Origin of the sequence: Leucothrix pacifica (assembly GCF_003172875.1) — a bacterium.
Classification (GTDB): domain Bacteria; phylum Pseudomonadota; class Gammaproteobacteria; order Thiotrichales; family Thiotrichaceae; genus Leucothrix; species Leucothrix pacifica.
Map to the genome: position 1 here is coordinate 1 of NZ_QGKM01000059.1, position 47877 is coordinate 47877.

General features: G+C 45.5%; 43 protein-coding genes, 1 tRNA gene and 1 pseudogene. 18 read left to right on the forward strand and 27 right to left on the reverse strand.

What is annotated here, in order from left to right; genetic code table 11:
* Window positions 1-31 precede the first annotated feature (31 nt).
* On the reverse strand, window positions 32-724 hold the full coding sequence (locus tag DKW60_RS17220) for a hypothetical protein (protein WP_109838908.1): 693 nt from the start codon (window positions 722-724) through the stop codon (window positions 32-34).
* 187 nt (window positions 725-911) lie between these two features.
* Window positions 912-1676 (reverse strand): hypothetical protein, encoded by a 765-nt coding sequence (locus tag DKW60_RS17225; RefSeq protein ID WP_015067158.1) that lies wholly within the window; start codon window positions 1674-1676, stop codon window positions 912-914.
* Between the two features lie 151 nt (window positions 1677-1827).
* On the opposite strand from DKW60_RS17225, the gene DKW60_RS17230 reads away from it, so the two are divergent.
* Complete coding sequence (locus DKW60_RS17230) at window positions 1828-3237, forward strand: integron integrase (protein ID WP_109838909.1); 1410 nt, start codon at window positions 1828-1830, stop codon at window positions 3235-3237.
* An 81-nt stretch (window positions 3238-3318) separates the two neighbouring features.
* On the opposite strand, the gene DKW60_RS17235 is transcribed toward DKW60_RS17230, so the two are convergent.
* The 9 genes from DKW60_RS17235 to zapE all read right to left on the reverse strand — a co-directional run bounded on the left by DKW60_RS17235 (window position 3319) and on the right by zapE (window position 10548).
* On the reverse strand, window positions 3319-4830 hold the full coding sequence (locus DKW60_RS17235) for a fumarate hydratase (protein ID WP_109838910.1): 1512 nt from the start codon (window positions 4828-4830) through the stop codon (window positions 3319-3321).
* 32 nt (window positions 4831-4862) lie between these two features.
* Window positions 4863-5279, reverse strand: coding sequence for a rhodanese-like domain-containing protein (locus tag DKW60_RS17240; protein WP_109838911.1), 417 nt, complete (start codon window positions 5277-5279; stop codon window positions 4863-4865).
* A gap of 18 nt (window positions 5280-5297) precedes the next feature.
* Window positions 5298-5540: an FAD assembly factor SdhE gene (locus tag DKW60_RS17245; RefSeq protein ID WP_109838912.1), complete on the reverse strand. Its 243-nt coding sequence runs from the start codon at window positions 5538-5540 to the stop codon at window positions 5298-5300.
* A 279-nt stretch (window positions 5541-5819) separates the two neighbouring features.
* Window positions 5820-6602 (reverse strand): succinate dehydrogenase iron-sulfur subunit, encoded by a 783-nt coding sequence (locus DKW60_RS17250; protein WP_109838913.1) that lies wholly within the window; start codon window positions 6600-6602, stop codon window positions 5820-5822.
* A 9-nt stretch (window positions 6603-6611) separates the two neighbouring features.
* Window positions 6612-8408 carry a succinate dehydrogenase flavoprotein subunit gene (gene sdhA, locus DKW60_RS17255; RefSeq protein ID WP_109838914.1) on the reverse strand — a complete coding sequence of 599 codons (1797 nt, stop codon included), beginning with the start codon at window positions 8406-8408 and terminating at the stop codon, window positions 6612-6614.
* Window positions 8409-8412: 4 nt separating this feature from the next.
* Complete coding sequence (sdhD, locus tag DKW60_RS17260) at window positions 8413-8796, reverse strand: succinate dehydrogenase, hydrophobic membrane anchor protein (RefSeq protein WP_109838915.1); 384 nt, start codon at window positions 8794-8796, stop codon at window positions 8413-8415.
* A gap of 12 nt (window positions 8797-8808) precedes the next feature.
* Window positions 8809-9192, reverse strand: coding sequence for a succinate dehydrogenase, cytochrome b556 subunit (gene sdhC, locus DKW60_RS17265; protein ID WP_109838916.1), 384 nt, complete (start codon window positions 9190-9192; stop codon window positions 8809-8811).
* A 14-nt stretch (window positions 9193-9206) separates the two neighbouring features.
* Window positions 9207-9407, reverse strand: coding sequence for a DUF1674 domain-containing protein (locus DKW60_RS17270; RefSeq protein ID WP_109838917.1), 201 nt, complete (start codon window positions 9405-9407; stop codon window positions 9207-9209).
* A 10-nt stretch (window positions 9408-9417) separates the two neighbouring features.
* The gene (gene zapE, locus DKW60_RS17275; protein ID WP_146203513.1) at window positions 9418-10548 is read right to left on the reverse strand and encodes a cell division protein ZapE; all 1131 of its coding nucleotides are present in this window, start codon (window positions 10546-10548) and stop codon (window positions 9418-9420) included.
* Between the two features lie 308 nt (window positions 10549-10856).
* On the opposite strand from zapE, the gene DKW60_RS17280 reads away from it, so the two are divergent.
* Together DKW60_RS17280 and DKW60_RS17285 are read left to right on the forward strand one after the other, a co-directional pair.
* Window positions 10857-11771: a LysR family transcriptional regulator gene (locus DKW60_RS17280; protein WP_109838919.1), complete on the forward strand. Its 915-nt coding sequence runs from the start codon at window positions 10857-10859 to the stop codon at window positions 11769-11771.
* Window positions 11772-11902: 131 nt separating this feature from the next.
* Window positions 11903-12553, forward strand: a complete 651-nt coding sequence (locus tag DKW60_RS17285; RefSeq protein ID WP_109838920.1) for an adenylate kinase — start codon at window positions 11903-11905, stop codon at window positions 12551-12553.
* A 90-nt stretch (window positions 12554-12643) separates the two neighbouring features.
* Here DKW60_RS17285 and opgC read toward each other — a convergent pair whose 3' ends face one another.
* The 4 genes from opgC to DKW60_RS17305 all read right to left on the reverse strand — a co-directional run bounded on the left by opgC (window position 12644) and on the right by DKW60_RS17305 (window position 19127).
* Window positions 12644-13888 carry an OpgC domain-containing protein gene (gene opgC, locus DKW60_RS17290; RefSeq protein ID WP_109838921.1) on the reverse strand — a complete coding sequence of 415 codons (1245 nt, stop codon included), beginning with the start codon at window positions 13886-13888 and terminating at the stop codon, window positions 12644-12646.
* Window positions 13889-13962: 74 nt separating this feature from the next.
* Entirely contained in the window at window positions 13963-17142 is a 3180-nt protein-coding gene (locus DKW60_RS17295; protein WP_109838922.1) for a hypothetical protein, read from the reverse strand.
* Window positions 17143-17151: 9 nt separating this feature from the next.
* On the reverse strand, window positions 17152-18594 hold the full coding sequence (locus DKW60_RS17300; protein ID WP_109838923.1) for a DUF3131 domain-containing protein: 1443 nt from the start codon (window positions 18592-18594) through the stop codon (window positions 17152-17154).
* A 2-nt stretch (window positions 18595-18596) separates the two neighbouring features.
* Window positions 18597-19127 carry a hypothetical protein gene (locus DKW60_RS17305; RefSeq protein WP_109838924.1) on the reverse strand — a complete coding sequence of 177 codons (531 nt, stop codon included), beginning with the start codon at window positions 19125-19127 and terminating at the stop codon, window positions 18597-18599.
* 203 nt (window positions 19128-19330) lie between these two features.
* Here DKW60_RS17305 and DKW60_RS17310 point away from each other — a divergent pair, with 203 nt between their 5' ends.
* The 9 genes from DKW60_RS17310 (at window position 19331) to dapE (ending at window position 29343) form a co-directional block, all read left to right on the forward strand.
* Entirely contained in the window at window positions 19331-20524 is a 1194-nt protein-coding gene (locus tag DKW60_RS17310) for a fused response regulator/phosphatase (protein WP_109838925.1), read from the forward strand.
* A 3-nt stretch (window positions 20525-20527) separates the two neighbouring features.
* Complete coding sequence (locus tag DKW60_RS17315; protein ID WP_109838926.1) at window positions 20528-20860, forward strand: STAS domain-containing protein; 333 nt, start codon at window positions 20528-20530, stop codon at window positions 20858-20860.
* 82 nt (window positions 20861-20942) lie between these two features.
* Complete coding sequence (locus tag DKW60_RS17320) at window positions 20943-21350, forward strand: ATP-binding protein (RefSeq protein WP_109838927.1); 408 nt, start codon at window positions 20943-20945, stop codon at window positions 21348-21350.
* A 54-nt stretch (window positions 21351-21404) separates the two neighbouring features.
* Complete coding sequence (locus DKW60_RS17325; protein ID WP_109838928.1) at window positions 21405-23297, forward strand: glycosyltransferase family 2 protein; 1893 nt, start codon at window positions 21405-21407, stop codon at window positions 23295-23297.
* Window positions 23294-24625, forward strand: a complete 1332-nt coding sequence (locus DKW60_RS17330) for a DUF3131 domain-containing protein (RefSeq protein ID WP_109838929.1) — start codon at window positions 23294-23296, stop codon at window positions 24623-24625. The genes DKW60_RS17325 and DKW60_RS17330 overlap by 4 nt, the downstream gene beginning before the upstream one ends.
* A gap of 147 nt (window positions 24626-24772) precedes the next feature.
* Window positions 24773-26185 carry a ribosome biogenesis GTPase Der gene (gene der, locus DKW60_RS17335; RefSeq protein WP_109838930.1) on the forward strand — a complete coding sequence of 471 codons (1413 nt, stop codon included), beginning with the start codon at window positions 24773-24775 and terminating at the stop codon, window positions 26183-26185.
* A 57-nt stretch (window positions 26186-26242) separates the two neighbouring features.
* Window positions 26243-27835, forward strand: coding sequence for a hypothetical protein (locus DKW60_RS17340; RefSeq protein WP_146203514.1), 1593 nt, complete (start codon window positions 26243-26245; stop codon window positions 27833-27835).
* Window positions 27836-27844: 9 nt separating this feature from the next.
* The gene (locus tag DKW60_RS17345) at window positions 27845-28192 is read left to right on the forward strand and encodes an ArsC family reductase (protein ID WP_109838932.1); all 348 of its coding nucleotides are present in this window, start codon (window positions 27845-27847) and stop codon (window positions 28190-28192) included.
* A 23-nt stretch (window positions 28193-28215) separates the two neighbouring features.
* Complete coding sequence (gene dapE, locus DKW60_RS17350; RefSeq protein ID WP_109838933.1) at window positions 28216-29343, forward strand: succinyl-diaminopimelate desuccinylase; 1128 nt, start codon at window positions 28216-28218, stop codon at window positions 29341-29343.
* A 13-nt stretch (window positions 29344-29356) separates the two neighbouring features.
* Here the strand turns inward: dapE and truA are convergent, their stop codons facing one another.
* The 3 genes from truA to DKW60_RS17365 form a co-directional block, all read right to left on the reverse strand.
* Window positions 29357-30139 (reverse strand): tRNA pseudouridine(38-40) synthase TruA, encoded by a 783-nt coding sequence (gene truA / locus DKW60_RS17355; RefSeq protein ID WP_109838934.1) that lies wholly within the window; start codon window positions 30137-30139, stop codon window positions 29357-29359.
* A gap of 98 nt (window positions 30140-30237) precedes the next feature.
* Window positions 30238-33432, reverse strand: a complete 3195-nt coding sequence (locus tag DKW60_RS17360; protein WP_109838935.1) for a motility hub landmark protein FimV — start codon at window positions 33430-33432, stop codon at window positions 30238-30240.
* A gap of 318 nt (window positions 33433-33750) precedes the next feature.
* On the reverse strand, window positions 33751-34773 hold the full coding sequence (locus DKW60_RS17365) for an aspartate-semialdehyde dehydrogenase (RefSeq protein WP_109838936.1): 1023 nt from the start codon (window positions 34771-34773) through the stop codon (window positions 33751-33753).
* Window positions 34774-35115: 342 nt separating this feature from the next.
* Here DKW60_RS17365 and DKW60_RS17370 point away from each other — a divergent pair, with 342 nt between their 5' ends.
* The gene (locus tag DKW60_RS17370) at window positions 35116-35634 is read left to right on the forward strand and encodes a hypothetical protein (RefSeq protein WP_109838937.1); all 519 of its coding nucleotides are present in this window, start codon (window positions 35116-35118) and stop codon (window positions 35632-35634) included.
* Between the two features lies 1 nt (window position 35635).
* Here DKW60_RS17370 and DKW60_RS17375 read toward each other — a convergent pair whose 3' ends face one another.
* From DKW60_RS17375 to mrcB, 6 genes are read right to left on the reverse strand one after another with little or no spacing between them, the layout of a single operon-like run.
* On the reverse strand, window positions 35636-36367 hold the full coding sequence (locus DKW60_RS17375; RefSeq protein ID WP_109838938.1) for a lytic transglycosylase domain-containing protein: 732 nt from the start codon (window positions 36365-36367) through the stop codon (window positions 35636-35638).
* A 36-nt stretch (window positions 36368-36403) separates the two neighbouring features.
* Entirely contained in the window at window positions 36404-37447 is a 1044-nt protein-coding gene (gene truD, locus DKW60_RS17380) for a tRNA pseudouridine(13) synthase TruD (protein WP_109838939.1), read from the reverse strand.
* The gene (gene tsaB / locus DKW60_RS17385) at window positions 37448-38149 is read right to left on the reverse strand and encodes a tRNA (adenosine(37)-N6)-threonylcarbamoyltransferase complex dimerization subunit type 1 TsaB (protein ID WP_109838940.1); all 702 of its coding nucleotides are present in this window, start codon (window positions 38147-38149) and stop codon (window positions 37448-37450) included. It lies immediately after the preceding gene.
* A complete protein-coding gene (yoaA, locus tag DKW60_RS17390; protein WP_109838941.1) occupies window positions 38146-40065 on the reverse strand; it encodes a DNA repair helicase YoaA in 1920 nt (639 codons plus the stop codon). Before yoaA ends, tsaB begins: the two co-directional genes overlap by 4 nt.
* Window positions 40065-40919, reverse strand: a complete 855-nt coding sequence (locus DKW60_RS17395) for a tetratricopeptide repeat protein (protein WP_109838942.1) — start codon at window positions 40917-40919, stop codon at window positions 40065-40067. The genes yoaA and DKW60_RS17395 overlap by 1 nt, the downstream gene beginning before the upstream one ends.
* A gap of 41 nt (window positions 40920-40960) precedes the next feature.
* Window positions 40961-43261, reverse strand: a complete 2301-nt coding sequence (gene mrcB / locus DKW60_RS17400; protein WP_245929727.1) for a penicillin-binding protein 1B — start codon at window positions 43259-43261, stop codon at window positions 40961-40963.
* 263 nt (window positions 43262-43524) lie between these two features.
* On the opposite strand from mrcB, the gene DKW60_RS17405 reads away from it, so the two are divergent.
* Window positions 43525-44214: a C40 family peptidase gene (locus DKW60_RS17405; protein ID WP_109838944.1), complete on the forward strand. Its 690-nt coding sequence runs from the start codon at window positions 43525-43527 to the stop codon at window positions 44212-44214.
* Window positions 44215-44301: 87 nt separating this feature from the next.
* The gene (gene lysM, locus DKW60_RS17410; RefSeq protein ID WP_109838945.1) at window positions 44302-44739 is read left to right on the forward strand and encodes a peptidoglycan-binding protein LysM; all 438 of its coding nucleotides are present in this window, start codon (window positions 44302-44304) and stop codon (window positions 44737-44739) included.
* A gap of 86 nt (window positions 44740-44825) precedes the next feature.
* Here lysM and DKW60_RS17415 read toward each other — a convergent pair whose 3' ends face one another.
* Both DKW60_RS17415 and DKW60_RS17420 read right to left on the reverse strand, forming a co-directional pair.
* Entirely contained in the window at window positions 44826-45020 is a 195-nt protein-coding gene (locus DKW60_RS17415) for an Alvin_2107 family globule sulfur oxidation protein (RefSeq protein WP_109838949.1), read from the reverse strand.
* A gap of 48 nt (window positions 45021-45068) precedes the next feature.
* Window positions 45069-46181 (reverse strand): anthranilate phosphoribosyltransferase, encoded by a 1113-nt coding sequence (locus DKW60_RS17420; protein WP_109838946.1) that lies wholly within the window; start codon window positions 46179-46181, stop codon window positions 45069-45071.
* 125 nt (window positions 46182-46306) lie between these two features.
* Between DKW60_RS17420 and DKW60_RS17425 the strand changes: the two genes are divergently transcribed.
* The 3 genes from DKW60_RS17425 (at window position 46307) to DKW60_RS17435 (ending at window position 47489) form a co-directional block, all read left to right on the forward strand.
* The gene (locus DKW60_RS17425; RefSeq protein ID WP_109838947.1) at window positions 46307-46759 is read left to right on the forward strand and encodes a tetratricopeptide repeat protein; all 453 of its coding nucleotides are present in this window, start codon (window positions 46307-46309) and stop codon (window positions 46757-46759) included.
* A gap of 10 nt (window positions 46760-46769) precedes the next feature.
* Complete coding sequence (locus DKW60_RS17430) at window positions 46770-47171, forward strand: hypothetical protein (protein WP_109838948.1); 402 nt, start codon at window positions 46770-46772, stop codon at window positions 47169-47171.
* A 242-nt stretch (window positions 47172-47413) separates the two neighbouring features.
* A tRNA-Thr gene (locus tag DKW60_RS17435) sits at window positions 47414-47489 on the forward strand.
* Window positions 47490-47725: 236 nt separating this feature from the next.
* Here the strand turns inward: DKW60_RS17435 and DKW60_RS24725 are convergent.
* Window positions 47726-47877: pseudogene (locus DKW60_RS24725) on the reverse strand (IS5/IS1182 family transposase); the annotation flags it as partial.

Consider the following 47877-nt stretch of genomic DNA (forward strand, 5'->3'; position numbering starts at 1 on the left):
AACTACCTTGAAAAACACCGAGCACTAAAATCTAATACTGGATGAGATACTCACCCGCAATAAACAGCATTAAGGCATCAGCGACCATCAGCAACGCCAGCAACGCCAATAACACAAACAATAAGACTTTCAGCGGTTGCTTCACACGTTCCCACGGGGGTTTTACGAACGCAATTAATGGCTCATGTAAATCAAACAGATAAGCCATAGAAAAGCCGAACAATAGTGACTGACTAATGAGCACCCAAAGTGCGTGAATGCCTACCATCAATCCCATACTCGAAGCCTGACTAGCCACAGCAGCGGTCGCCAAAAAGGTCGGATCAGGCACAGCGGAAAGGCTAAACAACAACCCAGACACAGCGATACCAGCCAGCGAGCTACTGTGCGTTTTTGGTATTTCTGCGGCTGTCGCACCATCAACTGTTGATAGTTGGAGCTGTGACAGCAACCAATAGATGATAAAACCCGCAACGATAAGCTCAATGATTGCCCAAACTGGGTCATTGATATGTGGCAACGCGCTCGTAGCAAGACTGGAAAGCTGCTCACCAAATAACGAGAACACAACACCCATTACCACTGTACCCAGGAAGGTCATTGCAGCAAACACAATCACATGGGCTTTCCTCGCTCCGCCCGCCAATGCTGCAAGCAAAACCGCCAGCCCTAGCGGGTCAATACCTGCCAATCCTAAGCCTAAAACAATTAAGAGTGTTTCCATAATTTGTTAATTTCTTTATTGATTGTATAAACGTTCAACTGCGCTTAATCTTGCTTTCAAGTTTTCCAACGATGTCAATCATGTTTTATTTCACATAACGCCCGCCTAACAGGCGCAAAAGGCTTGGCTAAAATTAGGAACGAAGTGACGCAAGCCAAGCTTTTTGCGTCCTTTGTTGAGGCGTTTGTTATGTGCCTGTTCCAGAATATTCCTTTTGTACAATTTCTTTTGCAAGCGTTGCAGCTTCATCTGAACTAGAAAACACTTGTTTGTAGAAATAGAAAAACGCCACATTATATTGCGCTAACTCAATAAAAATAAAGTTATTAGTTGAATGAAAAAAATGAAAATCTGGGTTAGTTGTACGCAGAATACATAGCGAGTTATGTTTTACTGCTTTTGACTTAACAGAAAGTGTTTTTAATGCGTTTCGTAGGTTTGAAAATACTTTTGATGGACTCTGATCCATAGGACCTTGAAACATTGCAATTGGCATTTTTCCTATGTAAGGAATGTATTCAGAACCTTGCACTTTATTTAAATTTCTACGGAGATCTAGTACGTGAAATTTGTATTCAATAATCTCAAGCCAAAGAATTATTTTATTTATTTCATCATCAGTAAAATACTGACTCTGGAGGTCGACTTCATTAAATTTATGCGTAAGAAACCTTTCTAATTCACCAAGAATGCTGTTGTTGCAGTTCTGGCATGCTGGCACCGCAGTCTTATTATAAGTTTGTGCGTTTTTATTAGTAGTAGTTATAAAAGTTCGTTTTGTGCAACGATCATAAACCCACTGAGGAATAACATGCTCCCGGGTCAGGTTTTCGTTTTCGCCACAAAAAATGCAGATATTTACTGAGTGGTCACCAATGATAGAAGTGATCACTTTCGTATGATTAGCTTTTATCTTCTTTCGAAACTCAACAAGTTTCTTATTTAAACTCATAGTTGACCATTATCCCTTGGCACATAACAGTATGCTATACGGAAGGCCATGTTGATTGAGCTATACGGAATCCGTTTATCCAAAACAACATAGCCTTCCGTATAGTTCGGGGTATGATAGCGCAAAATTAACAATAATACCGCACTATTTCATGAGTTCACACTACCAATCTTCCTACAGCAATCCGCAAACCCCATATGATCAAAACTTCTGGGACAACTATGCACTTTTCCTTGCGAAACAGGGTGTTGAAAAGAAGTATTTGAGTTGGTACGTACTTCGAACTAAACAATACGTCGCTAATTACCCCGACACTTCGGTACGTGATCACACCCATAAACAGGTTGAAGCTTATCTGGACAATTTCTCAGCTAAACACTCATTAAAACGCTGGCAATTTATACAAGTCGTCGATGCTATACAGACTCTATTTTGCCTTGCTCTAAAACTACCTTGGGCACAAGACTATGACTGGGATTACCTGAAGGGTTCTGCAAAAACCTTGGAACCTGATCACCCCACAATTGCAAGAGACTACTCAGACGCATTAGTATCATTACCTGAATATGAACCACAACCTTACGACCCGGAAGCCAAGCAAAAATACCAACCTATCATCGCTGATGTCATCAAAACGATACGCACAAAGAATTATTCCATAAGAACCGAGAAGACCTACGTCCACTGGGTCTTCCGCTTTCTGGTGTTTCACAAACCCGACGATGCAATGGCGCTTGGTGCAGATGAAGTTCGGATTTATCTTGAATACCTTGCCATTAAACGAAACGTTTCTGTCTCAACACAAAAACAAGCACTGAACGCACTCGCCTTTTTATTCAATAAAGTGTGGGAAAAACCACTTGGTAATATCGGAGCATTTATTGGCGCAAAGCGACCCAGAAAGTTACCTGTCGTATTATCAAAAAATGAAGTAAAGCGCGTCCTTGATCAGCTTGGTGAAAAACATCAACTCATGGCAGGAATCATGTACGGTGGGGGACTTCGTCTCATGGAGTGTGTCACCCTTAGGATTCAGGATGTAGACTTCGAATACAATCAACTAGTGATCCGAAATGGAAAGGGCTTCAAAGACCGTATCGTTCCGCTGCCAAAGCGCTATCAAGACAGAATACGTCAGCAAATTCAATTCGTGAAAGACCAACACGCACGAGATATTGAGAACGGCTACGGGGAGGTTTATCTGCCGGATGCGCTGGCCAGAAAGTACCCAAATGCACCTTTTGAGTTACGCTGGCAATACCTGTTTCCGTCAACACGAATAGGCGCCGACCCTAGAACCGGAGTACTTCGAAGGCATCATCTTCATGAAACCAGCCTGCAAAAAAGCATACGCCGGGCTGTCAAAAAAGCCGGTATCATAAAGCGGGCAACCAGCCATACCTTTCGACATTCTTTCGCCACCCACCTGCTTGAAGCGGGCTATGACATCCGAACAGTACAAGAATTATTAGGCCACTCAGATGTGTCTACTACTATGATTTATACTCATGTACTCAACACACCTGGACTTAATGTTCAAAGCCCTGCTGATCTAATATGAAAAACAAAAACGGGGCTAGACCCATAAGACCTAACCCCGCTCAACCTCATTAAGTCGCGATCTCTCTGCACTTAAAAAGCTTTACGCCTTCTTATCAAATATAACCTGCTTCCAATGCTCAGGCCCTGTCGTATGAACAGAAGTACCCTGAGAATCAACCGCAACCGTTACAGGCATATCCTTAACATCAAACTCATAAATCGCCTCCATCCCTAACTCAGGGAACGCCAGCACTTCAGAGTTTACAATCGCTTTAGACACCAAGTAAGCAGCACCACCGACTGCCATCAAGTACACAGACTTGTGCTTCTTAATGCTTTCAATCGCCACAGGGCCACGCTCAGCTTTTCCGATCATACCCAGCAAACCAGTCTGCTCAAGTACCTGATCCGTAAACTTATCCATACGCGTCGCAGTGGTAGGCCCTGCAGGACCAACCGCTTCTTCACGTACTGGATCAACTGGGCCAACGTAGTAAATAAAGCGGCCTTTTAGAGATACTGGCAGCTCTTCACCCGCATCCAAAATACCAACAATCTTCTTATGCGCCGCATCACGACCCGTCAGCATCTTACCTGAAAGCAACAGCACTTCGCCCGGCTTCCAGCTTTCAACGTCTTCTGGCGTTACGGTGTTTAAATCAACACGACGAGAGTTCTCCCCAGCTTCATAGGTCAGCTCTGGCCAATCAGATAAATCAGGGGGTGTTTGTAACGATGGACCACTGCCGTCCAAAGTAAAGTGTGCGTGACGTGTTGCTGCACAGTTCGGAATCATACACACCGGCAATGACGCCGCATGTGTTGGGTAATCCTTAATCTTGATATCAAGAACTGTGGTTAAACCACCCAGACCTTGCGCACCAATACCCAGATCATTCACCTTATCCATGATCTCAAGACGTAGTTCTTCGATGCGATTCTGTGGGCCGCGCTCGCGTAGCTCCTGAATATCGATTGACTCCATCAATGATTCTTTCGCCATCAGTGCCGCTTTCTCAGCCGTACCACCGATGCCGATTCCCAACATACCCGGTGGGCACCAACCCGCACCCATTGTCGGTACCGTTTTCAATACCCAGTCAACAATGCTATCACTAGGATTCAACATGGCCATTTTGGATTTATTCTCTGAACCACCACCTTTCGCTGCCAGCTCGATTTCAACCTTATCGCCCGGCACTACAGACATGTGAATCACAGCCGGTGTGTTGTCTTTGGTGTTAGCACGCTTACCTGCAGGGTCAGCCAAAATCGATGCACGCAACACATTATCAGGATGCGTATAAGCGCGACGAACCCCTTCGTTGATCATGTCTTCAACGCTAAGATCACCCGCTTCCCACTGTACCTGCATACCAATCTTCACAAATACGGTAACAATACCCGTATCCTGACAAATCGGTCGATGGCCTTCCGCACACATACGTGAATTCACCAAAATCTGCGCAATGGCATCTTTAGCCGCTTCAGACTCTTCACGCTTCCATGCATCGTACATGGCGTCAACGAAGTCTTTAGGGTGGTAGTAGGAAATGTATTGTAGAGCATCCGCGACACTGTCAATCAGGTCGGCTTGCTTGATAATGGTCATTATCTCTCCTGGTCGGTTAATTCTATGCGGGGTTAGGTTTGAGCCCACGGTAAACCACGGAAGCGCCAGCCGCCGAGTTCACCACGATGATCAAACTCATCAATATCCCCTTCAAAACCTTCACCAATATGCGAAATATTAGTAAAGCCATTTTCCATTAATAATTTAGAGGCGGGTACACTGCGCTGGCCACTACGACACATCACAATTATCGGCACATCACGTGGCGAAATCGTGTCTTTATTAGAAGCGGCAGTCAGCACCTCTTTCACAAAATTCGGGTTTAACTCCCAATCCGGAGCATCTTTCCAGGGAATATGAATACAACCAATCGGATGTCCCACAAAGGAGTGTTCTATCGTTGTGCGTATATCCAACAGAATCGCTTTTGGTTCACTCGCCAAAAACTCCGCCGCTTTTTGCGGGGTAAGATTTTTTAACTTACTCATAAATGCTCCGTGTATGACTTATAAAGCCATTATACCCCGAAGTGTATCCAGCAAAATCTTCTGGTCATCATTTTGTGCCTCGATGCGCTCAAGCAGTAAGTCAAAAACTGTTGGGTCCTCAACCATCAGTAACTCTTTGAAAGCCTGCTGCTGACTTGGCTCAGCATCTTCATACTTCTGATCGAGATACCGATTCATCACAATATCTAACTCTTTTGCGCCACGACGACAACGCCAGCGCAAATGACTCATCTCACTCATAGTCTAACTCCCTGCAATTACAGTCGATGCTGCAATAAAAAACTCCGGCAGATCAGCAAAATATTTCACTGGCCGTACCGGAGTCTGTAATTCTATTCGCTTTAAATTTCGTTGTGACAGGTTTACTTAACAATGAAACCAAGTCGGAGTACCAACTCCCCACCACACTTAATTTAGTCTAGCTCTATAGTAGTAGCACGGGATATTTACGAAATAAATGTTCCCAGCGAAGATGGCATTTATGCAGTAAAAATCCCGTGCTACGGCAAAGCGACGAAATTAAACCTTACGTTCAACCATCATCTGCTTGATCTCTGCGATTGCCTTTGCAGGATTCAATTCCTTAGGGCAAACATCAGTACAGTTCATAATAGTATGACAACGGTAAAGCTTGAACGGATCTTCCAAGGCATCCAAACGCTCACCCGTCGCATCGTCACGTGAATCTTTGATCCAGCGATGTGCATTCAATAGCGCAGCAGGACCTAAGTAACGGTCACTGTTCCACCAGTAGCTTGGGCAAGATGTTGAACAACATGCACACAAGATGCACTCGTACAAACCATCAAGCTCTTTACGATCTTCAACAGACTGCACACGCTCCTGATCTGGTGGCGCTGGCGTGTCAGACTTCAACCAAGGCTCTACTGATGCATACTGCGCATAGAAGTTAGTCAGGTCAGACACTAAGTCCTTAACGATTGGTTGGTGAGGCAGTGGATAGACATTCACTTCACCATCAACTTCAGCAATTGCCTTAGTACATGCCAGGGTGTTTCTGCCGTCGATGTTCATAGAACAAGAACCACAGATACCTTCACGGCATGAACGACGCAATGACAGGGTCGCATCCATTTCGTTTTTAATCTTAAGAAGTGCATCCAGAATCATCGGACCACAAGTATCCAAATCGACTTCGTAGGTGTCCAAAGATGGGTTTTCACCACTTGCCAGATCATAACGGTAAACTTTGAATACCTTGATATTCGTTGCACCGTCTGCCGCTTTATACGTCTTACCCGTTTTTACAATCGAGTTAGCCGGTAACTTAAATTCAGCCATGATTCGCTCCTAGTAAACGCGTTTCTTAGGTGGAATAACTTCACAGTCGTCAGACAGTGTGTACATGTGAACAGGACGGTAGTCGATAGAGACTTTACCTGTTTCAGGGTCAACCCATGTCAAGGTGTGCTTCATCCAGTTCTCATCATCACGATCTGGCATATCGTCACGTGCATGACCGCCACGACTCTCGTCACGGTTCGCTGCACCACACATGATGGATTGAGCCTGAAGTAACAGATTCTCTAGCTCCAGTGTCTCAACTAAGTCAGTATTCCACTGCAGACCACGGTCAGTTACGTTCACATCGCCAAAGCTGTCGAAGATTTCCTGCATCTCAGTAACACCTTCGTCCATGCTTTCACCGGTACGGAATACCGCTGCGCGCTTCTGCATAGTACGCTGCATTTTGTCACGGATAGACGCCGTAGTGTTGCTACCCTTCGCGTTACGCATCTTGTCGAAGCGTGCCATGATTTTTTCAGTAATTGCTTCATCCAGCTGCTTGTGAGGCGTACCTTTCTTAACCAGCTCAGCTGCACGAATCGCTGCTGCACGACCAAATACCACGATATCCAGTAGTGAGTTAGAACCCAGACGGTTGGCACCGTGTACCGATACACAAGCTGCTTCACCGATTGCCATCAAACCAGGCACAACTGAATCAGGATCGCCGTCTTTCAATGTCACCACTTCACCACGGTAGTTCGTTGGAATACCACCCATGTTGTAGTGAACCGTTGGCAATACAGGGATCGGATCTTTTGCAACATCAACACCCGCGAATACGCGCGCACTTTCTGCGATACCCGGCAGACGCTCGTTGATAACATCCGCACCCAAATGCTGCAGGTTCAGGTAGATATGATCCTTATCAGGACCTACACCACGACCTTCGTTAATCTCAATGGTCATAGAGCGAGATACCACGTCACGAGATGCTAAATCTTTAGCATTCGGCGCATAACGCTCCATGAAGCGCTCACCTTCAGAGTTGGTCAGGTAACCACCTTCACCACGTACCCCTTCAGTGATCAGTACACCTGCACCGTAGATACCGGTTGGGTGGAACTGAATGAATTCCATATCTTGTAATGGCAAACCAGCACGCAGTACCATCGCGCTACCGTCACCTGTACAAGTGTGAGCAGATGTTGCTGACTGGTATGCACGGCCAACACCACCGGTTGCCAGTACTACTTCGTGGGCACGGAAACGATGAATTTCACCGGTTGCCAAGTCCCAGGCGATCACACCACGACATACACCTTCTTCGTCCATGATCAGGTCTGTTGCAAAGTACTCAATGAAGAACTCTGCTTTGTGCTTTAGCGACTGCTGGTAAAGTGCGTGCAAAATCGCGTGACCAGTACGGTCAGCTGCCGCACAAGTGCGCTGTGCAATACCTTCACCAAAGTTAGTCGTCATACCACCGAAAGGACGCTGGTAGATCTTACCTTCTTCTGTACGCGAGAATGGAACACCGTAGTGCTCAAGTTCGATAACCGCTGGTATCGCTTCACGACACATGTACTCGATAGCATCCTGATCGCCTAACCAGTCAGAACCCTTAACCGTGTCATACATGTGCCACTGCCAGCTGTCTGGCCCCATATTACCCAGTGCCGCAGACATACCACCCTGTGCTGCAACGGTGTGACTACGTGTTGGGAAAACTTTAGTGATACAAGCAGTGCTTAAACCCGCTGCTGCCATACCGAGTGTTGCACGTAAACCTGCACCACCGGCACCAACAATCACCACGTCATAATGATGATCAATAATCTTGTAATTGCCTACTTGCATCGACTTAACCCCCGACTGCAATTTTTATAACTGAAAATACACCCAGCGCAGCAAAGAAGAAGCACAGCAACTTCATTACCAAAATACTGACCATACGGATATTGTTATCAGAAATGTAGTCTTCCTGAATCACTTGCAGACCCATCGCAAGATGCCAGAAAGAGGCAAAAATGCATAAGATCAACATGACTGAATTAAATGGAGATTTCATCCACGCAACAACCGTTGCGTAAGTCGCTTCCGGCATCATCGCCAGACTCAGACAGAACCAAAGAATCAAAGGAACCAAAGCAACTGCAGTCACTCGCTGCATCCAGAAATGGTGCGTACCTTCTTTCGCTGAACCCATGCCCTTGGCGACGGATAACGGACTTCTAAATTTACTCATGATTTTTACCCTTTATAGCAGTGCTATCACCCAAGTCACACACGTCAGCACTGCAGTTGCTACCATCACAACTTTGCCGGACTTCTCAACTTCACTTAGCTCAAGGCCCTTACCCATATCCCACATCAGGTGACGGATACCATTACAGAAGTGGTAGTACAAGGTGGCGGTGAAACCAAACAAAACCAGGTAACCAAACCAGCTCGATAAAAAGCCCTGCATACTGTTCCAGCTACTTTCACCATTGGCTGCGGCAACGAGTGCAATCACCAGCAAAATCATGCCAGCACTTAAAGCAGCACCAGTACCACGGTGTAATACGGAAAGCTTGGCCGTCATTGGCAGATCATAAATCTGCAAATGGGGCGACAATGGTCGACTATCATTCTTGGACATGTGTTTCACCTGTGTTAAAAATCAATACAACGGCCGTTCTTTTCCCAATCGCCGTAGCGAGTCGGTTCAGGGCCTTTTCTACCACCAATTTCGGCTGTTCCGGAATCGGTATTATCTTTACCGGGCTTAGTCTCACCGGTATCACTGACTGGTTGAATGTTGATTACCGTGCGCTTTACTACCGCATCATCCTGACCACTCTTCTTATCTGTCATTTGATTCTCCCTAGCGTTCGTTGTGCTTGCTGAAGAGGTACTCCTTTGATCGCATCTCCATAAGACGACTTATGGTTCGGTCAAATTCAAACGCCATACGCTTACCGACATACAATTCATGGGGTGCCGCTTCAGCGGATATCACCACATTAACGCTGCAATCGTATAGCTCGTCGATTAAGTTAACGAAACGGCGCGCCGCATCGTCCTGCAAAGTCGACATTACAGGAATATCAGAGATCAGAATCGTGTCAAAGCGTGTAGCCAACTCGATATAATCCAATGTTGAGCGTGCACTCATACACAGCACTTCAAAGGAAAACCAAGCGACGCCTTTGCAGGTTTGCTTGACCGGAATATCACGTCCGTTAACTTTGATCGGATCAGTCTGAATTTCTGCGTCAGTACCTACCATCGCCACAAAATATTGTTCCAGACGCTTTTCAACCAGATCACCCACACCGATTTGATAAACATCAGCTTGCTCAAGCGCACGCATGCGATAGTCCATCTCACCATCAGCATTAATCACGGTGGTGTGTGTTTCTAACAGTTCTATCGCCGGCAGAAAACGCTTACGTTGTAGGCCATCTTTGTAAAGGCCTGACGGTACAATATTTGACGTAGTGATTAGTGTAACGCCATCCTCGAATAAGTACTTAAATAACCCGCCTAATAACATGGCATCTGTGATGTCATTAACATGCATCTCATCCAGACACAGAACACGGGTATTTTCAGCGATTTGCTTAGCAACCTGCTCAAGAGGGTCTTCAATGTGCCCAAGCTGGCGGATTTGGTCATGAACTGACTTCATGAACGAATGGAAGTGAGTTCGCTGCTTCTTCTCGATTGGAAGGTGCCTGAAGAAGAAATCAACGATAAATGTCTTTCCGCGCCCTACACCGCCCCAGATGTAAACACCCTTAACAAGTTTAGGTTTCTCAACTTCTTCCTTCTGACCAACGATTGACAAAAAGCGGCTAAATGCCGACTTTTTCTTATTGGGCTTTTCTATAGTAGATTTCGCAGCTGAAAGCTCATCAAAAACTGGCGCCAGCGCATCAATTAAAATTGCCTGATGCGGGTCTGCGAGCATCTCGCCATTATCAATAGCGCTCTGATACAAATTTTGGAGCATAGAAGATTCTGCTGTATATGCTTGTTTAACTTGGGCTTGCTGTACCAACCAGAGTACCTCATGGACGAATTTAGAGCCTTTGTCACACAGTATTGCTGCGACTGCACAATTGGACGCAAATAATACTGTAATAAAAGCGACATAAACACTTAATTCTACCAATACTTTACATTAATATCACCCCAAATAGGTATTTAAGTATTGATCCGACTAATACTAAGAACGATACTCCGCGCCAATAAAATGGATACTCTTTTCGTTTTATTTGTTACTATCGCAAATATAGAATCTAACTATTTAGGGAGCTTATGAAGCACTTAACGACTTGCAACCTCCTCAAAGAACTCCGCGCCTTCTGCATTACTCGCCAGGAAGGTAGCATGAGTAAAGCCTCAGAAGTGCTATACGCCAGTCAACCTACTATATCCCTGCAGATCAAAACACTTGAACAAGAGCTGGACGTCAAGCTGTTTGAGCGTCGTGGGCCTCGACTCAAACTAACCACTGAAGGCGAGATCCTCTACGATTTAGTCAGTCCTTTAGTTCAGGGGATAGATCATATCAAAGAGAGCTTTGCGGCTCACTATGGTGACCTAAGCACAGGTGAATTAACTATAGCGGCTGAGGAGTCTACCATCCTTTACACGCTACCAAAACCGATCCGTAAATTTGTTGAGTTACATCCGGGGATTCGCCTTAAACTGGCTAATGTGACGGGCCGTGACGGTCGTGACATGCTTCTGGCTGATGAAGTGGACTTTGCGGTTAGCTCAATGCTGGATGTGCCTGAAAATCTTGATTACCAGCCTTTTGTGTCGTACCCACCAGTATTGATCATGCCAAAGGGACACCCTCTTTCTAAGCTGGACAAAGTAACACTGGCCGACATCGGTCAATATGGAATGATCTTACCTCCATCACATTTCAGTAGTTGGCGTTTGGTCAAGATGGTATTCGCACTCAACGGTTCGAGTTACCGGGTCGTACTGGAAGCTGGTGGCTGGGAAGTCGTGAAACGCTATGTTGATATTGGCCTGGGGATTTCGATTGTAACTAACATCTGTATCACAGACGAAGATAAAGAGAAATTTGATATCGTCAACCTTGATGAGTACTTCCCTGCCCGTAAATACGGCATCGTTTCAAGAGCCGGAAAGACACTTTCTGCACCCGCTCAGAAGTTCATTGAGATACTCAATGATCAGTATAAACTCACAGACTAAACTACTGATTAATAACGTTTAATCAATTTATTTTAGCATTATTTTAAATCCTCAAAAATGAACCTCCTTGCGCCGTTTTCTAAAATACGGTAGAAGAGTTTTATTTGTAATCTTGAGTGGAGTTCATCTTTATGCGTATTGTTCTATTAGGCGCGCCTGGTTCCGGCAAAGGCACACAGGCTCAAAAGCTTATTTCTGAGTACGGCATCCCACAAATCTCGACAGGAGATTTATTGCGTGCTGCGGTTAGCTCCGGAAGCGAGTTGGGCCAAAAAGCTAAAGCGGCAATGGATGCCGGTCAGTTAGTGTCTGACGAAATCGTGCTGGGCATGATTGAAGAACGCCTGCAAGAAGATGACGCGCAAAAAGGTTTCATCCTTGATGGCTTCCCTCGCAACCTAAGTCAGGCAGCATCACTTGATGAACTATTGGCTAAAACAGAACAGCCTTTACAAGGTGCACTGTTGATCGATGTCGATTATGACGTGCTGATGAAGCGTCTGACCGGTCGACTGTCTTGTAAGAACTGTGGCGCGGTATTTAACCGCTACACGTCACCACCGAAAGTTGAAAATACTTGTGACAAGTGCGGCAATGAACTGTATCACCGTGCAGATGACAATGAAGAAACGATCGGTAAGCGCCTCAAAACTTATGAGGACGAAACATCTCCATTAATCGGTTACTTCCAGGACAAGGGCTTATTGCTAAGCGTTCAGGGTGTAGGTGATATCGATGAGATCACTAATGCTGTGAAAGCAGAGCTTCAGAAGATCGCTTAATCGCTTCAGATTTTCTTAGCTAGTACACGTACACGCAAAAGGCCGCTAAATTTAGCGGCCTTTCTTGTATCTTTGATATCAGGATGATAATCAGTTAGGAATAATTTTAAACATAAATTTAGACCTCACCATTGCCCATGTCAGCAATAACAAACCGGCATGAATCATTGTATTAATCCAAAAGTCCTGCATCGCAGGCAACGGTGTATTCGCTAGTATCAATAAGAAGAATATATGTACATAGAACACATAGAGTGAGGCCTGCCCCAATGGAATGAAGAACCACCCCAGTGCTTTACTAATGGGCACCCAAAAGCGTGTCAGAATTGCGTACATGGTAATTAACAGTACCGCAACATTAAGAATTCGACCCGGACCTAACTTGTATTTCTGGAAGTACTGGCCGTAGATCGAGTGGAATGTATCCGGAGAAATCATAGAAAAACTGACTGAGGAGAACTCTTTGAGTGGATTGTTCCATGTGATAAACCAAAATATTGCGGTCAGCAGGAAGGACAGATACATTAATGCTTTACCCCTGCTGGTGCCAAAAAACGCGACCACCTCTTTCTTGAAGTAGCCAACCACAACACCATGCACATAAATCAACTGCCACGCTAAGATTGGAAATGCATACTCGAACTGTGCTCCGGTAGGACGAAAAGCCGGACTTCCGGGATTGGGTTCATGAGCACCAAAGTTGATCAGATAAACAACCCAACTTAAGCCGAGCAGTAATCCGACTCGCTTGCGACTGATCATGAAAAAGACGAAAGGCGTTACCAGAATAAACATCGCCACGTACATACCGATAATCTGGAACTGGTGTGGCCCGATTCTCAGTAGTAGGGCCTGACTTAATAAGTTAAATAAACCTGACTCCATTGCAGGGAACAAGGGATATGTTTTCCCGGTAAAGGGACTATGAAAAGTCGTAATAATAGTACTGTCAATTTCAGGAATAAATCGGATCGCTGCGATAATAAGAATCAACACCACATTGGTACGATACAGCTTTACCGACCGATCCATTAAAGCTGGCATAGATGCGGCGAGTCCGTCGTTTCTGAGGCGTTTACCAAACACCATTCCGACTACGATTCCGGCGAGTATCACGAAGATTTCAGCAGTTGAAACTACGCCAACCCGCTCCCAACCGATGTACATGAGTGCGGAGAAATACTCAAAGTGACTGGCAAATAGTAACGGTATGACGATACCGCGCATAAAGTCCAAGCGTAGGTCACGCGTTGAACCCGTGTCAACGTATGACCAGCTGTGCGTCTTTGGCTTTTCAGCCAGTTCTTCTTCTATAAAGGTTCCGGACGCACTCATAGTTATACCTGTTTTTATTATAGTTATTAGTTCATGTAACAATTTGCCACATTACTGCTTAATCGTATGTTAATTCAGAATTTGTAGTTATAGCTAAGAGACCAAGTACCATTGGTTCGATAGTTATGATAGAACAAATCATTAGGACCATAGTTTGAATACTGCAAATTAAACTTATTTGGACGCCAATCACTGTAGCCGAACCCATAACTCCATTTAGGGTCTCCATCACCTTCTAATGGCTGACTCACCGATGCATTGATGTACCAGTTTTCGATCGGCGACCAGCGCATATTGACTGCGGCGGACGTATTCCCGTCAATCGGCACATTAATTGCGCCTGACAAACTCAATCGGTACTTCTTTAACAGATCTGATTTGACTGAATAACCAAAGCTGGCAATGGCTTTATCTAATGCTAAGCCCTCTCCGGGTTTAATTGGTCCCCAATTATTTAATTGTGCTGAGAATGTACCGGCGTGCCAATCACTATAGCCAATACCCCAAGAGTAGCTAAATGGCTCCTCTTCATCTTCCAGAGAATAGCTCCAGCCAACACGCGCAAAATAGTAATCATCTTTTATCAGCTTGCGATTGATCGACCCGCCGATACCCCATTTGTCACTGCCTAATGAGTTCTTTAGATAGACATTACCGGCTAAACCAATGGGCTTTTTAACCGGTTTCTTGGTTTTCGCTTTTTTTGCCTTGATCTCATCATCACTAAGCTGGTCATTAATGAAGTTTTCTTCAATCACATACGGGAGCGGCGCATCCAAAGATAAGCCACTCGGTGTATTGGTCGTTGCCACGCTCACCTGTTTAACGTCTGCATAATCAGGGGCTTCATCCGCGAAAGTAAAGGCTACTTCTTCTTTGGGAGTTGGCGCTTTTTTGGCAAGTATCACCTCTGGCTCTTTTACTGCCGGTGACTTCTTTTTCGCAGTTTTTTGGCTACTTAGCTTAGACTGTTGCTTAGTTGAATCTGACGCATCCACTTTAACCACTTTTTTAGGCATTATGTTGACTGAACTAGACTTTGACACTGGCTTAGCGCTATTTTTGGATATAGGCTCTGATGGCCGAGCTTTTTTCTCATTTAGTTTTTTTTTTGAAGAACGTCCTGACTTACGACGAGCTTCATAATCAGCATACTCCTGCAATAATTGCTCGACGCTCTTTTCGTTTGCCGAAGGCTTGTCACCACTTTTATAAGGCTGATAGACGAAGACACTAGAACCACTGGTATCCCTGGATGCTTTCTTCTTAGGCGCTTTATAAGTTTTCTTGGGTGCCTTATAAGTTTTAGGCTTCGATTTAGGCTTAGGTTTAACCGACAACTGCGTCTTCAATTTAGGCACATTGACGCTAGATGTCTTTGGTTTGCTAATGACTACTTTTTTAGGTGGCGTTCTTACAATCACCGGACTCACTAATAAAATACTCTCCAGCCTTGGTACGCTGACATGCTGTGGCTTACTTAACTTAGGCTTTGTTGACTTTGACGGTTGAGCATAAGTCTTTTTCTTCACCGCTTTCTTTTCAACGTACGGTACTTTTTTCTCAACGATTGGCTGAACAGCTGGCTGTGTTTTTTGCGAATTAAATTTAACCAACTCCTTAATCAACGCAGCACTATCCAGAGCCGGTGCTACCGATGAAGTACCTACATCTGAGCTTGATATTGCTGTTTCTACGTTACCGTTATATTCATTGACAGTGAGCTGTATTTTATCAATGACCAGTACATTGCTTCCGCTATTTAAACCTGACAATAGCCTCTCCAATAAGGAGGCATCTTTGTCAATCACAACGGTAGTTGGTTTCTGTATCACTTGTCTGGGAGCGACAACCTGCTGTACCACTGGCTGGACTGCAACCGGCTTTGGAGCCACGACAGTAGGCTGTACTACGACTGGCTGTGGTGCAACTGTGGTTACTGCTCCACCGGCATAACCACCACCATAGCCGCCCACACCACCAATCCCGCCGCGAGCACTTGCTACCACAACGGGTTTAGGCAATGGTTTAGCAGCCGGTTTTGTAAAGACTTTTGGTTTTGCCTGATCAAATTCAACACTAGATATCAACACCGGCACATTAAGTGCTTGCTCAATGATTTCTACTGAAGTCTGCAGAACTGGAATATCCACTTCAACAGGAACAATGTCTAAAGTTGTCTTCAGCAACGGTACTTCCAAAGGAACGGGAAGAATCTCCACCGTTGACAGTAACTCTGGTACATCTAAGGCAACCGGAACGATATCGACCGAGGTGACTAGCTGAGGTACCGCCTGAGGTACAGGCACGATCTCCAGACGACTCTCCAGAGATGGGACGGCAAGCTGCACAGGCTGTATATCGACTTTAGTTGCCAAGCCCGAAACTAACTGCGCTACTGGCATCAATTCAACGGAAGTCGCCAGACGCGGAACTAATTGTGGTAGATCTTGCAACTTTACTGAGCTTATTAGCTCAGGCACTTCAACAGGTACATCCTCAAGTCGCAACTGTGTCTTCAGAAGCGGCACATCCATTGGATATAGACACTCAGATTCCCAGTTATGTGGATAAACATCGTTTTCATCAGTCACAGTGGCTGAGAGCTTGTCGTCCAAGCCAAACTCAGTGATATCAAACAATTCTGACGTGTCAGGGTGCGGGAAACACTGCTCACGATAAATCCTGTGGAACAGTTGTTCAAAGTCAGCCCGAAGACTGAGTTGGTCTGAGCTGATAATGTCGGGAATGAACCGTTGCTCAGTTTCACCTAAAAAGCCCAATCGTTTAAAGCCTTTCCATGCCTCAGGCGAGTCATATAAAACCTTCGTACGATCTGTATGGCCATCGCTATGGCTCACATCATAAAACACACCATCCTTAAACACTTCACAGTAATCCCATTGCAGCATGGTGCGCTCAACTTGATTTCTGAGTGATGGGAAGCGTTCTGCGGTATCAACCAAGGTATTTAAGATGATATCCATTGTCGCAGCGTGCAAGGTACCTGACTGAAGCGCTCTTCCCTCTTCAACCGGTGTTGGCAAGTCATCGCCCTGAACATCCCAGAAGCGTGAAAGAGCGGCTTTGGCTGCAGGCTCAGACGTGGCACATTGCAGCGCCTTTGCATCTTTTAGCAAAGGTAGCTCAATTTCGTTAGCTGTCGCACTAAAAGCAACCGCAAAGCAAGCAGGGATCAGTAAGAAACGCCCCTTGCTTGCTGCTGCTTTAACAATGCGACTACGTAGCACCATGGTGAATGATTACTTCTGTTGGGACTTGAAAATACTTGGATCTAGTTTGATTTGGCGACCACAAGCATTACAAATTTCAAACATAGAGCCGTATTTTTTATACAGCAAAGTACTTAGCACGATACCGTTGGTGTTTGCAGTCGTTGCCTTGTTGTAGCCACCGCCATTTTCATAGACACCAGAGTACCACCCTTTCTTAGGGTCATAAGCACTTTCGACCTGTTCAATCAGAACCTGACTGTAGTCATCATCCGGGTATAACATTGCCATGGTAAATGCTGCTTTAGTCGACACACTTTTCAGCTCGTTATACTGAACACCACGGTCTGTGGTGGTGTTCCAGGGAAGCCCTGCAGTAAAGATAGTGTTGTAGATAAAGTAAGGTTTACGATCGACGTTATCCTCAGAAATCGCACTCACAATGCCAGTTCGCTTCCAGCGTTCTTTCTGAACATCGAATATATTGCGGACTAGCGGCGTATTCACCTCATCATAACCATGCTCCATGGCATCAAGACCATAGGACTCTGTTACAACGTAATTGTAGGCCCCAAGAACCCGAGGATCACGACTATCAAATGCGACAGGAACATCATAGATATCCATGCCACTTCTGAATTTATTCTCATAGTCCGCCGCGATTGATTGATCAAATCCGATCTGCTCGAACACTTTACCGGCATACTGTTCGTACCCCAGACGTCCCTCCTGAAGAACCCGGACTTTCTTCGTCACCGCATCTCTGGCCAAACCATACATCTGACCGTTCTTAATTAATCGGTCATAATCCCAACGCGACAATACACGATTGGCATGAGTGGTAAATTTTGGATATTTACAAATCAGCGTATTCATCCATGAGACCAGTCGTGCCAGGTCCAGTGTCGATACTCCAATCCCCTCTTCACTAGGCTGATTTCGATAGTCCACCATCTTACCTGTTGTGGTGCTATACACCTTGTTAGGCGCTTCATCGTTAAACAACTTCATGGAGCTTAAAGTCTTGATGAGTGCAACAATGCGGTCATCGAAGTCTTTTTGATCAATCAAACCAAAATCATGCGCTGCAATCGTCGCTGCAATGGCGGAACCGGTATCCCACATTGTGGTTGAAGTATAGTTGTTTACCGAATTAACTAAGCCCGTCTTAGGCTGGTAGTTATTTTCGTAATAGGCCCAGGCGATTTTAGCCTTATCTAAATCTTCTTTGCATAACCCTGCCTTAGCCGTAAAGCACGCATGTGTCGAAGGCTCCGGATCAGCACACATTCCCGGTGCACTCTTATCGCTTTTGGATGCGAACATCTCTGAAGGACTGCGTTTACCCTCATCCGAGTCCAGCTTTGAGCTAGTCCATGCGATTACACCGACACCTAGCACTATACCTATCAATAATGGCAGGTAACGTTTGTATTTTAGGCGACTATTATTATTTTTATTTTGCTCAGTCATTATTACTTACTCTTATCCTGCAGAACTTTGTCTAGTGTGTTGTAAACTTTTGCGGCATTTTTACTGCCATCTTTGGCATTCCATGCATTCACTAAAGCATCAATGGTTTGCATTAAGCCACGTAATGATTTTTGGTGCTCTTTGTATAGGTCACCAGCTTTCCAGATTTCTTTCTTGGTACCCTTTAGCAAGGCTGATGCTTCCGGGTATTTCTTAGCACCTCTAAGCGCATCCGCCTTGAGTACTTTGGAATACGTTGCATACAAAGCAGTGATCTGTTTTTGCCTGGAGAGAGATGCTTCTACTTTTTTCTTTTCTTTAGCGATCTGATCTTGCTTAGTCATGTAGGCGCGGATCTGTTCCATCTGCTCATTCATTAATAGTTGCTTTTCAACCAAAGGCTCAACATTTTGACCGAACTGCGACTGAAGCAAACTCAGCTGTTGTTTGATTTGTTGGTTGGATTGCATAGATGCATAAGTAAACCACGACAGCAACACGATGATTGCAACGCTTAAGGATCGATAGAGCATAATTGGGTACTCGCAAGCTTTGTTATTTTTTATATGTATTGCGTAGTCAGAGGAAATCTGAGTGACTGTTTTATTCCTAAACCACAGTTTGTCTAATTTTTATTATTAATGTTTTACAGCCCAAATACATTATGTCACACTTATTTTTCTGGTTACAAGTGAATAATAAAAATTATTAAAACAATAACTTACCTGAACATATCATGAATATCCTAATAGTAGATGACGCCAAAGACATGCGCCTGATCATGGGCAGTATCGTCAGAAAGCTCGGCCATGACGTGGTCGAAGCTGTCGATGGTGAGGATGCCTGGGAAAAACTTCAGAATGGTAAATTCGAAGCCGTCATTAGTGACTGGCAAATGCCACGCCTCGACGGTCTTGGTCTGTGCCAGCGCATTCGTGAAGCAGACTTTTCACACTATACCTATATTATTCTGTTGACTGGCCTCAGTGGTAAAAAGAATATTCTCGATGCGATTAATGCAGGTGCTGATGGCTTTGCTTCAAAGCCGGTAAATCTCGAAGAAATACGCATACGCTTGTTAGGTGCACAACGTGTCGTAACACTTGAAAACGATATCGCCGAAAAGAATGCCGCTCTTCAGGAAGCTCATGATCATATCAAGAAAGACCTCGAAGCCGCTGCTGCCACTCAGCTAAGTTCGCTACCTGCCCCGCTCCGCACTGAGTCAATAAGAACAGAGTGGTTCTACAAGCCGGCTATTTTTATTGGTGGTGATACCTTTGACTACTATCTCACACAGAATGGCTGTTTAGTTTTCTATAGTGTTGATATCTCAGGTCACGGTATCTCGGCGGCCATGCTTTCAATGTCGTTGCAAGTATCACTGGGTTTAAAGCGTGGTCTCTACGGAGGCCCTGTGACCAGAGAAAGACTGGAAGAGATTCCTGCGTTATTTGCGAGCAATCTCAATAAACGCTTACTTGAACAGAAGCATGACCACTACCTGACCATGATCTTTGGCATCGTTGATATGCATACCAACAAGCTTTATTACGTTCAGGCAGGACACCCACATCCTTACTGGATACGAAAAAAGCAAAATACCGTCTCGGCAGTGGAAGTAAACGGCTTCCCTGTTGGCCTGTTCGATGGTGCAGAATATGAAACACAGATGCTACAGATGGAGCCAGGCGATAAATTCATTATTTACTCAGATGGTATCAGTGAAAATAACTCAGTTATCAATCAGGAAGTCCTTGAAGGTGACAACCTGACTCACCACTTTGACGACATCAAACACCAAAGTGCGAAAGAAATAACCGAAACAATAGAAAATAAGTGGTTATCAACCGAACAGCTGAACGCATTACCCGATGACGTCAGCTTTTTAGTTTTTGAATTCGACAACATTAATAAGAAAGAGGGATAAGCAATGAACATTAACCTACAACAAGAAAACGGTCTGACACGTGCCACACTGGATGAAACACGCCTGGATGCCTCGGTTGCGCCAGATTTTAAAGCAGCAATGGAAGACATCATCAAGTCTGGCAACGATCAACTGATTTTGGATATCAGCAAGCTAAGCTTTATGGATAGCAGCAGCCTCGGTGCGATGGTTGCCGTTCTGAAATCTGTTGGTGGGACTGGAAAAATGGTCATTCTAGGCGCTTCCGGAGCTGTCCTTGAGTTATTCAAGCTGACCCGTATGGATCGAATTTTCACGCTGACTGATGACATGGAGCAAGCAAAGCAACATTTCTAAGCGTGACGATCACGATTTACTGATAAGACTAAAATACAGGGAGTAGTGGTGTGACCATTAGCATGAAAGCACCCTTATTGACATGTGCAAATTATCAATAGATAGCAGCTTTTCCGAGGTTAGGCTAGCCTCGGAACTGCTATACAAATACTGTGAAACACACAATATAGCTGTAGATTTACAAGGCCAACTTGAATTGATGCTGGTCGAGGCTGTGAACAATGTTGTCGAGCATGCTTATCTTGAAAAAGCAGGCAACCCGATAAATATTGAGCTGGATATGGTTGATCAGCATGCCTTGATGAGGATTACTGACCAAGGCATTGCTGCACCCGGAAGTGTTATGATTGAGGGGTCAGAGCTTCCGAACGTAGCTGATTTGCCAGAAGGCGGTTGGGGTTTATGCCTGATTCAGGCACTTGCTGATAACATTGAATATCATCGTTTTCCAGAACGTAACGTTTTGACGCTAACAAAAAGAACAACCTAGTCGCAAAAATCAGGCCCGGCAAGCCTAAAAAAATAAAAACAAACGGGTAACATCATGGGGTTTTATTTCGATAAATTTGAAAACAGAAAACCAGAACCGCCTTTACCGCATTCGCCAAGTCGCGAACTGCTTTGGCAATATCTGGCCGTTATCAATTTAACATTAGGGGGTTGGTATATTTACTGGCGCTGGACCTCCTCACTCAACTACGAGGCTCTGTGGTACGCCATCCCACTCGTTGTCGCTGAGACCGGAGCATTCATTGGTCTTTGTTTCTTTACATACAATCTCTGGAAAGTTGAGGACACACCCAGACAAGAACCACCCGCCATGCTGAGTGATGTGGTGACGTATGAGCCTCAGCAAGACAGACCCATCAAAGTCGATGTATATTTTCCCAGCTATGATGAAGATCCGGAGCTGGTTCGCCTGAGCTTACAAGATGCACAACGCGTTACCTATCCATCAAGTATTGATATCAAGATTCATGTGTTGGATGACGGTAAGCGTGAGAGTATGAAAAAGGTTGCCGAAGAGGAAGGCGCCAACTACATTACCCGTGACAATAATATTGGCTTTAAAGCCGGTAATCTGCGAAATGCCATGGAGCAGACATCCGGTGATTTCATTGTTATCTGTGATGCAGATACCCGCCCTTTTCCAACGATTCTTGAACATACTTTAGGCTACTTTCGTGATCCTGATGTTGCGTGGGTGCAGACACCACAATGGTTTTTTGACTTACCGGAAGGTCGCTCACTCTCAGAAACGATGGGTAAGTACTTATCAACACCGGGCCGAATGATCGGTGCTGGTATTGAGAAGGTTATCGGTCCGATGCAAATTGGTGAAGACCCGTTTGTGAATGAACCGAAGATGTTTTATGACGTGATTCAACGTCGACGTAACTGGTGTAATGCCTCTTTTTGTTGCGGTGCAGGCTCTATTCACCGCCGCGAAGCCGTCATGGAAGCAGCGCTTAAAACCTATGCTGAGTCTATCGATAAAGAAGTACAAAGCAATTCGGCCGAAATCACAAAGCTAACCGGTGAAACAACACTTGACCCAATCACTGCTGCAGGTTTAAAGCATCAGGTACTACAAGATAACGAGTTCACACCCTATCGATTTCATGTCTCTGAAGACATATACACATCTATTGTGCTGCATGCGGATGAGGGTCGTAACTGGAAGTCCGTCATGCACCCTGAAGTTGAATCAAAAATGCTGTCACCTCAGGATTTACTGAGCTGGACAATTCAGCGCTTTAAATACGCGGGCGGCACATTAGATATCGCTAAAAATGATAATCCGGTATTTCGTAAAGGTATGAGCATGCCGCAACGCATGATGTATGCCACAACGATTTGGTCTTATATTGGCGGCATCTGGAACACTATTTTCTTGTGTGCGCCATTGATTTATTTGTTTACCGCGATTGCTCCGGTACAAGCTTATTCTATGGATTTTTATGCGCATATTTTGCCATTTCTGCTAATGACTGAGCTTGCCTTTATGGTGGGTTGCTGGGGGCTGGCAGGTTATCAATCCAAGGCATCGTATCTGGCATTTTTTCCTAATAATCTCAGAGCAATCTGGACAGTATTAAAAGGCGAAAAGATAAGTTTCCCGGTCACACCGAAAGACAGACAAGAAGGTACATTCCTGCATTTGGTCATTCCACAACTGAGCATCATAGTATTAACCACCATCGGCATTATCTATGCGTGGTGGCAGATCTCAATGGGCCATGTCGGCTTTTCCATCGACGGCGTATTGCTTAACACGTTTTGGGGGATCAACAATATTCTGGCCTTAAGTGGCATCGTGTATGCAGCAGTCTGGAAACCAGACTCAGCGGTACCGGAAGAAAGCCCTGAACCAATACAACAAGAATCAACAATGACTAATTTCTCAGAACACGTAATGACTAAGGGGCAAGCATGAGCTTCAAAAAAAATCTGATACGGGCGCGCAGCCATATCGTCTTTATGCTGGCCTTATTGACGGCATTTGGTATCGTCATCACCATGGAAAATATGGACTTTGAAAATCGGGTGTCTGCCCGCGTGAATATCAAAAATGACACCATCATTGAAATTCCCGAATCGCGCCCACTGACTAGCGAAGAAAGAGAATGGGCTAAAATTGCCTGGCGCTATTTTGAAAATAACACCATTGATGAAACCGGCATGGTTAATTCTGCCCACAAATATAATGCTTCAACCTTGTGGGATACCTCATCCTATCTTATGGGCTTGATTTCGGCAGAACGCCTGGAAATCATCACCAAAGATGAATTCAACGCCCGGGTAGTCAAGCTACTCGATAGCTTAGCGAAAATGCCATTATTTGAGGGTAAACTTCCTAACAAATCATACAATACGATCAGCCTGAAAATGGTTGACTACAAAAACCGCCCTACTGCAGAAGGGATTGGTTGGTCTGCGATCGATATCGGTCGCTTCATGGTGCCTGTTAACGTGTTGGTATGGCACTATCCTGAATTTACCGACCAGGTTCAGCAAGTCGTCAACAGCTGGGACCTTGATGCAATGGTCAAGAAAGGCAGCATGTATGGTGCATTGCGTGAAAATAACAAAACACAGTATCTTCAGGAAGGCCGGCTCGGTTATGAAGAGTATGCTGCAAAGTCATTACAATTGATGGGGTTTGATGTTGCTGAAGCACTGGACTACCAGTCATGGTTGAAATTCATCAAAATCTACGGCATCAACATAGCCACAGATAGCCGGCGACCTGAGGAATTTACTGCGCATAACTACGTGGTGAGTGAGCCATACATTCTTGACGGTATTGAGTTTGGTTGGGACCAGGTATCAAAGCAATTCTCCAACCGTGTGTATGCAGTGCAAAAAGCACGATATGAAGATACGGGTATACTCACCGCAGTGAGTGAAGATAATATCGACCAAGCCCCCTACTTCGTTTACAACACGGTGTTTACCAGTGGAAAGGCGTGGAATGCAATCACAGAAAGTGGCGAAGACGCCAGTGAATTCAAAAGCCTGAGTACTAAGGCTGCTTTTGGCTGGCACGCTCTGTATGAGACTGATTACACTCAGAAGCTCATAGACGCTGCCAGTAAACTTCACGATGTTGAAAAAGGTTGGTACTCAGGACTTTATGAGAAAACGGGAAAACCTAACAAAGCACTGACAGCCAATACTAACGGAATCATTCTGGAGTCATTGGCTTACAAGGCACTTGGCCCTCTTCTTAAGCGCAAGCAGCAAGTCGTGGCTAGCAAATAGTCTTTACCACAAACAGCAACGACGCAACGAAGGCAGCACTAGTGATTAGTGGCTGCCTTTTTTATCGTCTTTTAAGAAATAAACACACTGCCGCCCCATATTTGCTATTATCCGCCTTTAATTCAGAAACATCGCAAAATCTGCACTATGAGACCCGTAATAGCACTCGTTGGCCGTCCAAATGTCGGCAAATCCACTCTTTTCAATCGTGTCACCAAATCGCGTGATGCATTGGTTGCAGATTTCCCCGGCCTAACCCGTGACAGAAAGTACGGTACCGGCGTTATTGGTGAGCGTGATTATCTCATCATTGATACCGGTGGCCTGAGCGGTGATGATGCCGGCATCGATGAATACATGGCGAAACAGACATGGCTGGCCGTTGATGAAGCCAGTATTGTGTTGTTTTTAGTCGATGGTAAGCAAGGCCTGACAGCAGCCGATGAAATGGTTGCCAATCGTCTGCGTCGTGAAGGCAAAGTGGTTTATCTTGCCGTCAACAAAACTGATGCGGTTGACCCTGATCAGGCACTTTCGGAATTTTACGGTTTAGGTTTTGCCGGGATGTTTGCCATCGCTGCCACTCAAGGCCGTGGTGTGACTCAGATGATGAATCTGATTCTCGATGAAGCTCCGGAAGGTGAAGCAGAAGAACTGCCTGATGAAGATGATGACAGTATCCGTATTGCCTTCATTGGCCGACCCAATGTGGGCAAATCAACCCTCATCAATCGTATTATGGGTGAAGAGCGTGTTGTGGCTTATGATAAGCCCGGTACTACCCGTGACAGTATCTTCATCCCTTTCGAACGTGATGAACAAAAATACACGCTCATCGACACTGCCGGTATTCGCAGGCGCGGTAAAATCAACGAGGCTGTCGAAAAGTTCAGCATCGTTAAAACACTACAGGCGATTGAATCTGCGCATGTGGTCATCATGCTTTTAGACGCTCAGGAAACGATTACTGATCAGGACGCCCATCTGCTGGGTATGATACTGGACACGGGTCGGGCACTCGTGGTCGCCATTAATAAGTGGGATGGTTTAGACGCATACCAGCGTGAGCAGATTGAAACAAAACTGGATCTGAAACTGCCGTTTATTGATTTTGCGGACAAGCACTTCATCTCTGCGCTGCATGGAACAGGTGTTGGACATCTGTATCAGTCAGTGCTCGACGCTCATGCCTCGTCAATGATCAAGGTATCTACTCCTCGCCTGACCCGCATGTTAGAAACCGCACTCGCAGAACATCAACCACCGTTAGTTAATGGCTTCAGAATCAAGCTTCGTTACGCTCACCAAGGTGGGAATAATCCGTTTATTGTCATTATTCATGGTAACCAAACCAGTAAAATTCCGGGCAGTTATAAACGCTACCTGATGAATTACTTCAGAATCACACTAAAACTCAAAGGAACCCAGGTTCGTCTCATATTTAAGACTTCTGACAACCCCTTTGAAGGCAACACTAAGAAACGTAATGCGTTGTCACCAAGTCAGCAGTATCGTTTAGATAAAAAAGGCCCTGTCTACAAAAAGAAAAAGGGTAAATAATCAGCACAAATTACTATAAAAAATATTTGTTATCCGGAAACTACAAGGATGAAAGCTATGGCTAACTATCGCACTATTTCGACATTCTTTATGGCAGGCCTGGCACTCGTGCTAAGCGCGCAACTTCAGGCAAAGATGCCTCTGGGAATGAACACTAATGAGGTCACGCCACAGGACGCCAGTGCGCCCTTCATTGACTTGTTTAAGATGTCATTACCATTTGACGAATCTAAGCGCCTGACTAAAGGTTATATCGAATACGATGAGAATGGCTGGCCTAGCAATCTCAAAGGAGGAGTGGCAGGCTCAAATGTTGTTCACTGGATACCTGCCGGCACCATCCCTGATGGTAATTACACAGTGCTGTATGATGGTGAAGGCCAGATTACCTACGGAGATGACGCACGGGCCGTGCACAGCGCGCAGGGGCGTGATGTGGTTCAGGTTCGTGCAGGTGCAGACAAGTGGATCAAGATCACCTTGGTCATTCGAAAGAGTAATCCACAAAACTACATTCGCAATATCCGCTTTTTATTGCCTGGCGGTATCTGTGCAAACAACCCTTTCCAGCGCGTCAACTCAGCAGCGCAGTGTCCCGGTAACTTTCAGTCTTTTGAAAAATACCACCAGCATCTGCTTTTTAACCCTGATTACCTGAACTTCATGCGTCGCTTCAAAGTAATTCGTATGATGAATATCTCAGGCATTACTCGTAACGAAGTGGCCAGCTGGAATGCGCTTCCGCGTATGGAGCAAGCAACTTGGGCTGGTGAAGAAGGACGCCGTGGTGTGCCATTAGAAGTCATGGTAAAACTTGCTAATAAACTCAATGCGACACCTTGGTTTAATATTCCACAAGAAGCAGATGACAATCTGATTCGTAACTATGCGCAGTATGTGAAAAAGCATCTACGTCCGGGCATTAAGCCGTATGTTGAATATACCAATGAAGCTTGGAACAGAGCCTTCTCAAGCGCTCACTACACAAAGGCAATGGGCCTGAAGCAGCGTTTGGATGTTGACCGTGCTCAGGCAGGCCATAAATTTTACGTGAAACGCTCGCTTGAAATCTTTCGGATCTGGCAGCAGGTTTATGGCTCTCACCAACCGTTTACCCGTGTACTGGGTGGCTGGGCTGCCAACCCTCGTCTCACGCCAATATTACTGAGCTACATGAATGCACATCAGCATGTCGATGCGTTTGCGATCGCACCGTACTTCTTTGTGCATGCCCGCAACCTTCATCAGGTTCGCTCAGTACCAGACGTATTTAAAGTCCTTAAAGATCCAAAAAACCCGTACTCTATGGATAATGTCTACAACATGCTCAAGCGACAAAAAGCCGAGACGGATAAATACAAAGTCAAGTTAATCGCTTATGAAGGTGGTCAGCACTTGGCTGATATGGGTGCAAAATCCACCAAGAAAGGAGCTAATCCATTCCTGATTGGTGCCAATCGGGCAAATCCAATGGAAACTTTTTACGTTGAGTTCCTGAACAATTGGAAGCAAATCACGGGTGATCAGTTATTTGTTGCCTTCTCGGCACCCCGTCCACCGCAATGGTTTGGTAGCTGGGGTATCAAGGAACACCTCAATCAACCAGACAGCAAAGCACCGAAATACCGGGCACTTAAGCGATTCTTTTAAGAGAACACTATGACAGCAATAATGTATGGAATTAAGAACTGCGATACGGTCAAAAAAGCACGTAAGTTCTTAGATGCGCGAAATGTTGATTATACCTTTCATGACTTTCGTGAAGATGGTTTAAACACGATACAACTCTCAGCTTGGGCCTCAGAGCTAGGTTGGGAAGCTCTACTGAATAAGCGTAGTACTACCTGGCGAAATCTACCCGATGAAACCAAAGAAAATATTAATGAAGTTCTGGCACTGATGGTCATGGAAGATCAGCCTACTCTGATTAAGCGCCCCGTATTAGAGCTATCAGACCGTGTACTCGTAGGCTTTAGTGATAAAACCTACGCTGAAATCTTTGATTAAACCAAGACCAAACCGGATTATCTATGAATGAAACGCTGGCACTCAGTAAAGCCCTGATTAACCGCAACTCCGTCACTCCAGAAGATGCAGGTTGTCAAAAACTGCTCTGTGACAGACTCGAGCCGTACGGCTTTACTGTTGAAAACATGCGTTTCGAAGAGGTGGATAATATCTGGCTGCGCCGTGGTACTGAAAGGCCACTGCTATGCTTTGCAGGTCATACGGACGTTGTTCCGACTGGCCCTATTACTGACTGGGATAGTGACCCTTTCAATGCTGAAATCAGAGAGGGTTTATTGTACGGCCGTGGTGCTGCCGATATGAAGTCTAGTATTGCCGCATTTACCGTCGCTAGCGAACGTTTCGTAAAAGACTTTCCTGAACACGAAGGGTCTATTGCTTACCTGATCACCAGTGATGAAGAAGGTCCGTCCGTAAATGGCACGGTTAAAGTCATCGAAGCTCTTGAGGCGCGCAATGAGAAGATCGATTGGTGTTTAGTCGGTGAGCCTTCAAGCAAAGATACACTGGGTGATGTTATAAAGAATGGTCGCCGTGGCTCACTCAATGGTTATCTGACGATCTACGGCCAGCAAGGCCATGTCGCCTACCCTCATCTTGCAGATAATCCAATGCACCTCGCTGCGCCAATGCTGGCAGAGTTAGTGGCTATGGAGTGGGACAAGGGTAATGAGTTCTTCCCACCTACCACATTTCAGGTCTCTAATATTAACTCTGGCACGGGCGCAACAAACGTTATTCCGGGACAGGTGGATATTATCTTTAACTTCCGTTTTTCAACTGAAGTCACTGCGGATCAATTAAAGCAACGTGTACAAGACCTATTGGAAAAGCACGGCTTAGACGTTGAATTAAAATGGATACTTTCTGGCGTTCCCTTTTTAACAGCTGAAGGCGAACTGGTTGCTGCTGCAGTTGAATCAATAAAGGAAGTCACCGGTACAGATACGGAGTTATCAACATCTGGTGGAACCTCAGACGGTCGTTTTATTGCGCCTACTGGCGCCCAGGTGCTTGAGCTAGGCCCACGCAATGCTACGATTCATCAGATCAATGAATGTGTTGAAGTGGATGACCTCGAGCCTCTGGAAGAAATCTACTATCGCATTATGAAAAAGCTGTTAGCGTAAACAGCCATTTCAGTCAGACATTAAACCATGGCAAGTGATATTCCTCAGGCAGTTCATACTGCTTAGGATAATCAACATGCACGAAATAAAGTCCCCCGGCAGGGGCGGTAGCGCCTGCCTCACGACGATCTTGCTTAGCTATTAGCTCTGCCACCCAGTCAACTGAGTTTTTTCCCTCACCAACGGTGAATAAGGTTCCTGCAATATTACGCACCATGTGGTATAAAAAAGCATTTGCCTTGACATCCAGATAAATGAAATCGCCCTCTCTACTGACGCCAATATCATGAATCGTTCTAACCGCATGCTTAGCCTGACAACCCGCTGCTCTTAAGCTCGTGAAGTCATGCTCCCCCAACAGATGCTGTGATGCTTGATGCATTAATTCATGATTGAGTTTTTTTCTGGTCCAAGCAACTCGTTTACTAAGAATTGCAGGGCGCGTGTCACGGTTTAACACAATGTAGCGATAGCGCCTTGCGCCTGCTGAAAATCGCGCATGAAAACGATCATCAACAGGTTTAACCCAACGCATTACAGCGGTGTCCGGGAGATTACTATTAGTTCCAAACTGCCAAGCGTCAATACTGCGATCAGACTCACTTTCAAAGTGTATGATTTGGCCAATGCCATGCACGCCAGTATCGGTTCGGCCCGCACAAACTATTTTTACGGGATGGTTAGCCACTCGGGAGATAGCAGCCTCAACATCACCTTGCACAGACGGCGCGTGATCCTGATACTGCCACCCAAAGTAGGCGGATCCATCGTATTCTATGCAGGCTGCGTATTTCATAAGAAATCATTGATAAAAAAAGAGAGCTATTCTAACAGGCCTCAACACAAAAGGCCGAGCAATTGCCCGGCCTTTGTGATACGTCAAACCAAATAATCTTAGCCTGCTTGCTGTAGTAACTCAGCTGCCTCATCACGTTGTGCATCGTTACCTTCCACCATCACTTCTTCAAGTGTGGTTCTGGCACCGTCGACATCACCCATGTCGATGTAAGCACGTGCTAAATCAAGCTTTGTACTGACCTGACTTTCAATCAGATCATCACTGACATCATTATCAACATCAAGGAATGACAAATCATCATCGCCCAACTCATCAAGCACGTCATCTCTTGACTTCTCAGCAACATCGCCTGACATCTTGTAAACACTATTATCAGGTAAAATTTTACCAACACCGCTGTCACTGCCATCCAGAGCCAGATTTAAGCTAGTTGAATCAAAGTCTTGTTTATCTAAGTCTTTCAGAAGGTCATCAGAGCTTTCACCAAGATCTAAGTCCAGATCCGAGAAATCATCCATTTCCAGCAACTCATCAACACTGTCAGCTTCAGGCGCATCAGGAATGACTGCTTTAGCTTCTTCAAGTGAAGTGTCATCTACTTCAAACTCAGTAAAGTCGAATTCCATCTCGCCAATTTCTGAGTCAGCTGTCGCCCCTAAGTCCAGAGAAGGAGCATCCGGAAGCTCAACACTTTCAGAGATATCAAACTCCTCTGGCAACTCAAGACTATCTGCAATATCGGCTTCTGGCACATCTAAAGATGCAGCTGCATCGGCAGTATCATCTGCTGATAACAGGCTATCAAGATCCATATCATCGAAGTCTAAGGTTTCTGCCTGTGTGTCAGCAGCATCAGGAGTAAAGTCATCCAGAGACGGCACCTCATCTGTCAAGCCTGACATTGCATCCTTAGCACTATCACCCAATGCACCTACACCATCTTTGGTATTATCGGCAATCGCTTTACCTGCGGTGATTGCAACACCACCCAGTGCTGCTGCACCTGCGGCTACACCTAATCCACCCATACCTGAGTCAGACTTAGCCTCCTCTATGACTGGTGCTGGTGCGGCTGCCGGAGCAGTATTTTGAATCGCAGCTGCGACGCCCGGACCTGCGAACAAAGGACTTGCAGGAAGCATCTTACGTCCCCAGCCAGACACCTTATCCCAAAGCATTGCTTTGTTAGGCCCCTGTAGTGCCGAGAACTCAGTGGCTGCCTGCTCAAAAGCTTCTTTATTATCAGACGCGTGATAGTTCTCCAGCAGCTTAGCGCGATACTCAAGATTATCAGGTTGTTTCTCGATAGCTTTCTTTAGCTCAACTTCAGCTTGCTCATGAAGCCCATAAACAATATAGACATCAGCCTCTTGCAAAATATCATCATCTTTAGCATCTGCATCAGACGAATCAATCGCTGCTGGTGCGACGGCTGCCGGTGCAATCGGGTCGTCCGCAGTGAGGTCAGCCATTGGATCAGCCTGGAAGTCGTCAACAAACTTATCATCTTCAGGGCTGGCAAACGGATCTGCCGTCGGCTCAATTCTCTGACCTGGATCAGGACGAACATCATCATCAAAACCACTACTACCTGGTGCTAATGACGGATCATCAAAGTCAATCGGGCTATATTCATCGTACTCGTCTTTTGCATTGCGGCGACGTAAGAATAATAAACCACCGATCAATGCCAGCAGTGAACCACCACCAAGTCCCATTACCAGAGGAGAGCTCAGCATATCAAGTATACCGTTATCATCTTCAGGCTGAACAGGTGCTGTCATTGCAGTATCAATCGTCGGCTCATCAACCGGAGACTGGAAGATCTCAGGCGTAGTCGGATCATTGATAATGGCTTCAGCAGGATCTTGAGTACGAAGAATCGTTCCTTCATTCCCCTCTTGTCCCACAATCGTTTGCTCAATCCCATCACCCTGCTCGGCAATTGGATCCACAATATCCGTGGTACTGTCACCGCCAGTCATTGCAGTAGGCTTTCTGCCTAGACTAACCTGTAGCTCAGCAAGCTGCTCATTCTTCAACGTAATCAGGCGATTCTTCTTACGAAGTAATGATTCCAGTTCTGAAACACGTGATTTTAATTCGTTGTTCTCATGCGTTCTGGCGGTGAGTGACTCACTCGCAAGTGTTAGCTGACGGTTCAACGCATCAACTTTGGCCTTACCCACTAAGTTACCACTATCGACGGAACGATCATCTCCAGTCGACCCCAAGACCTCAATTCTTGCCTGACTTGTTGAGTCAGCGCCAGAGGATGGTGTACGACTTGTGGTCGACGCCGTATTTGTATTGTTGTTCGCTTTTGGTTTCGCCGCGACCGCAGCTCTGCGCTCAGCTTTCCACTCAGCAGTTTGACCGCGCACTTCCTGGCGTGCCTGAGTCAGGCTAATACGCTTCGCCTCATTCACCGATGGACGTCTCATCGTCACACCCGCTTTCAGGTTATTGATATTGCGCTTACGGAATGCCGTTGGATTCGCCTCAAACAAGGCCATCATCATTTGCTCAGTGCGCACACCTTGATAGCCTACTTTCTTAGCGATCTTGAATAGTGTATCACCGCTGCGCACGCGATAAGTATTGCTGCTATTTGCACGTGACGCTGCAGCCTGAGACAGTGGAGCGCCCGGACGACGTAAACCATCATTAGCATTTTGTTGTGCTTGCTGCTGACGCAGAGCCTGTTGTTGGCGCTGTGCTTGTTGTTGACGCTGAGCCTGCTGCTGGCGTTGTTGCTGCAGAATAACGCGCTGACGTTGTTGTTGCTGAGCGGTAGTTTGTTGGTTATTAACAGCTGCAGGCTGCTGAGTCGTCGTGCGAACAGGATCAGGTCGTACACCTACTGTATTGCTGGCAATGGATGTACCCGGCTGCATGAGCACCGGTGGATCAAGCAACACTGTGTATTCTTTGAGAAGTTGCCCCTTTGGCCAACTCACTTCCAACAGGAAGTTGATGAAAGGCTCCTGAATTGGCTGACTCGAACTGACCAAGATAACAGGCTTACCATTCTGCACCGTCGAACGGAAGCTCAGACTATTCAAATAATCCGGACGATCAATACCGACCCGACTAAATACTGATGGTGAGGCAACCTTAACTCTAAGGGCAGAGATATCACTACCATTAGTTGAGAGTAGATTTATTTTCGCTTTAAAAGGCTGATTTAGATGCGAGGCAGATTCTATCTCGCCAAGCCCTAATCCAAACGATGCGCCTGGGTAGGAAATAGCTATAACTACAGCTAAACTTAAGGCTTTTTTATTCACTTGTTAATCCCCTTTAGTAGCAATAATGCTCTATCCATTCCGTGCATCCGACAAAATCTAATAATCTTAATGGCGGTGAATTGAATCATGAACCGTGCTCTATTGTTTTTTTATTTATATTCAAGAGTAAATTATGCAATTAAGTTAAATCATTTTCTATGATTTGAACTAGTCAGAAACGTCGCCATCTCCGACCGTGTGTAATTAATAGCAACAATCCTCTGAATCGAACCTTAATAATCGATATTCACTGTCATTATCTGACGAGTGATTGTCATAATGTGACAATTCAGTGTCAGCTTTCAAGTAGTAATGGGACTAAAGGTAATCTCTGATCAAAATTTCTGCTATCTGAATACTATTTAGCGCCGCTCCTTTACGTACATTATCAGCAACAACCCATAGATTCAAACCGTTCGAATGTGACAAGTCTTCCCTAATTCTCCCAACAAATACGGCGTCTTTATTAGCCGCTTCTGTCACCGGTGTTGGATATCCGCCATCAACCATTTCGTCCATAACTGACACACCAGGCGCTGACTGAAGCAATTCCCGTGCCACAGTAGCTGAAATCTTTTCACGTGTTTCTATGTGAATCGCTTCAGAGTGACCAAAAAACACAGGTACTCTGACGGTTGTCGGGTTTACCAGGATCTCATCATCTTCCAGAATTTTCTGGGTTTCCCACACCATTTTCATCTCTTCACGGGTGTAACCATTATCCTGAAACTCATCAATGTGTGGTAACACATTGAATGCAATCTGTTTTCCAAATGTTTTGGTTTTTGCTTCCAGACCATTCAGTAGCTTTGCCGTCTGTGACGCCAACTCCTCTACGCCCTTCTTACCAGCCCCTGACACTGCTTGATAGGTCGCAACGTTAATACGGGTAATCTTCGCCAGATCATGAATTGGCTTTAATGCGACCAACATCTGAATGGTTGAGCAGTTAGGGTTCGCGATGATTCCGCGACTATGATACTCAGCAATAGCATGGGCATTGACTTCAGGCACTACCAACGGCACCTCATAGTCATTTCTGAACTGTGAGGTATTATCAATCACGACACAACCATTCTGAGCAGCGATCGGGGCGTATTCCTCAGAAACCTTCGCACCTGCAGAAAACAAGGCTATTTGTACCTGACTAAAATCGAAGTCGTTTATTTTTTCTACTTTATAATAGGTACCATCAAACTCAACACGACTACCGGCAGAGTTTTCTCCGGCCAACAAAAACAGCTTACCGACAGGAAATTCCCGCTCCGCTAAAATGGACAACATAGCCTCTCCAACCATACCGGTTGCACCGACAATCGCAATATCGTAGTTGTTGTGCATTCAATGTTCCTTAATTTAACTTATGACAATAGACAGCTAGTTATATGATTAGTTTGGAAAACTAGTCCTAACACAGGATTCATTGCTTATCGGTATCAGTCATAAAGAGACTGACGTAAAGAATAAGCTGATCCACAGCGCGGGAGATTATACGTGATATTGCGAGGACAAGCAGTCTTTTAGGTACTTTGTGGTGATAAGCACTTTCTGACACTTATCTGAGTAAAAATCAAACTATTAAGCCAGCAGCAATGGCTCAGTCACAAATATTAAGTGGCGATTAATCACTTAGGAATAGTATTGGAGAGATGCTGGTATCATCATAAAAATAAGGTATAAAAAATGCACTCTCATTATAAAAATAACCGCACATATTTCATTATTTGCACATTAATCATTTTCACGCTTGCTATTATTAGTTCTGTTGTATTCGCAGCAGAGGAACAAATCAAGGTATGGTCAAAAGCAGAAACGAAAGTCACTGTTGAAAAAGATGGCAAGAAAACTGAGAAGAAGATCCCCGCCGTGAAAGTGCTGCCAGGGAAAATCGTCTACTACACGACTGAATTTAAAAACATCAGTAAAAAGTCAGTTGATGGTATCAATATTATCAACCCAATTCCTAAACTGACCCAATATGTCTCTAAGTCTGCTTATGGCGAAAATACAGACATCAGTTTTTCAATTGATGGTGGAAAGTCATGGTCCACCCCTGACAAGCTAAAGAAGAAAGGTAAAGACGGTAAAATGGTTATCGCTAAAGCAGCTGATTACACGCACATCCGCTGGAAGCATAAAGGCCCACTTCAGTCAGGCAAGACAGGTAAAGCTACTTTTCAGGTAACGTTACTAAAGCCTTAAATTATTGACGGAATAAGTGGGGGGCATGTTTACGCATGTAGTCTATTCCCTGTCGCCCCGGCTTTGCGGTCAGCGGCTTCAGGGGAGCCGGTTGATATACTTGCGTCGCTGTGGATTGCCCTGCACTTACCTGCCTGCTAGTGTTTGCTGGCTTCTTCAGTGGTGCATACGGGAAATACACCGTACCATTGGCAATGGTATTTTTAGGCGTCACCGCTTTCTCTGGCGCTAAACGGGAATAGATCGCAATCACGTGCTTAACGTAGTTCTGTGTTTCTTTGAATGGTGGAATCCCACCGTACTGATCAATACGCCCCTCACCTGCATTATACCCGGCAACAGCGTAGCGTAAGTTTCCGTTAAATCGCTTCAATAACCACTGTAAATACCGCGCACCAGCCAGAATATTTTGTTTCGCATTGAAGCTATCAGACACACCAAAACGTTCTGCCGTCGCGGGCATCAGCTGCATTAGACCTTGAGCACCTGCAGGTGAAACGGCTCGTTGATTGAAACATGACTCCACAGCAATCACTGCCTGAATTAATTCGCGGTCGATACTGTACTGACGCGCAGCTTGAGAAATCACCCCTGCATGAGCCGCAGCTTTTCGTTCAATACTAAGCGGACTTGCACTCAGGCAACCCGCTGCAAGTGCTGACTGAGACAGGCTTATCCCTGTGAACACGACACAAGCCGCTGCAAGTCTTTTGATAGAATGAGAAGTCATCATGGAAATTTTAAGCCCGATATTATTATTGCTTCTGATTTAGTCTGTCTTGATTCTGTTTAGTTCAGCAATGTCGGTAAACTGACCAAGCTCCTGCAATACACTGGTCGCATAACTTCCCGGTGGTAACTTAAAAACCAGCTCCAGACAATCATCATCTAACCACTGATGACTCAATTGATCGACCAAAAGTCGCAAGGAACGACGCTCCTGCTTTAATCCATGTTTTTCAAGACCCTGACACAGCAAAGCGAACTCCTCTGCCACTGCTGCTTCCTGTTCGCGTACCGTTGACTGTGACATTAATTCCCCGTTACCCCATAGTGGGGCGGTGGGATGTAAATCAAACTGTTCAACGCGTTGCAAAATCGTTGCATCTAATGGTTCGTAAAAGCAGCTTTTTGTACCATTCAACTGATAAACATCGCCATCCAACGCCTGACACCAAGTGTCGGCTGAGACTCGTTGTGACAGGTTTTGATTAAATATTAATGAGCGGGCTGCTGACAGATACATACTTTTTTGATGTCTGGCCTTTGGTTTTATCTGACCCTCAAACCACAATGTTGCACGCTCAATGTTATGAAATTGGTATCCAAAACGTTGTTGGCCAAAGTAATTTGGTACACCTTGCGCCTTAATTGCAGCGATAGCCTGTTCAAGACGTGCTTTGTCGCCTGTACAATTACGCATAATGATTTTGAAGCGGTTGCCTCTCAGAGTGCCTATTCGCACCTTACGGTTATGCCTGACTTCTTCGAGCACCTTGATCGACTCCGGCAGATGCTCTGACCAATTCGGTGAGACTTTTCCGGGTAACCAGACACTGAACCATTGTGTGGTAATAGCGTGACGATCTTTCAAACCAGCATAGGAAACATCGCGTCTTGCAATGCCGGCTATATCAGCAAACTGCTTACTAACCCATTCTGTGTTTTGTCCCGCCTTCTGAACCTTTAGACAAACATGCTCACCATCACCGCTGGGGGTAAAGTCAGGAATTTCATCCACTTGAAAGTCGGCATGATGCGTTCTGATGTCACCAGTGATATCTGCCGCATGTGGCGTTTTGGAAAACTTCATTTAGGCAGACTTACCCTGTTCGCCCTTTTTCTTAGCGACATTATTGCGTAGATAAACTGGCTCTGCGTCAGCAGCATCCAGAAGCTCCCCGCGTTGATAGGCCGTAGCGGCTAACTTAGCGATGTAGTAGGCATTTGGATAGACATCTGCTACAGACTGTTTAATCCATTCAGGCGGATTATCTAGCACAGGCGCGTGATAAGCCTCCCAGCCGCTTCCTAACACGATAGTCTCTGACTTGTCTTGCTGCAGTAAAATCTCCGGTGATGACACGCTTTCTTCTCCCTGTATACTCGCCTCGCCATCAATGCACTGATAACACCCCCAATAAACCTCATTCATTCGGGCATCAATGGCGGGCAGCAACGTCAGGTCATTCACACCCTGCATATCCACTACCTGCTGAGCCATCGCTGCAAGTGTCGATATACCAATCAGCGGCTTGTCGAGAGCCAGTGCCAGCCCTTGTGCGATGCCTACAGCAATCCTTAGACCTGTGAAAGCTCCCGGGCCACGGCCAAAAGCAATAGCATCTAAGGCATTACGCGCCACACCGGCCTCATTCAGGACATCGTCCATCATAGGCAAAATTAATTGTGTGTGCTTGCGCGGTGCCAATTCATAACGATGAGTAATATCACCGTCACAATATATCGCCACCGAACAAGCCTCTGTTGCTGTTTCAATCGCTAAAATATTCATGCTTCTAACTTGGTAAAGAAACGCCCTACCACCTCTTGCTTACTCGTTCTTGGCACTCTTGGCAGACTCTCTAAAAAGGTACGTCCATAAGACTTAGTTCGTAGTCGTGGATCGCATATCATAAGCACCCCTGTATCCTGCTCATCGCGAATCAATCGCCCGACACCCTGCTTCATTGCAATCACAGCCTGTGGCAACTGGTATTCACCAAATGGATTACCACCTTGTTCACGAATCGATTTAATGCGTGCCTCCAGAACCGGATCGCCTGGCGATGCAAACGGAAACTTGTCGATAATCACACAACTCAAAGCATCACCGCGGACATCAACCCCTTCCCAAAAAGTACTCGTACCGAGCAATACCGCATTGCCTAATTCTTTAAACTGCTTGATCATTTCAGCTTGTGAGGTATCACCCTGAACTAAAATTGGATATTCAATCTCAGATTTTAACAATTCAGCAGCCTGATTTAACGCACGGTAACTGGTAAACAGTATGAATGTACGCCCCTTCGCAGCTTCAATCACCGGAATCGCTTCTTCTACCAGTCGTGGGATGAAATCATGCTGCTGAGGTTCTGGCATATCGGGTGGTGCGTATAAAAGCGCATTATTCCAATAATCGAACGGACTATCTAACAGTAATGTTTTAGGTTCTTCCAAGCCAATTCGCTGCGTGAAATGATCAAAGGACTGTCCGACCGCCAAGGTCGCAGACGTTAATACCCACGCACAAGGGTAAGCGGTCAGCTGCTTGCGGAATGGTTCCGCTATTTCAAGTGGCGTTGAAATCAAAGAGAATGAACGTGTATAGGTTTCATACCACTGCACAGTCTCAGGCTTTGGCTCCTGAAAGTTCTGTAGTCGCTGTCGTTGAATAAACAAACGCTCATAACAGGCTTGTAAGCCTTTACTCCGTTCACTGGCAACCTGAAGTTGACCAAGCAACTCATCCATAACGTCGATCAGGTTTTGCAACTCGCGCTGAATCGGAGCCTTATCACGGATTTTATACCAAGGCTCACGCAGACCGGGTTTGTCCATTGCTAATCGTAGATCAAGTACTACTTTTTCCAGCTTGGATAATAAGTCACGTAAGTCACTCATGTCTGAGGCACTCTCGAGGCATTCAGCCTTCGTGTCCCGGCTGAATTCCTGAAGTTGGCGGCTACTCAGAACATCGCTAAAGAACGTTGATGCAATCTCGGGCAGTTGATGCGCCTCATCCAAAATTACTGCATTAGCACTTGGTAAAAGCTCGCCAAAGCCTTCCTCTTTAAGCGCTAAGTCTGCAAAAAACAGGTGATGATTTACGACGACAATATCTGCTTCCTGAGCATTGCGACGTGCTTGTACCACATGGCATTCCTGATAATCTGCACACTCGGCCCCCAAGCAGTTATCTGTTGTTGAGGTGACACTTGGCCAAACCTCAGAGTCTCGCGGAACAGTCGTGAGTTCGCCAACATCACCAGACTCGGTAACAAATGCCCAATCATCAATTTTTCGCAAATGAGAGACTGATGCTTTGTCTTTAAAGCGTGCCTCCATTTGCACTAGCCTCATGCGATGCTTGCACAAGTAGTTAGCCCGCCCCTTGAGCAAGGCGACCTGTGTATTAGATTTGAGTGCTTTTTTTACCAGCGGCAAGTCTTTAAGGAATAACTGATCTTGCAGGGTTTTACTGCCCGTAGAAACAATAATTTTACCGCCACTGAGGAAAGCAGGTAGCAAATACGCGAATGTCTTACCAACCCCTGTACCCGCTTCGATGACCACAGAGCCGTTGGTTTCAATCGCTTCAGAAACAGCCTGCATCATCTCTTGCTGCTGAGGCCGCACCTGAAAGCCTGAAATGACACTCGCTATGGGCCCGTCTTCTGCAAGCAAAGCTTGCCAGTCATTCGTTGCCATCAAGGATTCATTTTCTTATAGTCCAGCACTTCTCTAAAGACTCTGGTATTACCTTCTTTAGTTGCAGCTTTGCTCATTAAGTCCAGATTTTTTGAGACCAAATCACGGTTTCCTGAAGACAGTTGCAATGACTTTCTGGCTAGCGTAATTGCTTGATCGTAGCGTTTGTTCTTGTAGTTAAAGTCAGCAAGCTGATACCACAGCAATGGACTTTGCGGCTCAATTCTCAAAGCACGCTCCACTTTGGTAATGGCGGCATCATGCCTGCCAACAGCCGACTCCGCTTTAGCCGCCAGCAATAATGCATTCGCAGCCGCTGACAATGATTTTTTAGCTGCGGGTGGCGCAGGTCTTGTCGGCTCGTTATTACCGCTTGGTCTGACAGCAATTACCTCACGATCAGGGACACTGGCAAATGGGTCAATATCTAACTCATTTTTACTTGTATCTTCCACTGGCGGAGCTGGTTCTGCAATGACGGGTTGAGGTGGTTCGACACTGGCGACTTCTGGTTCGGGACGTCTAATCTCCTCAACTATGGGCGCATCTTCTGTGAAAGGCGTCGTATATGCCGCTTCATAATCTTTCTCAGGCACATAGCTCTCAAAGCTTTCCAGTGGCGGATTGTACTGAGGTAGCCTTTGAGGCTTGTATTCTTCAAATGCAGGTGGAACATATGTGTTTTGTGGAGCCTGCACTCTCGCCTGAGGTTGTGGTTGTAGCTGAGGTTGAATAACAGGCATTGGTGGCAATGAAGCTACCGGCGCCCTTCTTTGTTCAACATTCGAACATGCCACGCTACCCATTCCCACAATGACCAGCGCACTAACTCTTAGCATTACTTTCTCAAACATGATCTGTTCTGACACTCCACGATGTTCAGTTTTTATTTGCCCTATTGATCAACAGCAACTTCAGGTTGAGGTACTGCTTGTACCACACACACCCGATATTTACGAGGCTGTGTACCTCGAATAAATGGCATGGTGACTGACTTTCCACAATTCGGATTGTATAAGAGCCCCGTTTCCCTATCGACCTTAACAAACCGAACCTTACCGGGTCTTAACGGCTTTAATGGTCTGGTAGGCAAAACCTTAAACAAGTCGGCCCATACCTTAATAGCTCCGGTACCACCCGTTAAGCCTGTTTCCTTGTTGTCATCCCGACCTACCCAGACAGACGCTACATGCTGACCGGTGAAGCCTGCATACCAGCTATCACGTTTATTATTCGTTGTTCCGGTTTTACCGGCTGAGTTTTTCCACGCAGGCAAAACCTTTGATAGATAATTCGCTGTTCCAACTTTAGTGACACGATTCATCGCATAAGTCAGCAGATAATTTGCTTCCGGTGTTGTCACCTGCTTGATGTTGAGTGGATAACGTCTCAAGGTCCGACCAAATGAATCCATTACACTACGGATCGATTTCAGCGGGGTATACATACCACCAGATGCAATAGTCTGATACATCTGCTGCACTTCCAGTGGCGATAACTCCAAGGCTCCCAAAAGTACCGACGGATACGGTGGGATCTCTGAGTTGATACCCATCTGATGTAATTTATCAACAATATTGTTCATACCCATGGTAATGCCGATACGAACTGTAGGCGTATTTCTGGACTTTACCAGAGCGTCTTCCAGTGTGACCTGACCTAAGTCACCCAAATCATAGTTGCCAGGCTCCCATACCTCACCATTAGACAGTTTAACCTTAACCGGACCGTCATTGATTAACGTTGATAAAGTATATTCTTTAGGCTTTTCCAGTGCCGCCAAGAAAACACCTGGTTTCACCAAAGAACCGATCTGACGACGTGCATCCATGGCCCGGTTATAACCGGCATAACGCACATCTCGCCCACCGACAACGGACAATACCTCACCATCCTGAACACTACTGACTACCATGGCACCATTCAGTTTGCCACGTTCAATGCGTTGCTGACGCTCAAGTGATGCAACCCGCTTACTCAGGACTTTTTCAGAGGTCAACTGAACGATCGGATCCATCGCAGTGAAAATCAACAAGCCTTCACTACGCAGATCCTCTTCCTGATAATCACGTTGTAGCTGCGACTTAACCAGTTCCAGATACGCAGGGAAAGGACTGACACTTGGCGGTGCATTGGCTGTTATATGCAACGGTTTTGCCTTGTTGAGTGCAGCATCCTCTTTGGTGATCACGGACTCACGCGCCATCACATCCAGCACTAAGTTTCTGCGCTCCAGCGCTCTGTCAGGGAAGCGTCTCGGGTCATAGTAGGATGCACCCTTAGCCATTCCAATCAGCAGCGCGATTTGATCAGTCTCTAGTTCACGGATCGGGCGGCTAAAATAAAACTGAGACGCCAAACCAAACCCATGTATTGCTCGCTTTTTGTTTTGACCTAAGTAAATCTCATTTAGGTAAGTCTCAAGAATTTTCTCTTTGGAATAATGCAACTCCAATAATAGCGACATCGTCGCCTCATTGACCTTTCGCTTGAGACTTCTTTCATTGGTCAAATAGAAGTTTTTAACCAGCTGCTGGGTTAAGGTACTACCACCCTGCACTGTCTGTCCCGCTTTCGCATTAGCCAATAATGCACGCATGATTGACTTTGGATTAATGCCGACGTGATCATAGTAGTTTTTATCTTCAACAGCGATCAGGCCCTTAATGAGCATTGGGGAGACTTCTTCAAGCTGCACCAATACCCGGTCTTCATTGTGACTCGGATAAAAGTTACCGATCAGCAACGGCTCCATGCGCATCAGGTTCAATGGTCCGGTATCATTAAGATGCTTTAGTGAGCTGATGCGCCCTTTATTGATACTGAGTTCAAATGCGCGTTCTGACTCGGTATCTTCAGCGAAGCGGAATCCACGAGAATAAATCTTGAAGGTATTACCGTTGCGAGAGTACTGCCCTGTACCCGACGGGTCTCCTGCAACACTCGTATAATTTAGCAGCTGTAGCTCTTTCTCAAGGTTAGACGCGAATAAGGTCTGTCCTTCATACAGTTCTAACGGTCTGGCAAACACACGAGCCGGCAATGCCCAAAGTTTACCAGCGAATTGTGTTTTAACCTGATCATCAAGTTTTAAGACGTAAGCTGCGGCAACCAAAGCACCCATAACAATGGATACCAGCAACGCAATGCGGAACACCCGCCACACTATTTTTACGAACGACCAAAGAAAACTCACACTACTATCCTCTACGACCGCGTAACGTTTGGGAATTAAAGAAATATGACAAAGTAATTTCCGTCTACCGTGTTTTTATTGATGTCTGACATGCGTTGCATAACAAGACTTTTAAGAATAACGCAGATTCTAAACGATTTCTCACAAAAAGAGTATCAATCAGAATGCCTCCAATCGGCTATTCAGCCTACCCTAAGCCATTTACTGGCAGCCTGAACTAACAAAGCCAAACCTCCACGCAAATAATAAGAAATACAATCGCCATGATGAAGCCAGTCAATTACCTCACATTACTATTTATTGGGACGCTTACATTGCCGGCCAACGCACAATACACACAAATGGTTGTTGATGATCAAAACCGTGTGTTGCCAATTTTTTTTACTGAACCGCAGCCTGTTATTGAGCCTGCAATGGTACCGACCAGACAGCAATTTCCGAATAATAACCCCGTGGTCATGCAGAACCCGCTACCACCTATTGTGAACATACCTAGCCCACCACAACGCCAAACAATAAGCAGACAAGCCATCCACCCGAAGACTGACCCAATACGAGGCCCTTATCTGATCAGTCAGGCACGACACCGAATCATGGATGCGGCGCATGCTGCAATCGGAATACCGTATATCTACGGTGGCAATAATCCAGCCAGAGGTCTGGACTGCAGTAGCTTGATGCAATTTATTCATAAACAGGCCATTGGCATGAGTCTGCCCAGAACAGCGGCAGCCCAGCGTGACAAGAGTAAAACCATTCAGTTTCAGGACCTTCAACCCGGAGACCTGCTGTTTTTTAAAATTAACTCTCGCACTAATCATGTAGGTATCTACATAGGCTATGGAAAGTTCATTCATGCGTCATCCAGTAACCGAAGAGCCGTTGTCGCTTCAATGGAGTTACCTTACTGGAAAAAACGCTTTGTTAAATTTGGTAGTTATCTAAATTCTTAATCCGATTTGCTTATTGCTTGAATACTTTGGTAAAACCCCTATTATTAACCGTGCAATAAACTAATAAATTAATTTCAGGAGTGGAAAATGGGACTTTTTGATTTTGCTCGCAATATCGGTAAAAAAATCTTTGGTAGTGATGACGATGATGCGTCAGAAAAGTTACAAGCGCATATCGAAGATGATAACCCGGGCATCGAAGGCCTGAAGGTTGTCGTAGAAGACGGTGTTGCAACCATCAAAGGAGAAGCGAAGTCAGCCTCCGCTTACGAAAAAGCGGTGCTCATGGCCGGTAATGCCCTCGGCGTCGAAGAAGTAAGGGCTGACGATTTAGTAGCACCAGCACAAACGATTGAGGTGACTTATTACGAGGTTGCTAAAGGCGATAGCTTATGGAAGATCGCTGAGAAGTTCTACGGAAATGGCAGCAAGTACACCGGCATTTTCGAAGAAAACCGCGAAGTGATTAAAGACCCTGATTTGATTTTTCCAGGTCAGAAGATCCGGATACCAATGGATCAGTAATTCTGGTCGATATATCAGTAATAAAAAAACCGGCATCTGCCGGTTTTTTTGTATCTACTTGATGATTAAAGACCCCCTGTCAGACGTTAAGCATTATAACTTTTATAAGCCTCAACATCTTTTTCTTTCCCAGCCTCATAACCTGCCTCGTAGGCTTCAGTAAGACGTTGCTCTTCACGCATTGGGTTCAATAAATAGCCGCACTGCCATCCCTGAATGTACTCAGGGTCAACATCTGCTTTTTCCATTGCTACGACCGCATTGTAATATTGTTGATTCATAATCATTCCTCTCTCAAATTAATTCATCGATTTAAGAGAACAAATCTCTTAAGCCTGTTGTGCAGCCTGAAAGACATCCAATGCTGCACCGTTATCCAATACCTGACGGACAGCGTTTGCTGCCTCATTCATCGACTCAAAACACTCAAGATGCGTCAAAACAATTGATCCCGCATAAACCATTGAGTCGTACATCATACCCCTCTCGCCTGACAATGCCGCTACACCAAGTTGGGCGGACACTGCTGCGAGCGCATCACCATCAACCGGCAATGAAATAGTGTCAGAAATCTGCACTTCAGGAAGGTCATCCGGCAATGGAATGGCACGCGACGTTGCCTCAATATTCACATCACCCGGAGACACATCACGCTGCGCTAACTCCCCTAAATCATGGTAGTAAAACAATTTTCCTTGCTGCTGAAGTGATGGAATCGTGCCACCTTCAACACCACGCACAAACATGGCTGTATCAAAACCTGCCTGCCTTGCTAATGAGGCGTAGATTGGCGGATAAGCCTTGTGCACATAGCCACACATAAAATGCGTCTTGTGTTTCGCACGGACCGGACCTAGTAATGACTCCACCGTATTGAGTACCTGACGCTTCACCATGCGCTGTCGCAATGACATCAGGTTATTCAAGGCTGGTGCAAACTGCTGTTGATCCACATAAGCCCAGCCGATCCGTTCAATCTGAGCAGCGGCTTCTGTCACGCTCAAACCGACATTAAGGCCTGCTGCTTTCAAGACACGGTGATGAGTGGCACCAAACTTAGGACCAACGACTTCCAAACCGTGTGATACCGCATTAACCCCTAACGCTGCTAATACAGCTGGTAAAAAAGGTGATGCAGGCACTCCGCGGGCATAGCCATCATAAGGATCTGAAATATCCACCAATTCATCAACCGACGCAGTCGCATGCTCTGATGTATCAATCAAAGCCTGTAAAATGCCTCGGTTCTCTTCATCAGTTTCGCGCTTCATTCGCAGTGCAATGAATAAAATCGCCGTTTGCACAGGATCTATATCATCCGTCAGGATAGCCCGCATAGCATCACGCGCTTCCTCAAATGAAAGGTCTTTACTGTAATCGGGCCCGGTAGCCACTTTCTGGATACACTGGCGCATGTGGAGTTGTAAATTCAGATCATTCATAGATTAACCAAAGTATACGGAGGCAATTCCATTTCTGAATACCTCCATAGAGGGGGGATATTTAGAGAGCTATAATATACAGTGCTCTAAGACTATTAATTCGTAAGCTATTGTGGGGAGAGATTATGACAAACACAAGCATCACCGATCAGGAATCTGTTGATTTTGCCAGCGCTATGGCGGCGTTTGAAAGCAAGCAATTTGCACAAGCTATGCAGCTTTTTACACCCTTTGCTAAAAATAATGACCCACAGGCACAACACCTAATGGCCATCATGCACCAAAACGGTCTGGGTTGCGTGGCCAATCCTGAAAAAGCACTAGAACTGATGACCGCCTCCGCCGAAGCGGGATATGCTATGGCGCAGCACGGTCTAGGCTTTATGTACATGCAAGGAGAGTGCGCGGCTAAAGATGGCGCACAAGCCGTGAAATGGTTTGAAAAAGCAGCTGAGCAAGGCCTGCAAGGCTCCCTAACTACCTTGGGAATGATGTACGAGCAAGGCGACGGGGTTGAGCAAGATCTGGAGAAAGCACAAGCACTTTATAAGCAAGCAGGATTCGATGAGCTAAGCTGAGAATGTGAATATGGATGAATCAAAACTAGCTGTGGTCGTCAATGGGGCTTCTATTCTGGAATTCGACCGAGCTAAACCCCTACCGGGGCAGCAACGACGTGCGCTCGACATCATGGATGAAAATATGGATCGAGGCATTAACCTAGGTCAGGAGCATGTTGAATCCCCTAATCCGATGCAGCGAGCTCAGTTTGTCGCCAACACACTCATCAACGCCCTATTTGCAGAGAACTATTCACAAGCAATGGCGATGAGCACATACTTGGCAAAACGCATACCCGAATTACAACAAGTCAAAGCGGTAGGCAATATCGATGATGTGTTGAATATTGAGTTAGTGTTTGACCGAAGCTATGAACAGTCCAGTACTGAACAACCCGTGCAATTTTATCGTCCTGAAAAACCTTCATAAGCTATTTTTATTAATGGTAAATAATTCAGCAACTATTCAGGGGCGTCCCGTAGAATGTGACACAGCTTTCAGGGGCTACAACACGGCGCCACGAACAATAATAATAAAGAACAAAAACAACAAGAATCGTCGATGTTGGTTTAATTTGAAAGTTGGATAGAACATAACATCTGACTTTTTACAAAAATGTTTTAAAAATGCTTGCACAGAAATATATTTTCTATATTATGCGCAGATTCTTAGCCGCAATAGCTCAGTTGGTAGAGCAACTGACTTGTAATCAGTAGGTCCCGAGTTCGACTCTTGGTTGCGGCACCAAAGATATTTAAAGACTGTAGTGTTACACTACGGTCTTTTTTATACCAAGCAGGCGAGAATTCAAGAAAAACAACACTTCTTTTTGAGAATCTACTGGGTCTAGCCTTATAGGGTAACTCGTCGACCCTGATTAATACACTTTAGGTAGCCAGACTCGCTGAGTGACTGTCATCAACAACTGATTGTGGCTTTGCTTGTGCTAAGAAAAACCAATGTAGTTTTCGACTAGTTAGCAAATACCAGGCAAAACAAAGCCACCTGAGTAGCTTGCGGATGTTCTGTCCGGCACCACATAGAATGACATTGATCGCATCACCTGTTTGGCCTTTCAGGTAGCAACGACCCAGCTTCCCATCTTGTTTCATATGCTCAATGCTGTTTCGCCGAT

Excerpts from the sequence above, each read along its gene's own strand:
- DKW60_RS17220 (WP_109838908.1), bottom strand. The coding sequence starts at position 724 with ATGGAAACACTCTTAATTGTTTTAGGCTTAGGATTGGCAGGTATTGAC.
- DKW60_RS17225 (WP_015067158.1), bottom strand. The coding sequence starts at position 1,676 with ATGAGTTTAAATAAGAAACTTGTTGAGTTTCGAAAGAAGATAAAAGCT.
- DKW60_RS17230 (WP_109838909.1), top strand. The coding sequence starts at position 1,828 with ATGAGTTCACACTACCAATCTTCCTACAGCAATCCGCAAACCCCATAT.
- DKW60_RS17235 (WP_109838910.1), bottom strand. The coding sequence starts at position 4,830 with ATGACCATTATCAAGCAAGCCGACCTGATTGACAGTGTCGCGGATGCT.
- DKW60_RS17240 (WP_109838911.1), bottom strand. The coding sequence starts at position 5,279 with ATGAGTAAGTTAAAAAATCTTACCCCGCAAAAAGCGGCGGAGTTTTTG.
- DKW60_RS17245 (WP_109838912.1), bottom strand. The coding sequence starts at position 5,540 with ATGAGTGAGATGAGTCATTTGCGCTGGCGTTGTCGTCGTGGCGCAAAA.
- DKW60_RS17250 (WP_109838913.1), bottom strand. The coding sequence starts at position 6,602 with ATGGCTGAATTTAAGTTACCGGCTAACTCGATTGTAAAAACGGGTAAG.
- sdhA (WP_109838914.1), bottom strand. The coding sequence starts at position 8,408 with ATGCAAGTAGGCAATTACAAGATTATTGATCATCATTATGACGTGGTG.
- sdhD (WP_109838915.1), bottom strand. The coding sequence starts at position 8,796 with ATGAGTAAATTTAGAAGTCCGTTATCCGTCGCCAAGGGCATGGGTTCA.
- sdhC (WP_109838916.1), bottom strand. The coding sequence starts at position 9,192 with ATGTCCAAGAATGATAGTCGACCATTGTCGCCCCATTTGCAGATTTAT.
- DKW60_RS17270 (WP_109838917.1), bottom strand. The coding sequence starts at position 9,407 with ATGACAGATAAGAAGAGTGGTCAGGATGATGCGGTAGTAAAGCGCACG.
- zapE (WP_146203513.1), bottom strand. The coding sequence starts at position 10,548 with ATGCTCCAAAATTTGTATCAGAGCGCTATTGATAATGGCGAGATGCTC.
- DKW60_RS17280 (WP_109838919.1), top strand. The coding sequence starts at position 10,857 with ATGAAGCACTTAACGACTTGCAACCTCCTCAAAGAACTCCGCGCCTTC.
- DKW60_RS17285 (WP_109838920.1), top strand. The coding sequence starts at position 11,903 with ATGCGTATTGTTCTATTAGGCGCGCCTGGTTCCGGCAAAGGCACACAG.
- opgC (WP_109838921.1), bottom strand. The coding sequence starts at position 13,888 with ATGAGTGCGTCCGGAACCTTTATAGAAGAAGAACTGGCTGAAAAGCCA.
- DKW60_RS17295 (WP_109838922.1), bottom strand. The coding sequence starts at position 17,142 with ATGGTGCTACGTAGTCGCATTGTTAAAGCAGCAGCAAGCAAGGGGCGT.
- DKW60_RS17300 (WP_109838923.1), bottom strand. The coding sequence starts at position 18,594 with ATGACTGAGCAAAATAAAAATAATAATAGTCGCCTAAAATACAAACGT.
- DKW60_RS17305 (WP_109838924.1), bottom strand. The coding sequence starts at position 19,127 with ATGCTCTATCGATCCTTAAGCGTTGCAATCATCGTGTTGCTGTCGTGG.
- DKW60_RS17310 (WP_109838925.1), top strand. The coding sequence starts at position 19,331 with ATGAATATCCTAATAGTAGATGACGCCAAAGACATGCGCCTGATCATG.
- DKW60_RS17315 (WP_109838926.1), top strand. The coding sequence starts at position 20,528 with ATGAACATTAACCTACAACAAGAAAACGGTCTGACACGTGCCACACTG.
- DKW60_RS17320 (WP_109838927.1), top strand. The coding sequence starts at position 20,943 with ATGTGCAAATTATCAATAGATAGCAGCTTTTCCGAGGTTAGGCTAGCC.
- DKW60_RS17325 (WP_109838928.1), top strand. The coding sequence starts at position 21,405 with ATGGGGTTTTATTTCGATAAATTTGAAAACAGAAAACCAGAACCGCCT.
- DKW60_RS17330 (WP_109838929.1), top strand. The coding sequence starts at position 23,294 with ATGAGCTTCAAAAAAAATCTGATACGGGCGCGCAGCCATATCGTCTTT.
- der (WP_109838930.1), top strand. The coding sequence starts at position 24,773 with ATGAGACCCGTAATAGCACTCGTTGGCCGTCCAAATGTCGGCAAATCC.
- DKW60_RS17340 (WP_146203514.1), top strand. The coding sequence starts at position 26,243 with ATGGCTAACTATCGCACTATTTCGACATTCTTTATGGCAGGCCTGGCA.
- DKW60_RS17345 (WP_109838932.1), top strand. The coding sequence starts at position 27,845 with ATGACAGCAATAATGTATGGAATTAAGAACTGCGATACGGTCAAAAAA.
- dapE (WP_109838933.1), top strand. The coding sequence starts at position 28,216 with ATGAATGAAACGCTGGCACTCAGTAAAGCCCTGATTAACCGCAACTCC.
- truA (WP_109838934.1), bottom strand. The coding sequence starts at position 30,139 with ATGAAATACGCAGCCTGCATAGAATACGATGGATCCGCCTACTTTGGG.
- DKW60_RS17365 (WP_109838936.1), bottom strand. The coding sequence starts at position 34,773 with ATGCACAACAACTACGATATTGCGATTGTCGGTGCAACCGGTATGGTT.
- DKW60_RS17370 (WP_109838937.1), top strand. The coding sequence starts at position 35,116 with ATGCACTCTCATTATAAAAATAACCGCACATATTTCATTATTTGCACA.
- DKW60_RS17375 (WP_109838938.1), bottom strand. The coding sequence starts at position 36,367 with ATGATGACTTCTCATTCTATCAAAAGACTTGCAGCGGCTTGTGTCGTG.
- truD (WP_109838939.1), bottom strand. The coding sequence starts at position 37,447 with ATGAAGTTTTCCAAAACGCCACATGCGGCAGATATCACTGGTGACATC.
- tsaB (WP_109838940.1), bottom strand. The coding sequence starts at position 38,149 with ATGAATATTTTAGCGATTGAAACAGCAACAGAGGCTTGTTCGGTGGCG.
- yoaA (WP_109838941.1), bottom strand. The coding sequence starts at position 40,065 with ATGGCAACGAATGACTGGCAAGCTTTGCTTGCAGAAGACGGGCCCATA.
- DKW60_RS17395 (WP_109838942.1), bottom strand. The coding sequence starts at position 40,919 with ATGTTTGAGAAAGTAATGCTAAGAGTTAGTGCGCTGGTCATTGTGGGA.
- DKW60_RS17405 (WP_109838944.1), top strand. The coding sequence starts at position 43,525 with ATGATGAAGCCAGTCAATTACCTCACATTACTATTTATTGGGACGCTT.
- lysM (WP_109838945.1), top strand. The coding sequence starts at position 44,302 with ATGGGACTTTTTGATTTTGCTCGCAATATCGGTAAAAAAATCTTTGGT.
- DKW60_RS17415 (WP_109838949.1), bottom strand. The coding sequence starts at position 45,020 with ATGAATCAACAATATTACAATGCGGTCGTAGCAATGGAAAAAGCAGAT.
- DKW60_RS17420 (WP_109838946.1), bottom strand. The coding sequence starts at position 46,181 with ATGAATGATCTGAATTTACAACTCCACATGCGCCAGTGTATCCAGAAA.
- DKW60_RS17425 (WP_109838947.1), top strand. The coding sequence starts at position 46,307 with ATGACAAACACAAGCATCACCGATCAGGAATCTGTTGATTTTGCCAGC.
- DKW60_RS17430 (WP_109838948.1), top strand. The coding sequence starts at position 46,770 with ATGGATGAATCAAAACTAGCTGTGGTCGTCAATGGGGCTTCTATTCTG.